The sequence below is a fragment of the Paenibacillus jamilae genome (assembly GCF_050482105.1).
Lineage (GTDB): Bacteria > Bacillota > Bacilli > Paenibacillales > Paenibacillaceae > Paenibacillus > Paenibacillus jamilae_B.
This window is the reverse complement of sequence record NZ_JBCNHI010000015.1, coordinates 230,310-287,980: the sequence shown is the minus strand read 5'-3', so window position 1 is coordinate 287,980 and position 57,671 is coordinate 230,310. Positions and strand designations below refer to the sequence as shown.

Annotated in this window: 54 protein-coding genes (2 of these 54 cut by a window edge); 13 read left to right on the top strand and 41 right to left on the bottom strand. The window is 45.2% G+C overall.

The window, feature by feature from the left end:
• Positions 1 to 2,085, bottom strand: the 5' portion of a protein-coding gene (locus tag ABEW32_RS13535) for an alpha-galactosidase (RefSeq protein WP_430188416.1). The gene continues 108 nt to the left of window position 1, outside the view; 2,085 of the gene's 2,193 nt are visible here — the first part of the coding sequence; its start codon is at positions 2,083 to 2,085; the stop codon falls past the left edge of the window.
• A 174-nt stretch (positions 2,086 to 2,259) separates the two neighbouring features.
• Between ABEW32_RS13535 and ABEW32_RS13530 the strand changes: the two genes are divergently transcribed.
• The gene (locus ABEW32_RS13530) at positions 2,260 to 3,081 is read left to right on the top strand and encodes an AraC family transcriptional regulator (RefSeq protein ID WP_318300897.1); all 822 of its coding nucleotides are present in this window, start codon (positions 2,260 to 2,262) and stop codon (positions 3,079 to 3,081) included.
• Positions 3,082 to 3,515: 434 nt separating this feature from the next.
• Here the strand turns inward: ABEW32_RS13530 and ABEW32_RS13525 are convergent, their stop codons facing one another.
• The gene (locus ABEW32_RS13525; protein ID WP_117290633.1) at positions 3,516 to 4,403 is read right to left on the bottom strand and encodes an NmrA family NAD(P)-binding protein; all 888 of its coding nucleotides are present in this window, start codon (positions 4,401 to 4,403) and stop codon (positions 3,516 to 3,518) included.
• A 232-nt stretch (positions 4,404 to 4,635) separates the two neighbouring features.
• Between ABEW32_RS13525 and ABEW32_RS13520 the strand changes: the two genes are divergently transcribed.
• A complete protein-coding gene (locus ABEW32_RS13520; protein ID WP_103042182.1) occupies positions 4,636 to 5,277 on the top strand; it encodes a TetR/AcrR family transcriptional regulator in 642 nt (213 codons plus the stop codon).
• 359 nt (positions 5,278 to 5,636) lie between these two features.
• Here the strand turns inward: ABEW32_RS13520 and ABEW32_RS13515 are convergent, their stop codons facing one another.
• From ABEW32_RS13515 to acpS, 3 genes are all read right to left on the bottom strand, one after another.
• Positions 5,637 to 6,092: a VOC family protein gene (locus ABEW32_RS13515; RefSeq protein WP_117290351.1), complete on the bottom strand. Its 456-nt coding sequence runs from the start codon at positions 6,090 to 6,092 to the stop codon at positions 5,637 to 5,639.
• A 346-nt stretch (positions 6,093 to 6,438) separates the two neighbouring features.
• Positions 6,439 to 7,674 carry an A/G-specific adenine glycosylase gene (gene mutY, locus ABEW32_RS13510; protein ID WP_430188500.1) on the bottom strand — a complete coding sequence of 412 codons (1,236 nt, stop codon included), beginning with the start codon at positions 7,672 to 7,674 and terminating at the stop codon, positions 6,439 to 6,441.
• A 4-nt stretch (positions 7,675 to 7,678) separates the two neighbouring features.
• The gene (acpS, locus tag ABEW32_RS13505) at positions 7,679 to 8,083 is read right to left on the bottom strand and encodes a holo-ACP synthase (protein ID WP_430188413.1); all 405 of its coding nucleotides are present in this window, start codon (positions 8,081 to 8,083) and stop codon (positions 7,679 to 7,681) included.
• A 180-nt stretch (positions 8,084 to 8,263) separates the two neighbouring features.
• Here acpS and ABEW32_RS13500 point away from each other — a divergent pair, with 180 nt between their 5' ends.
• Positions 8,264 to 9,091 carry an alpha/beta hydrolase family protein gene (locus tag ABEW32_RS13500; protein ID WP_430188412.1) on the top strand — a complete coding sequence of 276 codons (828 nt, stop codon included), beginning with the start codon at positions 8,264 to 8,266 and terminating at the stop codon, positions 9,089 to 9,091.
• Between the two features lie 91 nt (positions 9,092 to 9,182).
• Here ABEW32_RS13500 and nadE read toward each other — a convergent pair whose 3' ends face one another.
• The 3 genes from nadE to ABEW32_RS13485 all read right to left on the bottom strand — a co-directional run bounded on the left by nadE (position 9,183) and on the right by ABEW32_RS13485 (position 12,410).
• Positions 9,183 to 9,992 carry an NAD(+) synthase gene (nadE, locus tag ABEW32_RS13495; protein WP_430188411.1) on the bottom strand — a complete coding sequence of 270 codons (810 nt, stop codon included), beginning with the start codon at positions 9,990 to 9,992 and terminating at the stop codon, positions 9,183 to 9,185.
• 101 nt (positions 9,993 to 10,093) lie between these two features.
• Positions 10,094 to 10,528 (bottom strand): BrxA/BrxB family bacilliredoxin, encoded by a 435-nt coding sequence (locus ABEW32_RS13490; RefSeq protein ID WP_430188410.1) that lies wholly within the window; start codon positions 10,526 to 10,528, stop codon positions 10,094 to 10,096.
• Positions 10,529 to 10,670: 142 nt separating this feature from the next.
• Entirely contained in the window at positions 10,671 to 12,410 is a 1,740-nt protein-coding gene (locus ABEW32_RS13485; RefSeq protein ID WP_430188408.1) for a two-component system sensor histidine kinase NtrB, read from the bottom strand.
• A 292-nt stretch (positions 12,411 to 12,702) separates the two neighbouring features.
• Here ABEW32_RS13485 and ABEW32_RS13480 point away from each other — a divergent pair, with 292 nt between their 5' ends.
• Positions 12,703 to 13,968 (top strand): BaiN/RdsA family NAD(P)/FAD-dependent oxidoreductase, encoded by a 1,266-nt coding sequence (locus ABEW32_RS13480; RefSeq protein ID WP_430188407.1) that lies wholly within the window; start codon positions 12,703 to 12,705, stop codon positions 13,966 to 13,968.
• Between the two features lie 214 nt (positions 13,969 to 14,182).
• On the opposite strand, the gene ABEW32_RS13475 is transcribed toward ABEW32_RS13480, so the two are convergent.
• The 6 genes from ABEW32_RS13475 to ABEW32_RS13450 all read right to left on the bottom strand — a co-directional run bounded on the left by ABEW32_RS13475 (position 14,183) and on the right by ABEW32_RS13450 (position 21,791).
• Positions 14,183 to 15,853 carry a ribonuclease J gene (locus tag ABEW32_RS13475; protein ID WP_430188406.1) on the bottom strand — a complete coding sequence of 557 codons (1,671 nt, stop codon included), beginning with the start codon at positions 15,851 to 15,853 and terminating at the stop codon, positions 14,183 to 14,185.
• Between the two features lie 165 nt (positions 15,854 to 16,018).
• The gene (locus ABEW32_RS13470) at positions 16,019 to 17,449 is read right to left on the bottom strand and encodes a YfcC family protein (RefSeq protein WP_430188405.1); all 1,431 of its coding nucleotides are present in this window, start codon (positions 17,447 to 17,449) and stop codon (positions 16,019 to 16,021) included.
• 2 nt (positions 17,450 to 17,451) lie between these two features.
• Positions 17,452 to 19,035, bottom strand: a complete 1,584-nt coding sequence (locus ABEW32_RS13465) for an amidohydrolase (protein ID WP_430188404.1) — start codon at positions 19,033 to 19,035, stop codon at positions 17,452 to 17,454.
• 137 nt (positions 19,036 to 19,172) lie between these two features.
• Complete coding sequence (locus ABEW32_RS13460) at positions 19,173 to 19,886, bottom strand: GntR family transcriptional regulator (RefSeq protein ID WP_430188403.1); 714 nt, start codon at positions 19,884 to 19,886, stop codon at positions 19,173 to 19,175.
• A gap of 95 nt (positions 19,887 to 19,981) precedes the next feature.
• The gene (locus tag ABEW32_RS13455; RefSeq protein WP_430188402.1) at positions 19,982 to 20,794 is read right to left on the bottom strand and encodes a fructoselysine 6-kinase; all 813 of its coding nucleotides are present in this window, start codon (positions 20,792 to 20,794) and stop codon (positions 19,982 to 19,984) included.
• 28 nt (positions 20,795 to 20,822) lie between these two features.
• Positions 20,823 to 21,791, bottom strand: a complete 969-nt coding sequence (locus tag ABEW32_RS13450; protein ID WP_430188401.1) for an SIS domain-containing protein — start codon at positions 21,789 to 21,791, stop codon at positions 20,823 to 20,825.
• A gap of 283 nt (positions 21,792 to 22,074) precedes the next feature.
• On the opposite strand from ABEW32_RS13450, the gene ABEW32_RS13445 reads away from it, so the two are divergent.
• The gene (locus ABEW32_RS13445; protein WP_430188498.1) at positions 22,075 to 22,707 is read left to right on the top strand and encodes a LysE family transporter; all 633 of its coding nucleotides are present in this window, start codon (positions 22,075 to 22,077) and stop codon (positions 22,705 to 22,707) included.
• A 20-nt stretch (positions 22,708 to 22,727) separates the two neighbouring features.
• Here the strand turns inward: ABEW32_RS13445 and ABEW32_RS13440 are convergent, their stop codons facing one another.
• Together ABEW32_RS13440 and ABEW32_RS13435 are read right to left on the bottom strand one after the other, a co-directional pair.
• Positions 22,728 to 24,068 carry an amino acid permease gene (locus ABEW32_RS13440; RefSeq protein ID WP_430188400.1) on the bottom strand — a complete coding sequence of 447 codons (1,341 nt, stop codon included), beginning with the start codon at positions 24,066 to 24,068 and terminating at the stop codon, positions 22,728 to 22,730.
• 178 nt (positions 24,069 to 24,246) lie between these two features.
• Positions 24,247 to 24,669: a hypothetical protein gene (locus tag ABEW32_RS13435; protein WP_430188398.1), complete on the bottom strand. Its 423-nt coding sequence runs from the start codon at positions 24,667 to 24,669 to the stop codon at positions 24,247 to 24,249.
• 285 nt (positions 24,670 to 24,954) lie between these two features.
• Between ABEW32_RS13435 and ABEW32_RS13430 the strand changes: the two genes are divergently transcribed.
• Positions 24,955 to 25,419, top strand: coding sequence for a MarR family winged helix-turn-helix transcriptional regulator (locus tag ABEW32_RS13430; protein WP_013369372.1), 465 nt, complete (start codon positions 24,955 to 24,957; stop codon positions 25,417 to 25,419).
• Between the two features lie 168 nt (positions 25,420 to 25,587).
• On the opposite strand, the gene ABEW32_RS13425 is transcribed toward ABEW32_RS13430, so the two are convergent.
• The 9 genes from ABEW32_RS13425 to ABEW32_RS13385 form a co-directional block, all read right to left on the bottom strand.
• Complete coding sequence (locus ABEW32_RS13425) at positions 25,588 to 27,180, bottom strand: glycoside hydrolase family 32 protein (RefSeq protein ID WP_430188396.1); 1,593 nt, start codon at positions 27,178 to 27,180, stop codon at positions 25,588 to 25,590.
• 107 nt (positions 27,181 to 27,287) lie between these two features.
• A complete protein-coding gene (locus ABEW32_RS13420) occupies positions 27,288 to 28,787 on the bottom strand; it encodes a glycoside hydrolase family 68 protein (RefSeq protein WP_430188395.1) in 1,500 nt (499 codons plus the stop codon).
• A gap of 614 nt (positions 28,788 to 29,401) precedes the next feature.
• Positions 29,402 to 30,916, bottom strand: coding sequence for an MDR family MFS transporter (locus ABEW32_RS13415; protein ID WP_430188393.1), 1,515 nt, complete (start codon positions 30,914 to 30,916; stop codon positions 29,402 to 29,404).
• Positions 30,917 to 31,092: 176 nt separating this feature from the next.
• Entirely contained in the window at positions 31,093 to 32,652 is a 1,560-nt protein-coding gene (locus ABEW32_RS13410) for an ABC transporter ATP-binding protein (protein ID WP_430188392.1), read from the bottom strand.
• A 54-nt stretch (positions 32,653 to 32,706) separates the two neighbouring features.
• Complete coding sequence (locus ABEW32_RS13405) at positions 32,707 to 33,294, bottom strand: ECF transporter S component (protein WP_430188390.1); 588 nt, start codon at positions 33,292 to 33,294, stop codon at positions 32,707 to 32,709.
• Positions 33,295 to 33,452: 158 nt separating this feature from the next.
• The gene (locus ABEW32_RS13400; RefSeq protein ID WP_430188389.1) at positions 33,453 to 34,211 is read right to left on the bottom strand and encodes an energy-coupling factor transporter transmembrane component T family protein; all 759 of its coding nucleotides are present in this window, start codon (positions 34,209 to 34,211) and stop codon (positions 33,453 to 33,455) included.
• On the bottom strand, positions 34,195 to 34,791 hold the full coding sequence (locus ABEW32_RS13395) for a GNAT family N-acetyltransferase (protein WP_430188388.1): 597 nt from the start codon (positions 34,789 to 34,791) through the stop codon (positions 34,195 to 34,197). Before ABEW32_RS13395 ends, ABEW32_RS13400 begins: the two co-directional genes overlap by 17 nt.
• Before the next feature lie 187 nt (positions 34,792 to 34,978).
• Positions 34,979 to 35,284: a hypothetical protein gene (locus ABEW32_RS13390; protein ID WP_430188387.1), complete on the bottom strand. Its 306-nt coding sequence runs from the start codon at positions 35,282 to 35,284 to the stop codon at positions 34,979 to 34,981.
• 157 nt (positions 35,285 to 35,441) lie between these two features.
• A complete protein-coding gene (locus tag ABEW32_RS13385; protein ID WP_430188385.1) occupies positions 35,442 to 35,987 on the bottom strand; it encodes a GNAT family N-acetyltransferase in 546 nt (181 codons plus the stop codon).
• A 303-nt stretch (positions 35,988 to 36,290) separates the two neighbouring features.
• Here ABEW32_RS13385 and ABEW32_RS13380 point away from each other — a divergent pair, with 303 nt between their 5' ends.
• Entirely contained in the window at positions 36,291 to 36,770 is a 480-nt protein-coding gene (locus tag ABEW32_RS13380) for a GAF domain-containing protein (protein ID WP_430188383.1), read from the top strand.
• A gap of 89 nt (positions 36,771 to 36,859) precedes the next feature.
• On the top strand, positions 36,860 to 37,336 hold the full coding sequence (locus ABEW32_RS13375; protein ID WP_430188382.1) for a hypothetical protein: 477 nt from the start codon (positions 36,860 to 36,862) through the stop codon (positions 37,334 to 37,336).
• Between the two features lie 97 nt (positions 37,337 to 37,433).
• Here ABEW32_RS13375 and ABEW32_RS13370 read toward each other — a convergent pair whose 3' ends face one another.
• The 3 genes from ABEW32_RS13370 to ABEW32_RS13360 all read right to left on the bottom strand — a co-directional run bounded on the left by ABEW32_RS13370 (position 37,434) and on the right by ABEW32_RS13360 (position 39,826).
• The gene (locus ABEW32_RS13370; RefSeq protein WP_430188380.1) at positions 37,434 to 38,198 is read right to left on the bottom strand and encodes a MerR family transcriptional regulator; all 765 of its coding nucleotides are present in this window, start codon (positions 38,196 to 38,198) and stop codon (positions 37,434 to 37,436) included.
• 228 nt (positions 38,199 to 38,426) lie between these two features.
• Positions 38,427 to 38,798, bottom strand: a complete 372-nt coding sequence (locus tag ABEW32_RS13365; RefSeq protein WP_430188378.1) for a MerR family transcriptional regulator — start codon at positions 38,796 to 38,798, stop codon at positions 38,427 to 38,429.
• 113 nt (positions 38,799 to 38,911) lie between these two features.
• Complete coding sequence (locus tag ABEW32_RS13360; protein ID WP_430188376.1) at positions 38,912 to 39,826, bottom strand: transcriptional regulator; 915 nt, start codon at positions 39,824 to 39,826, stop codon at positions 38,912 to 38,914.
• Positions 39,827 to 40,075: 249 nt separating this feature from the next.
• Between ABEW32_RS13360 and ABEW32_RS13355 the strand changes: the two genes are divergently transcribed.
• A complete protein-coding gene (locus tag ABEW32_RS13355; protein WP_430188374.1) occupies positions 40,076 to 40,540 on the top strand; it encodes an AbrB/MazE/SpoVT family DNA-binding domain-containing protein in 465 nt (154 codons plus the stop codon).
• A gap of 303 nt (positions 40,541 to 40,843) precedes the next feature.
• On the opposite strand, the gene ABEW32_RS13350 is transcribed toward ABEW32_RS13355, so the two are convergent.
• A complete protein-coding gene (locus ABEW32_RS13350; protein WP_430188372.1) occupies positions 40,844 to 42,124 on the bottom strand; it encodes an MFS transporter in 1,281 nt (426 codons plus the stop codon).
• A gap of 21 nt (positions 42,125 to 42,145) precedes the next feature.
• On the bottom strand, positions 42,146 to 42,808 hold the full coding sequence (locus ABEW32_RS13345) for an ArsR/SmtB family transcription factor (RefSeq protein WP_430188371.1): 663 nt from the start codon (positions 42,806 to 42,808) through the stop codon (positions 42,146 to 42,148).
• A gap of 212 nt (positions 42,809 to 43,020) precedes the next feature.
• Between ABEW32_RS13345 and ABEW32_RS13340 the strand changes: the two genes are divergently transcribed.
• On the top strand, positions 43,021 to 43,674 hold the full coding sequence (locus tag ABEW32_RS13340; RefSeq protein WP_430188369.1) for a hypothetical protein: 654 nt from the start codon (positions 43,021 to 43,023) through the stop codon (positions 43,672 to 43,674).
• Positions 43,675 to 43,739: 65 nt separating this feature from the next.
• On the opposite strand, the gene ABEW32_RS13335 is transcribed toward ABEW32_RS13340, so the two are convergent.
• From ABEW32_RS13335 to ABEW32_RS13300, 8 genes are all read right to left on the bottom strand, one after another.
• A complete protein-coding gene (locus tag ABEW32_RS13335; RefSeq protein WP_430188367.1) occupies positions 43,740 to 44,306 on the bottom strand; it encodes an NAD(P)H-dependent oxidoreductase in 567 nt (188 codons plus the stop codon).
• Positions 44,307 to 44,650: 344 nt separating this feature from the next.
• Positions 44,651 to 46,069: an aldehyde dehydrogenase family protein gene (locus tag ABEW32_RS13330; RefSeq protein ID WP_430188366.1), complete on the bottom strand. Its 1,419-nt coding sequence runs from the start codon at positions 46,067 to 46,069 to the stop codon at positions 44,651 to 44,653.
• Positions 46,070 to 46,112: 43 nt separating this feature from the next.
• Positions 46,113 to 46,541, bottom strand: a complete 429-nt coding sequence (locus tag ABEW32_RS13325; RefSeq protein WP_430188365.1) for a universal stress protein — start codon at positions 46,539 to 46,541, stop codon at positions 46,113 to 46,115.
• Between the two features lie 27 nt (positions 46,542 to 46,568).
• Positions 46,569 to 47,780, bottom strand: coding sequence for an MFS transporter (locus ABEW32_RS13320; RefSeq protein WP_430188363.1), 1,212 nt, complete (start codon positions 47,778 to 47,780; stop codon positions 46,569 to 46,571).
• A 40-nt stretch (positions 47,781 to 47,820) separates the two neighbouring features.
• Complete coding sequence (locus ABEW32_RS13315) at positions 47,821 to 48,276, bottom strand: MerR family transcriptional regulator (RefSeq protein ID WP_430188361.1); 456 nt, start codon at positions 48,274 to 48,276, stop codon at positions 47,821 to 47,823.
• Between the two features lie 346 nt (positions 48,277 to 48,622).
• On the bottom strand, positions 48,623 to 48,724 hold the full coding sequence (locus ABEW32_RS13310; RefSeq protein ID WP_014599460.1) for a hypothetical protein: 102 nt from the start codon (positions 48,722 to 48,724) through the stop codon (positions 48,623 to 48,625).
• Positions 48,725 to 48,842: 118 nt separating this feature from the next.
• Positions 48,843 to 49,427 carry a TetR/AcrR family transcriptional regulator gene (locus ABEW32_RS13305; RefSeq protein ID WP_430188497.1) on the bottom strand — a complete coding sequence of 195 codons (585 nt, stop codon included), beginning with the start codon at positions 49,425 to 49,427 and terminating at the stop codon, positions 48,843 to 48,845.
• A 233-nt stretch (positions 49,428 to 49,660) separates the two neighbouring features.
• Positions 49,661 to 50,272 (bottom strand): pyridoxamine 5'-phosphate oxidase family protein, encoded by a 612-nt coding sequence (locus tag ABEW32_RS13300; protein WP_430188359.1) that lies wholly within the window; start codon positions 50,270 to 50,272, stop codon positions 49,661 to 49,663.
• A 115-nt stretch (positions 50,273 to 50,387) separates the two neighbouring features.
• On the opposite strand from ABEW32_RS13300, the gene pdxR reads away from it, so the two are divergent.
• The 3 genes from pdxR (at position 50,388) to ABEW32_RS13285 (ending at position 54,218) form a co-directional block, all read left to right on the top strand.
• Positions 50,388 to 51,905 carry a MocR-like pyridoxine biosynthesis transcription factor PdxR gene (gene pdxR, locus ABEW32_RS13295; RefSeq protein WP_430188357.1) on the top strand — a complete coding sequence of 506 codons (1,518 nt, stop codon included), beginning with the start codon at positions 50,388 to 50,390 and terminating at the stop codon, positions 51,903 to 51,905.
• Between the two features lie 141 nt (positions 51,906 to 52,046).
• Positions 52,047 to 52,475 (top strand): DUF1259 domain-containing protein, encoded by a 429-nt coding sequence (locus tag ABEW32_RS13290; RefSeq protein ID WP_430188355.1) that lies wholly within the window; start codon positions 52,047 to 52,049, stop codon positions 52,473 to 52,475.
• Positions 52,476 to 52,589: 114 nt separating this feature from the next.
• Entirely contained in the window at positions 52,590 to 54,218 is a 1,629-nt protein-coding gene (locus ABEW32_RS13285) for a GMC family oxidoreductase (protein WP_430188353.1), read from the top strand.
• Positions 54,219 to 54,268: 50 nt separating this feature from the next.
• Here the strand turns inward: ABEW32_RS13285 and ABEW32_RS13280 are convergent, their stop codons facing one another.
• From ABEW32_RS13280 to ABEW32_RS13270, 3 genes are all read right to left on the bottom strand, one after another.
• Positions 54,269 to 55,936, bottom strand: a complete 1,668-nt coding sequence (locus ABEW32_RS13280) for a helix-turn-helix domain-containing protein (protein ID WP_430188351.1) — start codon at positions 55,934 to 55,936, stop codon at positions 54,269 to 54,271.
• 162 nt (positions 55,937 to 56,098) lie between these two features.
• Positions 56,099 to 57,061, bottom strand: coding sequence for an ABC transporter substrate-binding protein (locus tag ABEW32_RS13275; RefSeq protein ID WP_430188349.1), 963 nt, complete (start codon positions 57,059 to 57,061; stop codon positions 56,099 to 56,101).
• A gap of 189 nt (positions 57,062 to 57,250) precedes the next feature.
• A protein-coding gene (locus ABEW32_RS13270) for a pentapeptide repeat-containing protein (protein ID WP_430188347.1) crosses the window boundary here: on the bottom strand, positions 57,251 to 57,671 show its 3' portion. 218 nt of this gene lie beyond the right edge of the window; the window shows 421 of its 639 coding nt (coding positions 219-639); the start codon falls outside the window, past its right edge; it ends in the stop codon at positions 57,251 to 57,253.

The following is a 57,671-nucleotide window of genomic DNA, read 5'->3' as shown; positions in this document are numbered from 1 at the left end:
CGTTTCTATATTTCTGTAAACGTAGTCTGGATTCAGACCTTTGAATTTTAACGTTTTAATCGCAGCAGCCGGTTGGGATAAAACCTTGAAATAGCTGGCCGCCATTTCCGTTTGATCCTCTGACACAAAGCTCCATGCGGCTTCATTTTCATCAAATGGATTAATAATTCTGTAAAACTTTCCAAACTGAATGAGCGATCTCATTTCTTTATACAGAGCTATCTGTTGTTTTACCACTTCTTTTTCTTCAACGGTTAATACCGTCAGATCCAGCTCATATCCTAAATTCCCGGCCATGGCGACATAACCTCTGGTCTCCAATGGAGTTATTCTGCCCACTTGATGGTTAGGTACCGTGGAGACGTGTGCGCCCATCGTAATCGGAGGGTAGACAAGACTTGTTCCCCATTGAATTTTCAGTCGGCAAATGGCATCCGTATTATCACTTGTCCAGGTCTGAGGCATGTAATAGAGCATACCGGCATCAAAACGGCCTCCTCCACTAGAGCAGCTCTCGAATAAGACATGAGGAAACTTCGATGTAAGCTCTTCCATAACACTGTAGAGCCCCAGAATATAACGATGCGCCGTCTCCCTTTGTCTTTCAGGTGGTAAAGCGGCCGAACCCACATCTGTCATGTGACGATTCATGTCCCATTTCACATAAGTAATTGGAACATCCGATAAAATGTCGGAAACCGACTTAACGATGTACTCACACACTTCCTTCCTCGATAGATCCAACATAAGCTGATTTCTGCCCAACGTATACGGACGATCAGGGACATGGATACACCAATCGGGATGCTTTCTGTATAAATCGCTGTCTATGGATACCATTTCAGGTTCAAACCACAAGCCAAACTCCATACCCAGATTTCGAATGCGGTTGGCAAGGTCCGGCAAGCCATCTGGAAGTTTGCGACGATCCACCACCCAATCGCCTAATGAAGTATTGTCATCATCACGCTTTCCAAACCATCCATCATCCAATACAAACAGCTCCACTCCTACACTTTGAGCTTCCTTGGCCAACTGCTCAATCTTGTCGGCATCAAAGTCAAAATAGGTGGCTTCCCAGTTATTAATCAGGATCGGCCGCTCCTTGTCACGAAATGGTCCATGACATAATCTGTTCCTGTATAAATCATGATAAATTCTCGACATACCACCCAAGCCATTTTCGGTGTATACCATGACGACTTCTGGCGTTTGGAAGGATTCCTCTGGTTCAAGCAACCATGTAAAATCAAAAGGATTAATCCCCATCGTAACTCTAGTGTTCCGATAGGAATCAACCTGAGTCTGGGCCGTAAAGTTCCCGCTGTACACCAGATTAAAGGCGTACACTTCGCCCTGTTCTTCATCTGTCCCTTCCCTTACAAGTGCCATAAAGGGTGCTTGTTGAGGGCTGCTGGCTCCGCGGCAGCTGTCTACCATTTGAATCCCAGGTAAAATTTTTCGTCTTGCTATATTTTTTTCATTATTATGCGCGCCGTACAAGGTAATGAGTTCGTACTCATCATCACGAAAATCCACACTAGCACTTAACGCTCTAAGCAACTTTAGCTGCTGCTGACCTTCATTATCGAAACGGACTGAACGGGTAATGACATCCCCTTTTTGATATAGGCTATAGGATAGTACAACCCTTACATCAATTAATGGATCTTCAAGGACGATTTCCAGCGTTTCTACTTCACCATCATCCTCCGCATACGTAGAAGGAAGCCCTTTCAATTTTGCTTTGCCTTGGTAAACCCGATGTTCTTTATATCGAAAATCTGTCACCGTAGAACCATTCTCCAATTGAAGCTGATACGCAGGAATCCTGAAGTCACTATTTCCAAATGACGGGTATTCTTGCGGGATGGTATCCAGTGAAAAGGCTCGATCCGCCCCATCGGGATTAGGTGAAAATCCTCTATCCATGAAGATGATTTTGTTACTTCCACGGTAGGTCTGAATTCTCTTCCCCCAATACAGATGAGCTAAATAACCATCACGTATAACCTGCATGACATAACTCGTATTGCTGCCTTGTAAATGGAATAAAAGCTTCTCTTTATCAATGTATATAGCCATAGTAACCCCCTTGTAGCGCCAATAGTAATATTTTCAAAAAATATAAATTATGTTGTTTCCTTGTTTCTTACACCCTAATAATAATTGAATAGTTTTAATAATTATATGGAATAATGTAGACTCTATATGAAACGGTGTGATAATATGCAGAGATGAATTAAGAGGTGAAACCAAATGAGTTCGCATTTTTCCAATCATTCCTATAACAACCTGGATCTTAATTTATACACATGTGGCAAAGAGAGCTGTACCAGCAAACACTCTTATGGTCCAGCCATTCGAAGTGGGTATATGGTGCATTTTATTTTAAAAGGAAAAGGGATCTTTAAAGTCAACGATAAAATCTATCATTTGGAGAAAAACGATGCTTTCTTTATTGAGCCGAAGGTTTTAATTTACTACGAAGCGGATGAAGTCGACCCGTGGGAATATGCCTGGATCGGTTTTAATGGGGTGCAAGCCAAAGAATATCTAAGCCGAACCTGTATCAATAGGGATAATCCCATTTTCCAGTTCGAAGCCGAGGGCAGCCTTGCCCGCTGTATGGAGAGCATCGTCGTTTCTTCTACGCTGAAATCCAACAAAGACCTGCTGCTTGCATCCAAGTTGTATGAATTTCTATATCTGATGTTTGAACTTTATCCTAATCAGGAAGTCAACAATGAGGTAAGACAGCAGCGGTATATTAAAGAAGCGCTTCTCTTTATTCAGCAAAACTATTCACATTTCATTACCGTAAGTGACATTGCCAAATACATTTCAATTGACCGTTCATATTTGCACCGTTTATTTAAACAGCAACTCAATAAGTCACCACAGGAATTTTTATTGCATTTGAGGATTGAAAAATCTTGCTCCCTATTAAAAAATACTTCCCTTAAAATCGGAGATATTGCTCGGTCTGTAGGGTATAAAGATGTACTCCTATTCTCCAAGATGTTTAAAACGGTCAACAAATTGACTCCATCCGAATACCGAAAACATCACCAAGAATAGCACGCTTTGTTCACAACTAAGTTAGGCATTTTCATTCCAGAAACAAAAAAATAGCGGCAGCATGGAGTAACCTCAAGTCCATACTGCCGCTATTTTCAAAAGAAAATAAAGTTCTAGACTAAAAAATAAAGTATTAGATTGACGTTGCTTCATTAGGCTAACAGGCAAGTTAGTTTAAAGTCATTCGATATGAACCTATCACAGGTAAGGATTTTTTTTGTGCGCATTTATCAATAAAGAACAAAGCTCGCTATCGCTTCAGCGAGCTTTGTTCTTTATATGTCAAAACCAAGTCAGAGTAAAACCCTGTTCGAGGTCTGAGATTAGAGCAGGATGAACAGGCTACCATCCCAAGATTCTCCGGGTCAAGTTATCGAAAGAAGTAGCGCACTTAGACGCATTCTCATCCGCAGGTTAACAGCATTCTGGACTGTTTAAACAGATTTATTATACACGTCTGCAAAAATTTCCGCAAAGTCTCCGACCTTGACTTTACCAAGGTGGTAGTCGGTTGCACGGAGGCTGGCGTAGAACTCGTCGGCGTTCTCGCAGGCGCGGTTCATTTGGGCAAACCCGTTGGCAGTGTTCTCGTGGAAGCCGATTTTTTTCATATTCTCAGCAAGAGTTTCAACGGGGATTTGTTGGTATTTGGCTTCAATACCTTTCTCTGCAAGGGCGTTGAGCCAGTCGTTGCCTGTGGCCCAGTCACTAACTATGAACTTCGCGCTTTTACCCGCTGGGGTGTGAGAAATCATGGCGTAAACGACGTTTGCAATATCAACGGGGCTGACCCAGCCTTGTGGGATGTCAACAGAAATTGGGCTGAAAATAGTCTGCTGGGTTTTGAGGCTTTGCATGTCGGCAAAAAGATTGCTGTAAAAGCCGACAGGCCGGATGTGGACAACGTTCACGCTTTCAAGCGAGTTTAGCGCGTCTTCTGCAAAATGATAGCTGTAGAGAATGCCGGCGTTTGCGTTGTCGGCGCCGACTGAGCTGAGGTTGACGACATTTTTTACGCCTGATTTTAGCACAGCGGCCTTATAATTTTCAGCAAGATCAATAGCGGTCTGCCACATGTCGGTACCAGAGGCATAATTGATGCCCGAAATCATGAGGTAAACGACGTCACTACCTGCGAAGGCCTGCGCGAGGAATTCGACGTCGAGGTTTGATCCGACTGCTGGTTTGGCACCAAGCGCTTCGATGTCGGCGATACGATCTTTGGAGCTTGTGATGACGGTGACATCGTGGCCGTCTGCGATTAGGGATGGCAGGTAGTTGCGGTTGATATTGCCGAGTGAGCCGAGAACTGTGATTTTCATTGTGTATTCTCCTTTTTTAATAATGTGATTTCGAGAAATGTATATCGCTTTTGAGACTGTTATCCCTTCCTCGATTGGCTATTCATTACAAGAGAGAATTATACAACGACAAATTAACTAAGTAAACTAAATTAATAAAATTAGTTAATTTAATATTTTTATTCAATATTGTTTGTTGATACAGCTATTTTGATATAATATGATTTGATGAGCATTAGAGGAGGCTTCAATCGTGAGAAAACCCGTGAGCGCAGATCAATATCTAAATAAAATCAAACCTGTAATTAGAAGAACCAGATTCAGCCAACTGAAAATTGACGATATCGCAAAACATATGGATATTAGTAAAGTGACGCTTTACAAGCACTTTTCATCCAAAGATGAAATCATCGAACAGGTTGTAGAGTATGGAATTCAGTATTTGCAGCAGGCTGACACCGTTGTATATGATGATTCCGTTTCATATATTGATCGATTTCAAAAAACGTTTCTGGAATCGTTAATAGGTGTTATTTATTTATCCGATTTGTTCCTGCAAGACCTCAAGGAGTTTTATCCACGACTTTTTGAAAAAATTTCCGTTGCTCAACAAAATAGAATTAAAAATTTACAATCATTTTTTCAATCCGGTATGGATAAGAAGATTTTTAACAGAATGCACGCTGCGCTGTCCTTAGTTCAAGATGATGCGACGCTTCGGCGCATTATGGAACCGACCTTTAGTATTCAATGGTATGATCTGACCTTGAAACAAGCCGTTATGGAGTTTTATAGAATGAAACAGTATCAAGTGATTAGTCCAGAATATCTGGATACTGTTGACGATTCAATTATCGAAAAAGAAATCATTCGCATTTTACAAACCATTTCGTAAACGCGTTCGTTTCCTACGACTTGTTCTCATTGATGCTATCGTCCCGTTATCGGAGTAATCGTTGTAAAATTTGTAGCTTATAACGCTAAAAGGCCATCCGGGTAGATGACCATTAAACTTAGCGGTTAGAGATAGCGCGGTAAACCGTATCACTGTAAATCATTATGCTAACGTAGAAACGATAATTGAATAAACGACGAAAATGAAGCTGCCTGTGTTGACCGGTAGCTTCATTACATTAACGGGCAGGATAGTTCAGTTATATGTGTATAGTCCCAGACAATCCATGTGGGGCATGGTACGCCATGGTTAGGACAGAAAAGCGGCAAACCATTTTTTTGTGTTTGCCGCTTTTCTTATTATTTTCCATGCAATTGGCTCCAGTCCTTCCAGGACATTATATTAAGTTCAGGCCTTGGCTTTTCATCCAACATAGCGATAAATTCAACGGAATGCCCATCGGGGTCATCAAAGTAGATAGAGACCGCGGGCATAAACGGAAAGACAGTCAATTCTTCTGAACTATCACCAAAGAAATTGGTCGATTCAATTCCAAGTTCATTTAAGTAATTCCTTGCCTTAACGATATCCTCTAATTCAACTCTAAATGCGAAATGCTGACGCTGTACGTCCCTACTAGGGTAATTTTCCCTAATCCCAAGCATAGACTCGCCAGCTTTACCGATCCAGTAAAACTTCGACTTTCGAATATGATCTTCTTGCAGTGGAATTATGTTAAGCAATTTCTCATAAAACCTTGCTGAGGTCTCATAGTTACTTACATTTATATGTGTCTCGAACAACCCTTTAATCATCTTATTTTCCCCCTCTGCAATACATCTTGTTAGATATTATTTCCTTATTAACTTTATCACCGTTACACCAGTTCTGCCTGTCACCCAAGCATTCTTCATGTGATTTTCATATAGAATATAAGGAAGTTTAGTAACAGAGAGAATTAGAAAGATTGAACGTAAACTGACTGCTGGTCACTAGTAAAAGATCATTTTGAATAAATTGTTGTTAAGCTAACGGGAAACGTTAGTTTAATGGAAACAGCGACAGTCTAGGACTTTATTTTCTCGTCCTTAGTTGTCGCTGTTTCCATTTTCTAGGCTAAGTCTAATACTCTATCTTTTGCCGACAGTTATTTTATTAACATCAGTTCTCTTTTTGCTTCGCATAATATTCGGTGATCAGATCAAGGAACACCTTGGGAAACGCCAAGGTGGACATATCCGCCTCGCTGATCCAGCGGTACCCTGCTGGCAGCGTATTGTGCGTATGCTCCGCCTGCTCAGCGAGCGCAATCAACGCACCTGGCTTCGCCGCGGTGGTGCTGTAGCTGGCCCGCTGCTCGGCAGCCAGCGGCTGTTTGCCCGCCTCCCCGGGAAGGGCGGCGACCTCTTCACACTGGAACACACACAGGTTCCAGTGAATGTGGCTGAACGTGTGCTCCGCCTCACGTACGTACCGCACCGGGCGCGCATACACGCCCTCTGCCAACAAATGAGCCGCCAGATGATCCATAGCTGGCTCATCCGGCACCGGGCCGTTGTAGCCCTCCGGCCCGGCAAGCTCATGCGGCAGCTCCCACATGCGGGCCAACAGGCCCTTGGCCGGGCGCTGACGCACAAGCAGGCGGCCTGCGTTCTCGCCGCTACCCTCGATAAGGGCGACGGAGCGAGGCTCCAGGCGCGGCGGCTTTGCTTTTGTTTTGACTGGCAGCGTCTCCTCACGGCCTGCCAGCCTGCCCGAGCAATGCTCCATGACCGGGCAGGTCAGACAATGAGGCGACTTTGGCGTGCAGACCAGCGCCCCCAGCTCCATCAGCGCCTGATTAAAATCAGAGGCCCTCCCTTCGGGAATCAGCTCCCTGACCAGGCTTTCCATATGCGACCGCGTGCTACCCTTCATAATATCCTCTTCAATAAGGAAATAACGCGACAGCACACGCATCACATTCCCGTCTACAGCAGGCTCTGGTCGATTAAAGGCAATGCTCATAATGGCCCCCGTCGTATATGGACCTACACCTTTCAATGCCGCAACAGCCTGCGTATCATCTGGCACCTGCCCACCGTGAAGCTCAACTACCTGTTTTGCCGCCGTTTGCAAATTCCGGGCCCGTGAATAATACCCTAGCCCTTCCCACAGCTTGAGCACATCTTCCTCGGGCGCTTCGGCCAGCGCCTCAATCGTTGGAAAACGTGCGATAAAGCGATTAAAATACGGAATGACCGTATCGACACGTGTCTGCTGGAGCATAATTTCCGAAACCCAGATATAAAACGGATTCCGATGACGACGCCACGGCAAGTCGCGTTTGTTACGTGTATACCAGTTTAACAGTTCAAAACTAAAATAACGCTTTTGTTCCAATGTATTTGTAGTCATCCCATCACGTCTCCTTATATTCGACAATCACAAAAGCAGAGGCAATGTTAGGCTGATGTGTAATACTCAAGTGAATGCTGTAATTTGAATCACCTGTATTCGGCAATCTCAGTCGATCCCATGCAGCCGAAGACAAATAAACTACGGGTCTTCCCCCAGGTTCAGGTAAAATATCCATATCGCTGAAGCCGATGATTTGCCCAATTCCACAGCCAAAGGCTTTCGTTACTGCTTCCTTGGCGGCAAAGCGCCCTGCTACGAACTCCGCTAGTCTCCCCTTGCGTTCCACTGCAAGCTCGCGTTCTGTCGGGGTCAACACCCGATTCAAAAACGCATCTGCATATTTACCTGCCAAAATATGAGCCATACGGCTTATTTCCAGCACATCATGTCCAATTCCGTAGATCATTTGGGTAGTCCCCGTCCTTTTTACTTTACTGCATCTATTGTAACAGTGCGTCTGCACCCTGGCGAGTCACACAGGCGTAAAAGCGTCACCAAAATATGTTAAAATAAGAAAGGCAAGTGGTGAATGCTTGAATTCGCTAGTATGCCAGTTTAAAAACTCCCTGTAGAAAGGAAGGATAGGATGTCAGAAACCATTGTGGTTGAAGCAGGTACCGATGCAGGAACAGATGCAGTGATCCGTGCCTCCTGGTTTCCCGCTAAACATACGGCCAAGAGCCTGCTCATCATCGCTCATGGCTACAAAGGATTTAAGGATTGGGGGATGTTCCCCTTTATAGCAGAAGCATTGAGTATGGATAACCATGTCGTAACCTTCAACTTTTCACATAATGGCATAGGTGAGGATCTGGAGAATTTTACCGAGCTGGAAAAGTTCGCACGCAACACCTATAGCCGCGAACAAGAGGATTTGGAGCTATTGCTGTCCAATCTGAGAGCACGCCATGAATTCAGGGAATTACCGTTGTTTCTGTTAGGACATAGCCGAGGTGCGGGAAGCTGCTTTGTATATGCTCTGGATCATCCCGGAGAGATTGCTGGCGTCATTTCATGGAATGGTGTGACAGACCTTGATCTGTTTACCTTGCCGCAAAAAGAAGAAATGCGCGCCAAGGGACGCAGCTATGTGCAAAACGCCAGAACCGGACAACAGCTTCCGCTGGATGCTGTCATTTTGGACGACCTGGAGCATAACCGCGAGCGTTTTGCTATCGTAGACAGGCTTGCTCATAGCCAGCTCCCAGCTGTGCTTATCCAGGGAACTGAAGATTCCAAACGTCTACGGGAAGGCTCTGCCCAGCTCACCTCCGTTCGTCCAGACATCGAGTGGGTACAAATTCAAGGCGGCAATCATACCTTTAACACCGTTCATCCCTTCCAGGGAGGCAGTCTTCCACTGGATCAGGCGATTACCGAAACCCGCCGCTTCATTGACTGGATCACCAATTAGACGATAGCCCCTTCAATACAAACGGCGATCCGCCGGGCGGATCGCCGCATTTATTTACTTGAGCATGTTACGATTCCAAAATGATTCATGCTTACACTCCCGGAATGCTTGTCCGCTTATGTGCTGTACGTGTAAAAAAGCTTTCCAGCTTTTCGCGCGCCGCCGGGTCAATTTCCTTGCCTTCCAGGTAGTCGCTGTTTGCTTCGTAGGAGATCCCCAGTTCCTTTTCATCCGTCTGGCCTTCCCACAATCCTGCAGTAGGCGCTTTGTCCAAAATAGCCTGCGGAACTCCGAGATAGCTGGCCAGCAAACGCACCTGACGTTTGTTGAGCGTGCTGAGCGGCGTAATATCGACCGCACCATCGCCCCATTTGGTATAAAAGCCTGTAATGGCTTCTGATGCATGATCTGTCCCCACAACGAGCAGGTTCAGTTCATTCGCAAGTGCGTACTGAACCACCATACGTGTTCTCGCCTTTACATTCCCTCTCACTTGCGGAGTAATGGAACGTTCCAGCCCCATATCCTTTAATGCATGCTCCACTTCCACGGCAACCTCGTCCACGGCTTCCTTAATGTTCGTTTCACCGGCATATTTCAGGCCGAACGCTTTCGCCACCGCGTAGCTATGCTCGATATCCTCCTGTTGACCATAAGGCTGGAATACACCCAAGGTTTTGTATTCTTGCCCTTGCTCCTGCGTCAACTCATCTGTAGCCTGCTTGCACAAGGCGGCTGCTACGGCACTGTCAATCCCGCCACTGATGGCGATCAACAGCCCTTTGCTTCCTGTTTTTGTTACGTACGACTTGAGGAAATCCACACGCTTGCGGACCTCCGCCTCTACGTTGATCGTGGGCTGTACTCCCAATTCAGCAATAATCTGTTCCTGCAAACTCATCAGATAAGCACCTCTTTTTTAGGAATTTCCTTCACAAGCCAACACGCAAAAGCCCCGGCAAGTTTCGCAAGCGAAACTGCGGGGGCGCAGCTTGAGTAGTCTTACCGGCAAAAACGATCAAATGCACTGGTCAAATCGGCGGCAATCTGATCTGCCGAACGATCCTCCACCTGATGACGCTCGATGAAGTGAACCAGCTCGCCGTCTTTCAACAGCGCGATCGAAGGGGAAGATGGCGGATACGGTGCGAAAAATTCGCGAGCCTTTGCCGTTGCTTCCTTATCCTGTCCCGCAAAAACCGTGTACAGATGATCCGGCGTAACATCATGCTTTAGCGCTTCAGCTACACCTGGGCGGCATTGGCCTGCGGCACAACCGCATACGGAGTTCACAACCACCAGCACTGTACCTTTAGCATTAGGAAGCTTAGCCTCCACATCTTCAGAAGTACGCAATTCCTGAATCCCAAGATTCGTCAGTTCATCGCGCATAGGCTGAACTGAATCTCTCATATATTGATCGAAAGACATAGACATATTCTTTCACTCCTTTTCGATAAATCATGTATACTACGTTTCTAATTTCATCCTTTGCCGTAGTAAAGGCATGGACATCTAAAGCTCATTATACAATCTTTTTCACGTAATTTGCAAAAAATCCAGTTACATCTTTGCACAATTATTTCTGTATCGAATTTATGACAGGCGACTCAGAATGCTCCCGATAAGTCGGAATGGTTCTGCGCAAACGAACTTTAAACTGTGTCCCCATGCCCTCCGCCGAATCTACGGCGATCGTACCGTGATGACGCTCCACTATACTTTGGCATAAGGCCAGACCCAAGCCTGTACCTTTCGTTTTGGTTGTGTAAAAAGGCTGGAACAGCTTTTCAAGCTGTTTTTGCGGAATTCCCGGACCGGTGTCCCTCACTTCCAGCTCCACAAAATCCCCTTCCTCATGAGTAGAAATGGTCAACACTCCCTTTTCCCCCATAGCCTCCATCGCATTACGCGATAGATTAAGCAGCAATTGCTTGATTTCCTTAGGATTCAGATGCAGCATCGTCACATGATCCTCCAGCTTTAACTCAATCGTCTGCCCTCTCAGGTTCGCATCTGCCCACAATAGAGGCGTTAGTTCACGAATGATATCATGCAGATGACACTGCTCCTTCTCGACAATTCGATTCTGGGCCAGGGAAAGAAAATCATTAATGATCCCGTTCGCCCGATCCAGCTCCTCCATCACTATGCGGTAATAATGACCTAGGGAATCGGGGCTTTTCTCGCGCATAAGCTGTAAAAACCCGCGTACAACCGCCATCGGGTTACGTATTTCATGAGTAATGCCTGCAGCCATCTGTCCGACCAGACTGAGCCTCTCGAAATTGCCCAGCTCACTCCGTAATGTCTCCAGCTCTGTGATGTCCTGCAAGGCGATAATGACGCCTGTTGTTTGATTGATATGTTTATCCCGAATAGGAAGGAAACTGGAGAAGAATACTTTGGGAGATACATTTATAAGGTCGGCACTTGTTTCTCCTTCCAATGCTTTCGCAACTCGTTCGTTGATTACAGGCGAAGCGCTAAAACCGTTTAACGAGTTTAAAGGACGGCCTACGACCTCAGGCAGCGTTATATAGGGATCTAAGTCCCGGTAGAGCTCCAGCATCGTTTTGTTCATATGTATAATTCGTTCTTCGCTGTCCAAAGTAACAAGAGATAACGGCATCAAATCCATGACTTGACGCAGCTTATCCACTTCGATTAAATATTTGCTCGTAAACTCAGTTACATCTCGCCGCAGCGTCAGTTTCTCAAAGGCATTATGCATCAGGCTTACGACCGCAAAACTTGCCAGTACACCTACAGCTATATTCCAAAACGTTGTAAGTAGATCAGGAATGTATACCGAAACTTCCTGTTTGCCCCAGAATAGCGGTAATAGAGCCTTGAGCAGCATATCAGCCACAACATATGCGGAAATCATGAGCTTTTTGTCCAACAATGTTCCTCTTTGAAAAAACTTGACATGCAGTAGCATAAAAGGAAAAAGGATAAAAGCAGTGCCCACATACACTGGGGACATTTCTATCGACTGCGCTATAATCAGGACACCCGCCAATGCAGAAGCAGCGACTACAAAGGAAGTGCGACGTGTGCCGTACATGACGCCCACAGCAAGGGGAATAATACCGAGATTGGAAGGTAGACCATATGGAGGCTGGTATTGAAAGAGCGAACATAGCAATATGGCTGGCAAGCAACACAAATAAAGTATTCCCTGATGAGGTCCGGGAAGCAGATTGCCTACCCAAACCTTTTTCTTATCCCCATAATCCGTTAATATAGAGAAAAAACCCGCCGATATAACGGCAAGGAGAACTTGGAGCACACTTTCCTTCAACGCAATTAACAAGGACTTCTCCCCCTCATCATCTTTCCTTGACGCCGTTAGTTGAATTAAAGCACAGGCTACAATATATTACAATATATGTGTTAAAATCCCGGTGTAGAACGACAAATTCTGCTAAATACCGGATATATATAAGAGAATCGTTTTTACGTATTTTCTTGCTATGCAAAATAGGAGATATACGCAGCTACTGTGCTCTGAGGCTATCTAAAGAGGCGGTATTACGATATGATGGAAAATCTGTTACGCTATTCTGAATTTTTTTGAAAATTTGTCGACGAAAAGGAAGAGGTTTATGACTTACGATGTTATTGTGATCGGAGGCGGCTCAGCCGGGTTAATGGCAGCGGCTGCTGCCAGTGTCAAGGGCGCCAAGGTGCTTTTAGTGGAAAAGGGAAGTAAACTCGGGCGAAAGCTCGGCATCTCCGGCGGAGGTCGCTGCAATGTCACCAATGCCAAAGAGCTGGATGAACTCATTCGCCACATTCCCGGCAATGGCCGTTTTCTGCATAGTGCCCTGGCTGCCTTCAGCAATCGGGATATCATCGCCTTTTTTGAACAGCTGGGTATAGCCTTAAAGGAAGAAGACAACGGACGTATGTTTCCAGTAACGGACAAAGCCAAAACAGTAGTCGATGCTTTGATTAATAAGGTACGCTCCCAAGGGGTCGAAATTCGGACAAGCTGCCCTGTTCAGGAAGTGATTTACAAAGAAGGTCATACGGCTGGCGTGCGGCTGCGTTCTGGTGAAATGCTGCGTAGCCGTAACGTCATAGTTGCTGTTGGTGGCAAATCCGTCCCGCATACAGGCTCGGAAGGTGATGGCTATGCATGGGCAGAGCAAGCAGGGCATACCATTACGGAGTTATATCCAACAGAGGTCCCGTTAACGTCAGGTGAGACCTTTATCCAGACAAAAGAGCTTCAGGGACTCTCTTTGCGAAACATCAGCCTGACCGTATGGAATGCAAAGCAAAAGAAGGTTGTCGTTCATGAAGGGGATATGATTTTCACACATTTTGGTTTATCTGGGCCAACCGCATTGCGTTGCAGTCAGTTTGTCGTCAAGGGCATGAAAAAGGATAAGGTAAACACGGTGTTGTTAACTCTCGATTTACAGCCTCACAAACATGCTGATGAAGTCTACCGTGAGACGCTGGAACTGGCATCGGTCGATGCTAAAAAGGCGATCAAAAACGTGCTTAAACCTTATTTACCGGAACGCATGATTCCGTTGTTGCTTCAGCAAGCTGAACTGCGTGAAGATTTGACCTATGATCATATTCCCAAGCAGCAATGGCAAGAACTCGCCCATCGAATCAAGGCGTTTCCCATTCGTGTGAATGGTACGCTCTCTCTGAAGGAAGCATTTGTTACCGGAGGCGGTGTGAACTTGAAGGAAATTAATCCGAAAACAATGGAGTCCAAGCTGATGCCTGGATTGTTTTTCTGCGGTGAGATTTTGGATATCCACGGTTACACTGGGGGCTATAATATCACAGCGGCGTTTACGACAGGGCATACAGCAGGGACGCAAGCGGCTTTAAACGAGATGCTGTAGGAGTGGGAAGCACTTCGCGTAGGATTTGATCTTACGATCGTTGTCCCTTCTCCAGATTCAAATTCTCCGCTTCGCTATAAATCGCCACTACAACCGCATTTTTTAGGAAAAGGAAATTAAAAAGACTTAAATCAGTTGTAATACTGATTTAAGTCTTTTTTGAGTCATCGCGTATTGAACAAACTCCATCCTGTTTTGACATTTACCGCTATGCCTATACCTCAATAATGATAGGTAAAATCATAGGTCTTCTCTTAGTCTGGCTGTAAATAAACTGGCCCACATTATCTTTTAGCATCTGCTTAATCAGCCCCCACTGACTCATTTCAATTTCTGTTAACTCGTTCACTGTGGCCATAATCGTGTCGTGGATCTGATTCATCAAATCTTCGGAATCTTTAACGTATACAAAGCCTCTTGATATGACCTCCGGTGCAGCAAGCATTTGCTTTTCGTTTTTGCTCAAAGTCATCACAATAATCAGCATTCCATCTGAGGAAAGTTTTTTACGGTCCCGCAGTACAATATTGCCTACGTCACCCGTTACCAGCCCGTCCACCAGGCTATTGCCAGATGGTACTTTTGGACCGAGGGATGCCCTTCCCTCGACGATTTGGATCGTATCACCGTTATGGACAATAAACACATTCTCCATAGGAATCCCTACTGACTCTGCTAGCTGACGATGCTGATGCAGCATTCTGAATTCACCATGTATAGGAATCAAATACTGGGGTTTCATCAGGGTCATCATTAATTTCAACTCTTCCTGGCTGCCATGACCGGATACGTGCATCCCCGTGGCGCTGCCTGATCCATAAATCACGTTGGCCCCCAGTACGTACAGGTTATCGATGACTTGGGAAAGGTTCCGTTCATTCCCGGGTATAGCTCCTGCAGCAATAATTACCGTATCTCCAGGCAAAATTTCGATTTTCGGATGCAAGGAATTGGCCAGGCGGGACAGTGCAGCCATCGGTTCACCCTGACTTCCTGTACATAAAACTGCAATTTCTTCCGCAGGATACCGCTCCGTTTCCCCAGCCTCAATCAACAAGTCCTCGGGCATGTGCAAGAATCCCAGCTCCTTAGCCACGGACACTACATTGATCATGCTGCGTCCCAGTAAAACAAGTTTTCTGCCTGTTTCCACAGCCGCGTCAATGACTTGCTGAACACGGTTAACATTGGAGGCAAATGTAGAAATGAATACTTGCTGTTTGGCTCTGGCGAAAGCGTCCAAAATATGCCCACCAACCAAGCGTTCTGAGGGAGTAAATCCCGGTCTTTCGGCATTTGTACTTTCGGAAAGAAGCACTTTAACCCCTTGCTTTCCAATCTCAGCCATGCGATGAAGATCCGGGAAAGGCCCGCTGACAGGAGACATGTCGAATTTAAAATCTCCGGTATGAACCACATTTCCTTCCGGTGTCTTAAAAAAGACACCCAAGCAATCAGGGATGCTGTGTACAGTGGTGAAAAAAGAGGCCTCAATCGTCCCCGCCTGAATGATTGAATCGGCATCTATAAGATGGAGCTTGGCATCGCGTAAAAGGTTATGTTCCTTCAGCTTTATCTTAATTAATTCGATAGTGAGCTTTGTGCCATAGACGGGGATATTGATCTGCTTCAGTAAATAAGGAATCCCCCCGATGTGATCCTCATGCCCATGAGTTACAATAAGCGCTCTGACTTTATCCTGATTTTCCTGCAGATAGGTCACATCCGGTACAATGAGGTCAATACCAGGCAAATTTTCATCAGGAAACTTGGAGCCACAATCAATGACGACAATGTCCTGATCATATTGAATAAAATACATATTTTTACCAATTTCATTCACACCGCCCAGAGCAGCAATGAGTAATCCGTTATCAGCAAGCATCGAGTTATTTCCTCCTTAGGAAAATGCTATCCATATTATTCATTTTCCACGTAAACTTATGCACCCTACTGGGAAAGAAGTGATCAGCTTCCTGATAAGAGAACTTGTTTGATACACGTAAAAAGAAACCCTTGTCTCTAACAGACAGGGGTCTCACTTGGTTGATTAGATCCCCACCGCGGCCGATATAGCAGCAAAAATAGCAGCCACCAGCCACAGGATCGGGAATAGTTTGAATATGACCTTCAGCCACTGTCCAAAGCTGATCCGGGCAATGGCCAATCCTGCCAGCAGTACTCCGCCTGTTGGTGAAATGAGATTGGTTAACCCGTTACCAAATTGGTACGCGGTAACTACAGCTTCACGATTGATACCGACAAGATCGCCAAGCGGTGCAAGTACAGGCATGGTGAGTGCAGCTTCTCCCGAGGAAGAAGGGACTAGGAAAGTGATGACATTATGCGCAAGCAGCATAATAGTGGTGAATAAATAACTTGGCAATCCTTCTAGGACGCTTGCAAGTGCATTCAATACGGTATCAATAATCATCCCCTGTTCGGCGATAATCAAAATTCCGCGGGCAAGGCCTATGATCACCGCAGCGTAGATAAATTCTCCGCATCCTTTTACAAAATTCTCGGCTATTTCCTTCTGACTCATTTTGGTGACAATCCCAACAAAAATACCGAGGGCAAAGAAAAGGGCGCCGATCTCAGTCATATACCAGCCCTTGGCTAAAATTCCCCAGACGATCGCTCCAAGCGTTACAATAAATCCGCCTATAATCAGTTTGTCACGAAACGTGAAGACGACGTCCTCACCTGTGCTTTCCTTTATAAATTGCTCGCGGTTTATAATATCACTCTGAAACACGATGGATTTCTCCGGATTTCGCTTCACCCGGTGCGCATACCACATCGTAAAAGCAATAGAAATCGCCGTAAATACAAGCCATTCGATAAATCTCAGCCAGAGCTGAGGATTCCCCTCCACTCCTGCGATTCCCTGGGCAATCAACACTGAAAATGGATTGACCGTCGAACCAACATAGCCGATTTGCGTCCCCAGAAATAAAATAAGAATCGCTGTCATAGAGTCGAAACCCAAGGCAAACATCAACGGGATAAAAATCGCATAAAGTGGAATTATTTCTTCACTCATCCCAAAGGTAGAGCCTCCGAGACTGAAAATAACCATAGCAATGGGAATTAGCAAAATCCCTTTGTTCTTCAGCCGCCTGGCAAGAGCTGTCAGCGCACGATCAATGGCTCCTGTCTGCAGAATAATACCGAAGGAGCCGCCTACGATAAGAACAAAAGAGACGACATCGGCGGCATTGATAATCCCCTCAATCGGAGCGCTAAGGATCTGAGGGATGCCCTGTCTCAAATCACCGTTCTCCCCCGTTTTGGGTACAGAGTGATAGGTTCCTGAAACGATTGCCGTTTTGGTCACACCGTTCACTGTCACTTCATGACGCTCAAATTGACCACTGGGTACAATCCATGTCAACGCGGCGACTGTAATAATAATCAAAAATATTAAGGTATAGCTATGGGGCAAGGATAATTTCCATTTCTTATTCGTGATGTTCATGTTTATCCCTCATTCCAAGAATGGTTATACGTAACCTTCCCTCCCATAATGGTCAATAACACTTGGGCATCCCTGATGTCTCCGGCGGATGCATTAAGGAGGTCGCGATCAAAAACGGCGATGTCAGCATATTTTCCAGCCTCCAGCGTACCTGTAACCTCTTCCATATAACAATGTTTGGCTCCATTAATCGTCCATGCCTTTAAAACTTCGGATGGCGGCATTCCTTGGTCAGGATACCAGCCTCCAGCAGGCGAGCCATCCGGGAATAATCGGTGAGAGGCTGCATACAGTGAATCGGGGACACTGGTGATAAATAAGGGCAAATCAGTACCTATAGTTATCGGCACGTTAGCTTCCAGCATGGACTGATAATTATAAAAACGGCTTTCTTTCTCTTTGCCTACCACAGCAGACATATAAGCCTCTTCGTAAGATGGATTCAATAGCAAAATTTGAGCATAGACCTCAGCAAAAATTTCGTTCTCTCCCATTCTGGTCAAGTCATCTGGATGGGGATACTCCAGATCACTGATCGAATGTCTGATGAGGTGATTACCTTGCTGGGCGCGGCATTTTTCAATCATGGATACTGCTTGGCGAATCGCAGCATCGCCTTCTGCCGTTAAGCAGCACTTGATCCCCTGGCTGTCCGCTTCCAGAACAGAGGCTTCAATCTTTTTATAATCAACCGTCCTCAAATTCGTGACGCCAGGCATATCTGCGTAAGGCTCCAACATGTCCCCGGTATGATCTGCTACAACGCCATCAAGCATCAGCTTATATCCCTGGAAACGAATAAAGTCTCCATTATAAAGTGCTTTATATTGGATACCAATCCTTATATCAAATGGTTCAACAACTGGTTCCAACGAGAAATGGAATCTGAGTGGCAATTCACCTTTTTCCTTCAACTCATCTAGAATCGGAAGCAGCTCGCTATGTCGGTCAAAGCCGATATCTTTTATAGAAGTAACTCCTCGTGCAGCCAGCATACGGCAAAATTCCATAAACTCTTGTTGGACAAGGCTGCGGTCCTGCATCATAGCTTGGAGCAATAAAGCACGTGCTTCGGCACTGCATTGATCAGGCGAAAATTGGTATTTATTCTCAGCCAATCGGTTCATCCAGCAGTAGCTTTTATTTCGGTTGATAGCGATGACCGCCCGATCGGGAAACAATCCATCCAACAAGCTTGAATTAGGCAGCTTCCCCCATCTTTCCTCGCTCCAACCGAAAGCGGTTACATCTTTTCCTGGCGGAAGGCTGTTTGCCTCTTGTAGCAAGAGTTCCATCGCTTCTTCACTGGAGGCTGTATGCGTCAGATCGACGCCCCGATGCATCGACATGTATCCGGTAAAAAATACATGGTTGTCATGAATTCCCGGCATGATAAAGGCGTCTCCCAGATCATAGACAACCGTTTCGGCTCCTATCCAGGCTTGTGCCTCTTCCGAACTCCCCACTGCTGCAATACGTTCTCCTCGCACTGCAATAAACCCAGGCGAAGCTTCATTTTCCAAACCATTAAAAATAGCATTGGAGAATAGCACTTTGTCTGCTAATGTATCCTTCTTCTCTTGCACAGTTTCACCACCTCATGATTGCTTCACCTAACAACAATACGTAATATAACGTTATGTTGTAGCTTCTGCTTCTCCTCATCTCGGATGAAAAGCAGAAGCCACACGTACCTGAGCTACCTTGCATGATAGGCAATGGATTATATAGAGAATTGATAACGGTCTCCGATGATGTACTGCTTTCCTACATGAACCGGGCTTCCATGCTGGTCATAGATCATTGTATGCATGTAAAACAACGCCTGCCCGATCGCCGTCTCCAGCAGCTTGGCCTGATTTTCATCCGCCAAAGCAATTTGTAATATCGTCTCTCCCGGCTGGTTAGGATCGATACTGTATTTTTGCCGCAGTAGCTCGTATACAGATCCCTCCAGCCGTTCGTCCATTAGAAATGCAAATCGCTCATAAGGATAAAAATTGTTTTCCAGCATCAGGGGACGATCATCTGCGTATCTTTTACGCTGAATATATAGCACTTTTTCCCCTTGTGACAACTGCAATTGATGTGCAATTTCCTCATCTGCTGCTATCATTTCACGTTTTGTGACCTCACTGTGTGAAGAAAGCCCATTGGATTTGCAAGCAGCCGTAAAGCTAATAACATGTTCGATCTTCCGCCCAATTTTGGGTATATTGACAAAGGTGCCTTTTCCCTGACGTTTGGTCAGATATCCTTCATGAACTAATTCGGCAATTGCTTTCCTTACGGTGATTCGACTTACATTATACATCTCGCTTAACTCTGTTTCGGTCGGTATACGGCTTCCCTGCGTAAACGTTCCGTTATGAATAGCGGTTTTAACCGCTTTTTGTAATTGAATATATAATGGCTCTGCTTGATCTGAATTCAACATAATATACCCTCACTTGTCATATAACGTTATATCACTCTCACTTAGAGTATCAAAGGTTACATATTCTTACAAGTGAAGATCATTGAAAAGATAGGCTAATAACGAACGCCGTATCCGAAGGAACCTTCTACCAGACAGCTCTGGGCGGCAAGCCTTGAGCCTTCTGCCATAGCATCCTGAATATTGCCTTTTTCCAAATAGCTCAGCAAAAAGGCGGTTATATAAGAGTCACCCGCACCCATGGTATCGACAGCTTCAACGGAATCGGGCATTTGAAAATAGAACTTCGTACCATCATAGGCGATGGATCTATCCCCCCCGCGTGTGGCGACCAGAATCTGCCCCTCTTTTTTACGTTTGGAACGGATATAATTCTGCGTCTCTTCATCCGTCATATGGCTGCAAGAGAAAAATGCAAAGTCGGCATGCATGATATATTGTTCTACCTGTGTATCTGTAAAATCATCTGAAAAATCAAAAGAAATAGGAATTCCCAGCGTCTCCAGTTCGGGCAGCAAGTGACCTGTATGACTGTACAAGCCAGTATGAATCAGGTCGAATTCGCCCAGATACTCCTTGTCATCTTCGCTTAGTTTCAACGGATGAAGACGTGTCACTCCCCCTTCATTACTGCCGAGAAATACTCTGTCTCCGTCTTCTAGAGTTACACGTGCGCAGCCGTTCTCACCGCTGTGATATCTGCACCGTGAAATATCGATGTCAAGCTCACGCAGGGTGTGTTCTACATGCCGTGCTTCGTTGTCGTCCCCGAACACACCTATAAAGGCTGCATCCACTCCCGCTTTTTTGGCAAACACACTGAAATTAAGCGCATTGCCGCCAGGGTACATCATGCGCAGATGAACATATTTATCTACCACATTATCGCCAATGCCTAGAACCTTCATGATGATTTCCTCCTGTTGGTAAGTGCGCTTAGTAAGCTACTTTGCCCATATAACGGCGAGTTTCCAATGGGTGATTGCGTACATTCGCAAGTGCTTCACGATACACACATACAATGCTGTAAAATAAAACCGGGTTAAAAAACTCTACCACCTCGTCTGCAATCGTTCCGATACCAAGCTCCTTCGCATCAATCACTTCCACTTTTTCGGCATACTGATTCAGGAAAGTCCGCGCCCGCTCATCCAGCGCCCGTGTGCGTCCTTCGTTGATCATCAGAATAAATGGAGTTTCCTTATCCGTTACTTCAAACGGTCCATGGAAAAATTCACCGGAGTGGATAGATGCTGCATGAAGCCATTGCATTTCCATCAACGAGCAGATCGCAAAGCCGTAAGCATGTCCATAAGACGCCCCGCTGGTCAGGATATAAAAGAGTTCCTCATTGCGGTATCTGTCAGCGAATACACGAGCACGCGGTTCAACTTGGACTTTCGCCCGGTTAATAATCCCATTGATTACTCCCAATCCATTCTGGAAAGCCGCGTGGTGCACATAACCCTCAGTGATTTGAAGCAGTTCAACCGCAAGCTCTAAAATAATGGCCATCGGGTTGTTTTTAACATCGCTCTCATCCCCCCACTCGTAGAGAAAGGAATAATCCGAGTAGTTGAGCAGGCTCGCTTCCTTATTGTGGGTTAAGCCAATGGTATAAGCACCTTTCTCTTTGGCTGACTTAGCAGCTGCGACAGACTCCGGGGTATTCCCACCGTGGGAACAAACGATGACCACTGAATTGGCTCCCAATCGTTTGGGCAACGCATGTACAAACTCATTCGCTGTGTACATCCCTGCTACCAGTTTCTTTGCTTCACTATCCAGAAAATATTTAGAAGGATACATATCAACTAGTGAGCCCCCGCAGGCTACTAAATAAACCTCGGAAATCTCTCCATTCGCTTGTTCATAAATCGTCTGAACCGTCTGCTGTACATTCATTTTTATCTCTCCTTTTATATAACGTTATATAACGTATTACTTACGAGATAAATATAAGCGCTTTCATTAAATGTGTCAAGTCTCCTCACTAAAAAAAGCTCTAACCCTTTTTGGGTAAGGATTAGAGCTCCTTTGGGGATCTAGTTCATTCGTTGGGCTAGTAAAAACGAGACTATGCCTACAATATATGTACAAACAATGTGGTCTTACCCACGGGTTTGTCCGAATAAACTAATAAGAACAAATACATAACGTGCAAAAAGTACTCAAGGAGGAGAACGCCATTCATACATTTATCGGGTATATTTTTCTGGGTTTGTCACTTTCGGCTCCCATCGGACCGATCAATGCCGCGCAGTTGGATCGAGGTATTAAGAATGGATTTTGGCACGCCTGGTTTATTGGACTAGGTGCAATTACAGCAGACATTATTTATATGATGCTCGTCTATTTGGGAATGATCCACCTTCTCAATTCCCCGTTTATCAAAGCTTTTTTATGGCTGTTTGGTTTTTTCGTGCTTGTGTATACAGGCCTTGAAAGCATTAAAAATGCGGGTGTAATTGCAGAGTCCGAATTAAGAGGAAACGGTAATACCCTGACCAACTCATTTGTAGCGGGATTCCTGATGTCATTATTCAATCCGCTCTCCATTCTTTTCTGGCTTGGCATTTACGGGTCCATACTGGCTAACGTCGCTAATACATATCCAGTACAACAGCTATTGATTTACAGCGGAGCAATTGTATTAGGCGTGCTGGCCTGGGATGTGACGATGGCAGCCGCTTCAAGTGTTTTCCGTAGATTTCTCAAACCTGGACTGCTTAAGACCATATCTTGGCTATCTGGTTTATCCCTTGTAGGCTTTGGTTTTTATTTTGGTGTACAGGCATTTCAATTGCTTTTTGTACGTTAATGCTTGGCTTCTTAATAGAGTTAACGGGATTCCTTGGCGTGCTTTCGGCGCACTCTTAATACAATAAAGTCACATATTGCAATTAACAAGACAAGCAGTAAGCTGATATAAACCCCAGGGCGGCTAAGCTTATGAAGAAAAGCCCCGACTACAGCCATAGCTATCAATAGTAATCCAATCCAGCGTTTGATATTGCTCGAAGTGCTTGATTTCAGTAGCTTACCTGAAGACAGCAAAATAAAGCACCAGTTATATAACAGCATTAAGCCCGCAGCTGTTGTAATATATTCATACACTTTTCCGGGTAGCAGCAACGATAATACGATTGCCGAGATTAAACCAACAGAGATCAAACTAAGTGCATAAAGAGGGTATTTATCCTTCCACTTCCGTGAAAAAAGTGTGGGCGCATCTCCTTCCTGGGCAAGGGTAATCATCATTGATGTCTCTGCATACAACGATGCTGTCATTGTTGAGAACCCTGCAATAATAAGGACTCCGTTAAACAAATGAGGTACAAAGACCAGATGTTCGCTACTGAGCGCAAGCACAAAAGGGCTTTCCTTTGGATTAAAAGCACTTAATGGTACCATAGACACAGCCAGTCCAATCGAGAGCACATACACTACAGCCAGCGCCGTCAACATGACCTTCCCTGCTTTGGGCGCTTCCTCCGGGTTATGAAGTCGATTAGACATAATTCCGAGCACTTCAATACCCCCGTATGCATAAAAGGCAAAAATAAAAGATGACCATAATCCTATACCACCAGTTGCAAAAAAGTCTTTGTAGCTGAGGGGGAACTTCGGATTATATTTGCCACCTCCGATCCAGCCTGCCAAAAGTGCAACCGCTAGGATCACAAACATTACAAGAGCTGCTATCTTAATGATGGCTAGTACATTTTCAATACGGTCAAAGCCTTTATTGCCGAAAAAAACAATCACAAGCCCTAAGAGCCCGAAGCCTGCTGCAAAAATCCACATCGGTACCTGAGGAAACCAAAAGCGTGAAAATATAGACAGCGCGATGAGTTGACTCCCATTAATAAGCAATTCTGAGAACCAATACACCCAGCCACTACCGAAGCCTGCCCAATTGCCAAATGCCTTTTGAGCATAGGAACGGAATGAGCCCTGTTCTGGATGATCTGCCGTCATGCGCGAAAGGGCGTCAAATACCACATACGTTCCGACTGCTGCCAAGAAATATGAGATCAGCACAGCTGGACCACCAATGGAAATCGCTAAACTGGAGCCAAGAAAATACCCTGTACCAATGGTACCTGCAACTCCTAACAAGCTCAGCTGCCACCATTTTAGTTTTTCATCTTTTGCCTTACCTGCTGAAGATTTGCCCATAAGAGAATCACCTTATTTCTAAATTTCTGAATTTGAGACAGAGAGCTTTAATCTTTAGATTGCCCTTTCCTATATATTTCATGTGTATTGGACTTGCCCTTCCTTATTAATAAAAAAGCACCGGTAACCTACGCAAAGGTTACTGGTGCTTTTTTATAGCATGGTGTCATCTTGTGATTCAGATATGGATGCTGCCAGAAAAACCGTCCACATCGTCCTCCGGTTGTTGATCAGAGCTGACGTTGTGTTCCTGTGTTGTGTTCGTAAATGTTTGTGAAGAGCCGTTTTTATACGCCTCGCTCCAGTCTTCATTGATGGTGTGCGCTGGAATAATCCAATCCTCCGAGCTATAGCCTGGATTAGGTGCACCAATATTACCTTGGTTGCCTGGACGATAAGTGAGGATTCCCGTCTCAATTATACTTCCTTCATAAGCTTGGCAAATCTCTAACGCAGATAGCACATCCTGGTTCTCGACGTGAACACTGAGACCTGTATCACCGTTCGTGCTGGCATCGTATCCAATCTCCTTTAATGTTTCACAGGCTTGGGCAGCTTGCTGCGGATCACGAAATTGAAAACGGAAGGAACCCGTATCCATATGCTTCATCTCCTCCGAATTTATCTTATTGGGTTATTTGGGTTCATTAGGTATGTTATTTTTTAATATAACCAACTGGAACCGTATTTTTACATTCAAAACCTTCAATTTTCAAAATTTTCCTTAAAGCTTTGAAATTAAATAGTTAAAAAAGCAGCTACTGTGACAAATCGCATGTTTTCCCTACGCAAATCCCTTTATGCTAGTAACAAGGGTATGGTTGCCCGGTCATCCGAACCGAGCGGTCAAAGGATGCCCAAATCCATACATAAAGGCGGAATGAAGATGATAGATTACCGAACATTGGTGACACAGCAATCCATGCATTTGTATAGCGTGTTTGCCAAGTCATTCAAAAGTGTAAACGAACATGCGGTTGCTGGCATCAAAACGGTGGGCTTCAACCCAACGGCCTTCGCCGTGATGGAAGTTTTATATCACAAGGGAGCACAGCCAATTCAACAAATTGGAGCCAAGCTGCTTCTGCAAAGCGGAAATGTCACTTATGTTATCGACAAGCTGGAGAGCCGTGGTTATTTGCACCGTCACCCGTGCGACCAAGATCGTCGGATTATATATGCAGAATTGACGGACGAAGGACAACGTGTCATGGACGAAATTTATCCTGATTATACACGTCAGATTGAACGTGCCTTTAGCGGTATCAGCGAAACTGAAAGAGATCAACTCATCGGCTTGCTCAAAAAATTGGGTCGTAGCGCTGATAACCTGTCACCTTATCACAAATAGAATGAATAGTATTTTTAGCAAGCGCTCCATTGTGAATAAAAGAACAATCCTATAGCTGTGCTAACGAAAATTTAGATCTACACAGAAAAGTCCACCCTTATATTTATGGGTGGACTTTATATATACCTGAGCGAAATATGCCTAAGCTTACGAGCAGCATAAGACCTATTATCGACTAAAATGTTTGACCACTACATTGTTAAAAATAGCCTTACCGCCATCTGAGAAGAGGGTAATTCCCTGATCCTCTAAGCGTGGAAATATCAAGGAGGAATGAGCTACTTCTCCATCATCGATAAAGACTTCGATGCTGGTTTTATCGACAAGAATGTTCAAGTGAACATTTTTCTTATCGGTATCAAAAGGCGCTTTACTCTCTACATATTTTCCACTCTGATCCGGCTGTCCGGTGTTCGCTCTGTTTACATAAGAGTATTGACCCTCCACCGAGATACCCACATCTACATGTCGCTTGCCATCCGCAGACTCTCGAAGCCTCAAGCCTGTATTTTTGATCGTTGACCAAGATACATCCGCCTCCAGCTGATAGGCATCACCTGATACCGGAAGGGTGTGAGTCCCCTCTACCTGGATCTGCCCCAATGATTCCGTTGTAGTCGGGAATTGCTCCAAAGCTGATACCGGCTGTGAAACCAAGTGATATCCGTCATCCGTTGTACGCTTCAATTGAATTTGACGAACAACGGAATCCATTCCATTGAAGCCTTCCTTCAGGGTAGGCGTGTTATTGGCATAATCCCAATTGTTCATCCAGGCCAGCGCATAACGGTGACTGTATTGGTCTTTGGCTTTGCCGTCCTCGAACGTAACCGCACCATACCAGTCAAAGCCATAATCCAGCCAATCAGGATCATTGCGTTCAGGGAGGAATCCTTCTCCATTAAAATCTCCCGTCCAATAGGCATACGTGTTGGGACCGCCAGTTGGCTTGCTATTGGCGCTTACGCCCAGAACCCATTGATAGGTCCCATCATCCGCACGCATCTGGTAGAGGTCAGGACATTCCACAAGCCCGATGTTTTCCGTTTGAAAGCCACTCGTAAACTGCCAGTCCTTTAAATTTTTAGACCTATAAAAGCCAATCTTCGTTCCCTCTGCCATGACCATCACCCATTGATTACGTTGAACATCCCGAATGATTTTGGGATCTCTGAAATCCTTTGTGCCTGGGTTGGACATCACGGGCTTGTTGCGGTAGGAAGTAAACGTCTTGCCTTTGTCCGTACTGTACCACAAAAATTGTTCCTGCTTTCCTCCATTTGCGGAGGGCTGTGTGACAATGGCTACAAGTGCGCCTTTTCCAAAACCTGCGGTGCCATTATCGTCGATCACGACAGAACCGGACCAAGGGTCTCCATTCGGATTCGTATATTTAGGAATTGCCACCCCTTCATCTTTCCAATGAACCAGGTCGGTGGATGTGGCATGTCGCCATTCTGTACCGTTCTTATGAGGGTAATCACGATTATATAAATAGTAGTAATGATATTCCCCATCCATATAAATAGGCCGCTGTGGATCATTTTTCCACTTATCCGGGACGGTAAAATGATAGGCGGCCCGATAAGTCGGCGTTGTATGCTTGCTTTGATTGGCTTGGTTTTTTGGAGCTGCTGCAGGTTTTGGAGGTTTGCCTGCATCCTGTTGGTACATACTCCACCCCATAGCTATGAAAATAGTTAAGCCTGTGATAACTACTACGGATCGTATTCCAATGTTCTTGAAAGCTTTTTTTCTCATTATGACGATCCTCCTTACCCCTCATTGCATTGTTATGTATCGTCCGACGGACGACAGATCGGTAATTTACCAAAGCTGTCGCCTTCGGACATGCTGCTTATAACTACTTATTTCTTTCCATACTCATTTTGGTTATCTTTTTTGTCATTTCCTGGATCAATCGTAATTTGACCTTGCTCCAGAATACCGTTTTTCACAACAGAGGTTTTCGAGCCTTTAATGTTCAGCAGGAAGCTTGGTGCGAAAGTAGATTTGTGATCCGGGAAAAGCCCACGATTGGTCATATAACTCGAAACGACTACGTTATTGCCTTTGCCCTGCGGGATAGCAAAATGGGCATATGTCCATGTAATATCATCACGATCCAGATCCTGATGAAGAACGAGACCGGTTCCATTCAGGGGTTTATAAGACCCTGTCAAGGATGTAGAAACATAACCCAGCATGTAAATATCATCGTCACCGATCGCATCTACAGTCACCTTGGAACCTCTTGTACTCGTAAATAAATACCACAAACCGTTCATTTTGAAAACATTCGCCCGTTCAATTTCATCTGTTACCAGATTCGATGCAATCAAAGGAGGCATTACTTTTTTCAGCGTATAATTGTCATTCAATTCAACGATGCCCAGTGCCCCGTTCGCCAGCTCAGCTCCCTTTTTCTTAGGACTTTGTTGCAGGTTTTGCTGCTCTTCCGAGAAGAATTTCTTATTGCCGCCATAATAAGCTGGGTTTTGAAGCGAATCTTCGCCTTGGTAGCCTGTTTCTGTCCCTGTGTTGGCTTCAAAGATAATATATTTGTGGCCTTGATCCTCGACATAGTGAGGGTCTCGAAGAGTATGATTATCCATATCTATGCCGACGCTTTGCTGTACATTTTGATAGGTTTTACCATCCCCACCGTCATAGATCGATTTCAAATCCTCGACCCCATCTACTTTCAGGGTCTCCCCATCAGGCTGAGAAACATTAATTTGAGCTGTGCTCAAGGTTTGCTTGCCGTATAATTTGTTATTCGGATCATAGGGCTGTCTGCTCGTATAAAATAAACGTACATGTCCATCAGAGGTTAAGGTAGCTGACCCGGACCATTCTTCTGACTGATTTTTTAGAATCGGATCGTTGGCAAGCAATTTATCATTGTCCTTAAATACTCTGCCGGCATTTTTCCAGCCGCTCAGTGAAGTATTGCCCGCTTTTTGATAGAACAGGTATATGAATGTATCCTCGCCTCTTTTAGGATCGCCTGCCAGTCCAAAAACGATATTGTACCCTTTGTAATTGGCTACTGTGCCATCGGCATTTTGCAACGGCCAACTATCCCAAACATCCAGATCAATCTGCTTGCCTGAGCTATCGTGACCAATAGCAGAAGGAATGTTCTTAATTGTAGAGGCATCGAAGGAAGGAACCTCATATTTCTCTTTGCCTTGCTGTTTGAAAATATTCAACATGTCATTACGCGTAATTTGGGTAAATGCACTGTCTACTTTGGAATCAGCCTTGTCATTTCCCTTTGCAAAAGCCTGAACGCCGCCTCCTAACAGTAAGGTAGTTGCTACTGTTGCTGTGGCTGCTTTACTGAACCATTTGTTAAACTTCAAGTACTCCATCTCCCTTAATCTGATTATGCTTTCTAGTGTTGAAGCCCAACTTTTTCGTTGGCTAGGGTCATTTTATATGGTATGTCAAACGATTGATATAGACTGAAAAGCCCCTTTCTGTGAGGTTAGAAAACAGGCTTCTCTATGAATTTCATCCTCATATTTTCCTAGTGTTTTTCTGAAAACTCATCTCTTTTTTCATTGTTATTACATTGAGAAAAATTTGCTACTTGATTTTTTTCCTTGTCCTATTTTGCTAGGTTGGTTGCTTCATTCACATGCAAAATCGTTCTAAAACAAATCTTAAAATACCTTATTTGTAAGCGAGTTCAAAAAAATGGTTCCTTAGTACCCCACAGTTCCATTTAGAAACAGCATTTTTGTTACAATTTTTTAAGACTTTTTTACCAGTTTGTTACCTTTACCATATGAATATATCGCAATCTCTAGAGGGTTTTTATTTCTTTTTTGCATACTGGGGAATGTATTGGTCCTATACGAGGTGGCTATTTTGCTAAATTAGTAGGAAGAGAGACCTTTGCATAAAAAGACAGCCCGGACCCTTATTTGGTGTACCGGACTGTCTTTTTATCATGACAGAAGTATATTACTTTTTATGCGTGTTCTCTTTGGGGTGTCTTTATACGCTGATCTGCCTCTTCTTCCGTACCCGGCGGGCGGTTCCGCAAACCGAGGACAACAAACCAGCTAATGACCGCAATAACGACCATGATTACAAACAGAGAATGGAGACTGTTCTCCAGTACAGATCGGAGTAATCCAGCAACCTTGTCACTTAGACTCTGTGAAGCATGCGGGGCAAGCAGACCATTAATATCTTCCTGTGTAACCCCTTGTTGAGTGAGCTGTCCATCGGCTGTTTGGGCAGCTATGCGGTAATTCAGCCATGAACCGAAGGCTGCAACCCCAATCGTTTGTCCCAACGTACGCAAGAACGTATTCAAGGCTGTAGACGCGCCGCGCAGCTGGAATCCGACCGAGGACTGAGCAATAATCGTGAACACCGTCACCGAGAAGCCGAATCCTAGTCCATACAATAATGTAGATAGGAACAGCAGCCAAATCGGAGCCGTTTGGTTCATCAAGGTCATGACGAAGGCTCCCAATACAATCAGGGTCAGACCGATCAAAGAGGTTCGACGCGAGCCCAGCGTCAGCAAAATGCGTCCTCCGATCATGGAGCCAAACAGCCAGCCTATGGACATTGGAGCCAGCGCCAGACCAGATGAAGCGGCATCTCCACCATGTACACCTTGAATCCATAGCGGAAGATAGCTAGTCAGCCCGATTAGCAGGGTACTGACGAGTAGTGCAGCGGCACAGGAAAAAGCGATATCCCGTATCCGAAACAGCTTTAGAGGCACCATCGGCTCCTGAGCGCGCTTTTCGATAACCAAAAACAAAATCAGGAACAAAATCGCTACAGCAGCCAAAGCCAGCAATTCAGGAGAAGCCCAATCGATATACTGCCCTCCCAAGGCCAATACGAGTAAGAGTGCCGTCATCCCAATGGTAAAGGTAACTGCCCCTGCCACGTCGATACGTGCGGTACGCTTGCTAACTTGTTCCCGCAGATAACGGGCGATGAAGAACATAGCCAGCAATCCAAAGGGAACGTTAAAGCCGAAAATCCATTCCCAGCCAAAGTAGGTGACCACGTAACCACCCAATAGAGGTCCGACAAGGGAAGAAATCCCCCATACCGAACTGATCATGCCTTGGACTTTACCACGTTCCTCCATTTTGTATATATCACCGATGATGGTAAAGGTAACCGGGATGACACCGCCCGCTCCAATCCCTTGGATGGCCCGGTATAAAATAAGCTGCTCCATACTACCAGCCACCATACAAAGCAAAGAGCCAAGCACAAATAACGAACAGCCAATTAGAAAAATGGGTTTTCGACCAAACAAATCGCTAAGCTTGCCGAAAATAGGCGTGGTTACAGCCATCGTCAGCAAATATGCTGTAAAAATCCAGCTGAGCAAGTTCACACTGCCCAGTTCACTAACAATTGTCGGTCCTGCCGGACCGATCACCGTTCCTTCAATCGCGGCCAGAAAGGTGGCCAATAGAACACCCGTCAGCACGAGTCCGCGCTTCATAGGTTTATCGTTTCCCAAGCAAATCACAAATCCTTTCCTTATAAAAGCTGTGTTGTATCTGTATGGTTTTCCTTCCCAGCTTGGATAATGATTACCCGTACTGCATAATCGTAAACAGGCGGCCTATATAGGCCGCCTGTTATGTACGATGTATATATAATATTGTCTACATATCCTTAATTTTTGTCAACTGTAATCGTATGATCATTCCCGCTATTTTCCGTTTTATAGAGACACCCTTCTTCCATGCGTAGAACATGGCTGGCAAAGCGTTCAGCTATCTGCATATCGTGGGTAATGACCAGAAAAGCCGCCCCTTCAGCAGACTGCCTTGTACACATACGGAGCAGAATGTTTGCCCCTTCGTAATCCGTTCCCGCAGTCGGCTCATCCAAAATATAAAGCTTTTTGGGCAGAATGAACTGCGCCGCAACGCTCAAAAGCCTTTTTTCGCCTCCACTTAGCAGATACGGCGAGACCTCCAGTCGGTGATCCAGCCTGGCGGCTGTCAGCAAGCGATGCGCCCGTTCCTCATAGGCGGCGGGAACCGGATCTCCGATCCGTAAACCAAGCTTGACCCGCACACTGTACAGGCACTCTTCCCACACCGTTGCAGCTGCAAACTGATGCTCTGGCTGCTGGAACACATAGCCGATCCCGGCGGCCAGCTGGTGAATGGGCAGCTTCGACATATCCTGCCCCTCCCACCACATGCATCCCTTCGGTGCAGGGAGTAGACCCATAAGCAGCTTGCCCAGCGTGGTTTTGCCAGAGCCGTTCTCGCCCAGCAGCACGGCTCGTTCCCCAGGCGCAAGGGCAAGACTTACGCCCTTGAGCGCCGCGCGCTGGCTGTCAGGGTAGGTGAAGGTCAATCCCTTCACCTCCAACAACGGATGCCCAGCGCGGTTAGCCGCCAAGCCGGAATCCATCCCCGGCTCACGCGGCATGACTTCCCTCCCTGCGGAAGAGGGAAGCAGCCCCCAGGCTGCCAGCTGCGCACTATGTTCGCGCAGCAGCTTTTCGGGCGGGCCTTGCAGCTGCACAGTCCCGTCCTTCAGCACGATGACGCGCTGAGCTGCACGCACGCCATCGTCTATGCGGCCGGACGCGGTGATCACCGTCCGGCCTGCGGAGTGGAGCCGCCGACATAGCTGGACGAAGTCCCGTACCGCCGGCGGGTCCAACTGCGCTGCTGCGTCGTCGAACACGACCAGCGGCGCTTCCAGCGCCAGCACCGCAGCAATGGCGGTGCGTTGACGCTGGCCTCCCGAGAGGCGCCGCACGAAGGAGCCGCGCTCGGATGCCAGGCCGACGGCCTCCAGCGCAGCGGCCAGGCGTTGCTCTATTTCTGACGGAGACACGCACAGATTCTCCGGTCCAAAAGCAATTTCGTCTTCGACGATTCCCTGCACCAGTTGGGCATCCGGGTCCTGAAGTACGACGCCGACAGTGGTGGCGACCGTAGCCAATTCAGCGGTGTCGGGGTCCATCCCGTACACGGTCAGCTCTCCCGTTCGTTCGCCCTCGCCAGAATGGGACAACCCGCCATGAAGCAGCTGGCACAGCGTTGACTTTCCACTTCCGCTATTTCCGACAATGGCTACATGCTCACCCACCGCAATGTCCAGCGTCAGACTATGTAACGCTGGCTCTACCTGGTCATCGTATCGATAGCCAAAATTTCTCAGGGACAAGGCCATTCTATTCGCAGAATCATGATCATTACGTTCATTCATAACCAAAATACCCTCGATCCCTATTGTTCAAGCTATAACCAGGTATAGCCTTTGTTATGCCCGTGAAGCACGTCCCCGTTCAAAGCGTTTTAACAAACCCGTACGATTCAAGGCATCGCCCAGTATTTTCGTCAACAGACCACACAGGACAATACCGCTAATGATACGAACGACCAGTGCAATCGTCAGCACCTTCCAGCCCCAATGCATATAGCCAAACATATTGGCTGCCACGATAAACCAGAGCGGAACCATAGCCCCACCCGCCAGCATCAGTGAAACTGCATTCCAGCGGCGATAGCGCAAAAGAGCAAATACCAGCTCCGCCGCAATCATATAACAGACAGCCGCCGCAATGATAGATGCAATACCATAGGCAGAGCCCATAAAAGACTGCACTACCGCGCCAAAAGCATAAGCAATTACCGCCGTACCTGGTTTACGAATAATATAATAGGCCAACAAGCCATATATCATGTACAGCCCGACAATAGCGGAAGTTGCGATCGGCCCTCCCAGACTGTTTAACGTCTTGTTAATCATCGACAAATACACAGTCATGACGCCGTTCAATGTAGCCAGCATGGCCATTAACACGATATCCAGCGTTGTAAACTTTGCAAAAATACGAGATTCCTTCATAATGTATTTCCTGACTCCTCTCCATAATCTAATATACAAGGCCCTAGCTTGGGTTCTTGTACAAGCTGTTACTGTATAAATGTATGCATCCGCCGCCCTATTGTCAACCTAATTTTGTTTTTCAAGTTGACAATGTGAATAAAAAAAGAGGCTGCTCTTTATAATACCCACCATAAAATAGCTGTAGCGAATATAGCAATCACAGCACATGCGTAGCCTAAACGCCCATGCTTCAGGGTACGCAGATATGTCCGTTCTGCATAGGCACCAAAACCTTTGCCCTCCATAGCCAGTGCCGTCTGCTGAACCCGTCTCACAGCATTCACCAACACAGCAGCGGCATACCCGCTCCACCATGATAACCGATTGCTCCATCCTCGTGGTGGCTCCTGTCCACGAACACGCCGTGCAGCCATAATGGTTCGCCCCTCTTCTTCCAATAAGGGTAGAAACGTTAGCGCCACTGAAATACCGAACGCAAACCGATAAGGCACACGCAAGCGTAAATTCAAAGCCTGTACAAAATCTCGGGGATCGGTCGTCGAGAGATAAATATAGGATGCCAAAAACAATACAAAAATCCGCAGCGTTAATGCCCCTGCGATATCCAGTCCCTCAGCTGTAATTACAATGGGTCCCCATGAAGCGATAATATGCCCTTCTCGAATTGCCAGAATAGACAGTAGAAAATACGGAATCCCTAAACCAATCAAGAACGACATAGCGCGAAGTTGGCGTGCTAGGGTCAAGCGTGCGCCCAAACTGGCTACAGCAATCAGTACCGCCAAGAGTACCACTTCCCGCAGCGTCGAATCCCATGCCATTGACAGGAGACTAAAGCAGCCCACCCATATAAGCTTACTTAGCGGCCCAAGCCTGTGCAGCGGCGACGAACCGCCGTTATACTGAAACAGCATTTCGTTGTGCCTCCAGTCTGAGCCATTCTTCATGCAGTAATGAATACATCAGCATATCCTTAAAGCCTGTAGATGTATGCTGTACCTGCCGTAACAGTCCTTCCTGGGTCCAGCCCATCGAGACCAGCAGGGCTTGCGAACCTGTATTTCGTGGGTCCACCAGCGCTTCGATCCGATTTAATCGAATCGTGTTATATCCGAACGACAGCACCAAGCGAAGCGCCTCCGTCATATAGCCCTGTCGCCAATAAGGCTTGGCCAACTCATAGCCAATCTCGGCTTTATATGCTCCCTCCGTCTGCCAATAATTAAAGCCGCAGCTTCCAATCAGCTTCCCATTCTCCTTCAGCTCGATCCCCCAGCGCAGTGCATCCTCCGTCTTCGCCAGCTCATTCAATAGCTCAATCATATCCTCAGCATCCTCACGTCCTGACATACCGGTAAGGTTCATATAACGGTGAACCTCCGGGTCAGACCAGCAAGCAAACATCGTAGCCGCATCCCGGCTTTCCATCCTTCGCAGCCGAAGACGTGGGCTTTCCAGCAGTGGTATATGCCCCTTACATGCATATGCACACATGTTCCATCATCCTTCCAACATCAAAATGACACAAATATACGCTACATTTAAGCATACACCTCCAACAAACACAACCTTATTCATGTGGACAAGCCCTTATAAATCAAATTAGCCCTCCGCTTCCTGGAATCAGGAATGAGGAGGGCTACCTTTTGTAGTTATAAGATTTTTGGTGTCTCTAATCCTTTTAAGAAGAGGCACGGGCAGTGACATGAGCTGGATTTTTCACAACATCCTCGTACAATACGCCCAGCATCGACTGTATTTCTTGCAATTCCTCAATCCCTGCGCCGGTAAGGCTGAACATATCATCATGCGGTGTCAGAAAGTTTTCCTGTGCTAGGTTTTCCAACTCCTGCTTGACTTCACGTTCTCCTACGCGGTACCCGCGTTCTTCGAGTACAGGTTGTATATCACTCACCGTCAAATCGTTCTGTTGAGCGTAAGAAAGCATCTGTATACGAATAAACAAGTTCTGAACATCTGCATGCATCGTTTTAGCTCCCTCCTGGCCTAGGCCAACAATGTTACACTGTTTTTACCCTTAGGAGATCAGCTGGAAACAGATGAGGGCAATCGAAACCGATGTTTATCTGACCTGCGGGTCCACGAATTTGCGCAAGCTGAAAATATGAGCCTTGGAAAAATGATTAGAATTTTGCATAGAAGAAAATTGCATTTTCATCTTTATATTTTGAGTTTGAATACAACATAGTATCCACAGCACCAATTTCAAATCCATTCTTCAAATAAAATCGGCAAGCGAGCAAGTTAACATCCTGCGTTTCAAGTGTAAATCCCTTCATTCCTTTTTGTAATGCCCACTCTTTTGCCTTGTTCAGCAAGGCGGTTCCTATTCCTTTTCCCCTACTACTTTCCAGTACAATAAGTCTGTCAATAGAGGCAAATTTAGTTTCATCACTGGTGCTTAATCTTATATGTCCCAAGCATTTTCCTCCAGAATAATATAAGAAAGAAATGCTGTAATCACTATTAATATACTCATCCAGATTTTCATGTTCCGGGTATTTTGACTCATAATGTTGCTCATAAAGTTCTTCGTGATAGCTCCATTTGCCATTTTGAAATTCGGGTATTAATCTCCCTATGACCATGAAAGGATACTCTCTACGTTCGTAATCACCGTTGTTATCAAATGTCATTTCAACCACTTCAATCTCTCTAGATTTATCCAAATAATCTCTCCCCTCTCTTTCTCAAAGTATAATGAAGATATTATTCCTTTAAAAGAGATAAAGTTGCTCCTAACTGATAACACATTGAGGTAAAAAGCGTCATAATTACACAACATTAATTAGGTTTATCGGAACGGAGATTATTCAAAGGCAATAGTGCTATTTTCTACTTGACTGAATATATACAATCGTTATATCTTAAATTAATTAACCAATGGTAAAAGCTATTTTGAAAATTACCTATTCTTGGTTATAGATACAACGATTGATGCGAAAAATTAATGTTAGGAGCGTGGACTCTACATGTTTCAAACCATCCCCTATGAAGGAACACGTCAGGAACAATTCGAATCCGTTCTCGGACAACTCCGAGCACTTGTTCACGATGAATCCAATACGATTGCCAATTTAGCGAACGCTTCTGCTTTGCTGGGCCACTTTCTTCCAGATGTAAACTGGAGCGGCTTCTATCTTTATGATGGCACTGAGCTTGTACTTGGTCCTTTCCAGGGTTTACCTGCATGTATACGGATTCCACTAGGACGCGGCGTCTGCGGTACCGCAGCAGTTGAACGGCGAACACTTGTTATAGACGATGTACATGCATTCCCAGGCCATATCGCCTGTGATGCTGCTTCTAATAGCGAAATCGTTATTCCTTTGATCAAGAACGATGAGCTGATTGGGGTGCTGGATATTGACAGCCCGCTAAAAGGCCGCTTTGATCATGAAGATCGTGTATTCCTAGAGGAATTTACGGCTATTCTGGTGTCCAGCCTGTAACCAAAATTGCGCATATATATAGTCTTCCTTCGCCACAATATATGAGGGTTCTAAAACCTAAACTATCCGGCGAAGGAGATTGATGATTCATGTACAACAACATGGCTCCACAACAGCAACTTCATCAATGTGAACAAATTATGCAGCAATTGGTACAACAAACACAGCAAGGAACCGCCATGTATCAGCAGTTGCTACAACAGGAGCAGCAAAATGCATCCAGTCTTGAAAGCCTGGTGCAACGTGAACGTAACGCAGCTCAAATGATTCAAACCGCAATTCAGCACCACCAACAAGCTATGCAGCAATATCAACAAGTCATTCAACTGTGTAGTCAGTTGGAGAACTCCATTCGCTCAAGCAGCCAAATGACTCAGCCAGGATTTGGCGATAACTATGCTTCCCGCAGCATGCAACCAGCCTCCTATAATGCAGGAAGCCACATGAATCATAGCTTTCCGCAACATATGGGAACGACTGGGCAGCATTTTGCAAGCAGTGGTAGCATGCAGCAATACGGAAACAGCAGTCAGCAAGGCATGAGAACAGCACCAAGCAGCATGTAAACTGCTTTACACAAAAAGAGGCAAACAGCAGGCCATCGGATTGGCTTGCTGTTCGCCCTTTTTTATATCACTTATAGCCCTTTTATCAGCTGTTGCTCTATTTTAATTCTCGTCTGGCCAGCTCCTTCATTCCGTCTCGCAGATACTCAGCCAGCCCGGGGCGATAGCCCTCATACATTTTACTGAAATCCTCATGTTCCACATACAAGTCTCCTAGTCCACTATAAATTTCTGCAGTAGGGGTATAAAATCGGCTTACCCATTGAAGGTGACGACGGATCAGCGCCTGTACTTCTGCACTGTTATGCTCCAATCCTTTATTCATGGCTTCAGCCAATTTCCGATGAATCTGATCCGCCTCTGCCTGCGAATCCAAATAATCCTCTTTGCTCCAGTTCTTCGTCGTGCTCTTACTCTCCTGAAGCTTCTCTTCGACCTGTGAATCATAACGTTCTGTTAGATCACGTTCATACATTTCCTGTTTTTCCGGGTTAAACCCTTGATACATTTGCTCCGGTTCCATCGTGTGTTCTCCTTTCAAATGAGCCACCGTTTCGTCGATGGTCTGAAGGAGAGTATGCAAGCGGAAGACCTTGGCCTCAACCTTGGCTCGATGCACCTGTAAAACCTCGGCCTTTTGTTCCTTGGTTCTCTCCAGCACATTGCCAATTTCGGATAAAGGCAATTCCAGCTCCCTGTACACCATGATTTGCTGAAGCCGCAACAGTTGTTCCTGTTCGTAATAGTGATATCCATTATTTCCGATATGATGCGGCTTCAGCAATCCAATTTCATCATAATAATGCAAAGTTCGAACGCTGATTCCCGACAGATTAGACACTTCTTTAACCGTATAAGCCATTCCGCTTCACCTCCCTTATTTCCACAGTCTACAGCCTCACGTGGCGTGAGAGTCAACGTCCCCACTTTCCCACCTTGGTACTACACTTTTACCCTGTAAGCACATTGTGAACCGCCCAATACCAACGATTTGCCATACTTGCGACCTACACAGATTTCTATGCAAAAAAAAGCCCTCCAGCATATTTCAGATAGGCTGGGGGCTCCATATATTCCGTCCGATGTGGTCCTAGGAGAAACTCTTTCCCATGACTACATGATCGTAAAAAGCTATCTTTTGAATAATTTTCTCCAAATTGTGTTGCGTTTGTGCCATATGCTCTTCTACCTTCTTTTTGTGAGCCACAAGAAAATCTCGTCTCTCTTGAATGGTCGCTTCTCCTTGCACGTTCAGCACAAGGTATGCCTTAATTTCTTCAATGGTCATCCCCGTGTCTTTCATAGCCATAAGGAACCTGATCCAATCGATTTGTTTCTCGGTGTAAACCCTTCTCCCACCCTCATCCCGACCGACATCAGGTAGAATGCCTTCTTTTTCATAATATCGAAGGGTAGATGCAGGCAATCCGCTCCTGGTTTCGACTTCTTTAATGGAGTACATGGTGGATCCCCTCCTCATTCTTTTATTTTCGTTTCAATTTGTTGTAACGATAAGTATAAGTTTTTATAGAAAAGAGTGCAAAATGAATACTTACCCTATCATTAACTGAACAGCTAGCTCTCTTCTTGTCCTTCCGCTCGCAATTTTCCAATATAACTCCTAACATTCTCCTCTGGATGGCTTACCTCCCATTGATCCAGCAGCCGATTAACCTCCTCATCCTGAGGATTCAACTGATAATAGAATATTGCTGCGCGTAATTGATGTTGTTCTTCGACAGGTTCATCACCAGGCCAATGGTACTCTTGCTTGCCGTCCTCATCGGTAGTTCCTATCGCTCCATCCAGTAACGGAGAGCGGCCCTCCAGGCCTTCACCACGGGCAATGACTTTGAGAAAATTGGCATGTCTTTTGGCAACATCGGGTGAACAACGGTACAAATTCTCAAAGATATCAAAGGCATCAATCGGATCGTACTCCAGATTTTCAAGGAAATGCCTTTGCAGCAGCGAGGCAACTTTCTTATTGCCTGTCAGTCCGGACAGAAAATAGAATGTAGGCATTTGTGCCTCATAACGAAAATCGTCGACATGGCTGATAATATCGTCCACAATCTGGTCGGTCTGAATGCCTTCACGGGCTAACCGGGTTAGTATCCGCACCGCCTTGTACTGCGTCCAATCGTACACCCCGAACGCTACCTCATACAGCATGGGGATTGCTTTTTCCCTGTAATAATAGATGATCTCAAAAATCGCATCCTGCTGAATATGCAGCCAGTCTCCCAAACCTTCGTACTTGCCTGCCAAACTCTCTGGCTTCTGCAATTCAGTCCCAAAAAAATAGCGCGGGAATAGAGGCAATGCCTCTTCCCCCAGCACAGCAGCAGAATTTTTCGCTTCAGCGGTGAATTGCTCTCGTTGCTCTACTAGTCCGCCAACCTTTATAATGGCTGCGGGAATAGCAGTATCCAAATCGGTTATCGCCGCAGCCTTTTTATTCTTCTTCCAAAACTGAAATATTTTCATATGTAATTCACAGCTCCTTGGACAATATTGTTAAAATTTTCCTAGTCAACTAGAATAATCTTTCTGAATATATATCGGTAATTTCCTATAATTTCTCAACACATTTCCTAATAAAAAACAAACATATTTTGGGAATTACTTGTATACTTTTCAACAGTTTACTTAATATATGCGATTGCTTCTCTAAGCCTATTCTTTTTTATCATAATTATTTAGTATTATAAGGATATAAAAAAAGGAGGTTATCATTTGAAAAGTACAGGTATGACACGTCCGCTAGATGCGTTAGGCCGTATCGTCATTCCCAAAGAAATGCGAATTTCTATGGATTTCAATGTAGGGGACCCTGTTGAGATTTTCGCAGATGAGGAAACCGGTACTCTCGCCTTTCGAAAGTATACCGGGGTGACGTGTAAAATGTGTGGTTCAGCAGAACAATTGACTTATTTTAGAGACAGTTTTATTTGTAAAGAATGTATTGAAAGTTTAAAGAAGGGATTACATTTTAGCCCTATCCAGAGACCGGATAAATCAGCTTTAGCCAACGGACAACGATCGATCAAGGAGTCCAAGCGTCTACGGCGATCGACAAAACAAATGATTGAAAGTCTAAAAGAATTAATGCAAAAGCAACCCAATGCAGCACAGCACGAATATGCCAAAATACTTGAGGTTTCCCAAGCTCGTATATCCCAGCTCAAAAAAATGCTATAACTACAGCTTGCTATCCTACATAGGTATACACCAGAGATTTCATCATGTACAGCTAATTTTGAACCGTGATACGTAGCATCATAGCTAACCGACAAAAAGTAGGAAACACATTTATGAAACCCCCGAACTAGGTACAAAGAACTACTAGATGACTTGCAAGCGACAACGCCTTATTATTAAGACTATGCCATTTAATAGAAATACCTAAATTAAACGAAATAACCTTCTCTATGTAAAGAAGGTCATTTCGTTTATTTATTCATTTTTCTGCCGATTTAAATGAGTAGATCAGAGGCTGATGAGTTACTTCTTAGACTTTAGCCAAAACATGATGGGAATGAGAAGTAAGGCGATAAACCCGCCGATATATGAAAGTGTGGAGTAGCTGGTACTAGCTACGACCATGCCTGAGAGGGCTCCGCCTGAGGCACCTGCTAATGCTATTAATACATCTACAGACCCTTGTACTTTAGCGCGATTAGATGGGGTAGTCGAATCCACAATCAGCGCAGTTCCGCTGATTAATCCGAAATTCCAGCCTATTCCTAACAAAGAAAGCGCGATAATTAACATCCCCATCGAATCGCTGGGCGCTGTAGCTGCTGTTATTCCTGCAAGGAGTAGAGTTACTCCTGAAGCCATTGCCATTACAGTTCGGCCTACTTTATCGACCAGTATTCCAGTGATTAAGGAAGGAAGATACATTGAACCGATATGGAAGCCAATTACCAAGCCAACTTCACTCAGTCCATGACCATGATGCTTCATATGTACAGGTGTCATGGTCATAATGGCAACCATTACAACTTGCGTCAATATCATAATGAAAGCTCCGAGCGTAACCCCTTTTTTTGCAGCCTCTCCTAGCGTTTGGCTTGAAGAGCCAGTCGATCCCTCACTACTTTTTTCAGCGATAGCATTTGCAATAAGTAGCGGATCTGGATTTAGAAAGACGAGCAGAACAGCACCCGCTAATAAATAAGCTACTGCCGCTAAAAGGAATGGTCCTGCCAGGCTGGGAACGCCAATAGAAAGGGCAACGCTCCCCATTACATTCACTAAATTAGGGCCTGCAACCGCACCGAGTGTAGTGAAGACCATAGCCATACTGGCTGCAGTTGCTCTTTGTTTAGGGCTAGCCAGGTCTGTACCGGCATAACGTGCCTGCAAGTTCGTTGCAGTACCTGCACCATAAACCAGTAACGAGATTAAGAGAAGAACAAGACTATTAGCAAGGGCGGCAGCCACTACTCCTAAAGCGCCCAAACCTCCTACTACAAAGCCCATCCCCAAGCCTATTCGTCTGCCCAGCTTTTGAGAGAATCGTCCAACCAATAAGGCTGCTGCTGCAGATCCTAAAGTAAATAAAGCTGTAGGAACTCCGCTAAATTTATCGGTACCCATCATATCTTGTGCCATCAAAGCCCCGACTGTAATTCCCGCAGCAAGACCAGCGCCCCCAAAAATTTGCGAGAAAATAACTGTAATGAGGGTCCGCCGATACAATTTTCTTTGTCGTTCTGGAGAATTCAGATAGGTTTCAATCACTGCGTTTCTTTTCTCCGATTTACTTAATAAATTCATTAAGAGATTGTCCTTCCGTGGCTAAAGCCGAAGATTTTCTTGTACGAAATTGTTCCAGTCATGCACACTTTTATCCAGACGGCTGACCTCAAATCCTTTGGCTTTTAAAAGCTCAAGGGCCTTGATTGCCATCAAGCAGTAAGGCCCCCGGCAATAAGCAACCACCTTATTCTTTAGCGGCAATGCAGATAACTGCTCAGCCAATTCTTCGATTGGCACTGAAATGGCGCCGGGAATATGAGCTGCCTCATATTCGTCAACAGGGCGGACGTCAATAAGAGTCACCTCACCGTTCTCCATACGCTTTGTCAGTTCCTCAAGAGTGATCCCCTCAACATCAGAAATCTGACCTAAAAACTGTTCTTTCAAATGCTGCACTTCTACTAACTGACTTTCAGACAAATCATATAGGGCGTTGAGAAAGCTCAATACAGAAGGATCAGAGAGCTTATAAAATACGAAGTTACCGCGTTTTTGAGAATCTACCAATTTGGCCTGGTATAAAGTTTGTAGATGCTGAGATACGTTGGCCAAAGACATAGAGGTAATCTTGGAAATACTCTCAACCGATTTAGGTCCTTGTGTGAGAACATCCAGAATCTCTAATCGTTTTGGACTTGATAAACATTTCCCAATACGTGCAAATTCATTAAATAATGTGTTTTTAAAATTTCTTTCGTTCATAAATTAACCGCCTCAATCATTCAATTGTTTTCTTGAATGTTTAGATATTAAGTCAAAAACAACTATGAGTCAATCATGAATTAAATATAGTCGTAGTTACTGGCTTTAGTTACCTAAGTTATTTGTTGATTTTAAAGGAACATTGCCCATTCCAACGAGTACGTTTGCACATATGATGTCACAAAATTCAATCTAAAGGAGAGATACACACCTTGGCTAAACATTCTTCTAATCGTTCGATGAGATCACCACAACAACATTTCGCAACTACTAATGAAGTGAGTAATTTTGTTAATTTATGGGGAATATTCACTGTGAATGGTCAACCCATCATTGCTTACGTAAAGAGTGTAGATCCCGCTAATAAATCAATGTTAGTGCTATACCCTAACGGTACACAGTCCTATATTGATGTTACTCAAATCAGTCAGGCACAAGGCCCTTATCCAAGTATGCCTTCTATTGCAGGACAAAGCGGTGGGCAGGGCGGAAGTCAAGGCGGGGGATCTCAGTGGTATCCTCATGGTCAAGGCGGCGGGCAAAGTGGTGGGTCTCAATGGCATCCTCATGGTCAGACCGGCGGACAGGGCGGGGGATCTCAGTGGCCTCCTCATGGTCAGAGCGGCGGACAGGGCGGTGGGTCTCAATGGCCTCCTCATGGTCAGAGCGGTGGGCAGGGCGGTGGATCTCAGTGGTATCCTCATGGTCAGAGCGGTGGGTCTCAATGGCATCCTCATAGCCAAGGCGGAAGCCAAAGTGGTGGATCTCAGTGGTATCCCCATGGTCAGACCGGCGGACAGGGCGGCGGGTCTCAGTGGCCTTCCGGCGGAACCCGTAGCATCAATCGGAAAAATCGGAAAAACTAAAAGTATCGAGCCGACAGAAAAGACAGCGCCTGCAAATGCAGATCGCTGTCTTTGGGATATTTTCATTAAACCTTACTAGCCAGGTCTGCAATCTGGCGAAGCCATTCTTTACGCGTATCTTCATTGGATTGGGGCACCGACTCGAAAAATATATGATATATAACGTCAAGTCCGCAATATTCAAATATGCCTTTGTCAGATGTCAAGCGAAGTGCTTGATCCATGCCATTGCTGGCATACTCCGCATGTGATTTCCCTTGGGTATTAAGAATAATAGCTTTCTTCCCCTTGAGCAGTCCCTTCTGCTCCCCGTTTACATATTTGTAAGCAAATCCGTAAGAGAACACACGGTCAATATAGCCTTTCATTATGGCTGGCAGCCCCGTCCACCAAATTGGATAAATAAAGGTGATCACCTCTGCCCATTGCAAAAATTCCTGTTCCCGCACAATATCTTCTCCGATTCCTCCAATGATCTCGCTACTGCTGACTACAGGTTGAAAGCCGATATCGTATAGGTCACGAACCACCACATCATGTCCTTTTTGCTTTAGCCCCTCTACCGCTGTGGTCAAAATTGCATGATTAAAGCTACCCTCAGATGGGTGTGCGTAAATAATAAGATGTTTCATGTTCTCTCCTCCATGTAAAATAAGTGATTGATCAATTACTTAATTTCGCACTTCTTCATTTAACTGAACCTGGATCACCATCGTTCCAACAAAGATACGTTCAGTCAACTTGAAGCGGTATCCTGCTCCTAAATGTAAGCCTCGTAGCTTGTTAACCAGTTAGTAATTGATCAATCACTAACTGGTTGGTCTTAGTATAGTGTATCCTTTTTTATTTTGCAAATGCTTCTTGTTCAACTTGGTACTATTTTATCGTGCCGTAGAATGCGAAAAAGCCTATCTGAAGGGCACTCATACGCAAAGCGTATTTTTGCTGCCCATCAGATAGGCTTTTATACAGCTAATTACCGTTTAATAACGATCAGCTTGGTTTCCAGCATTTCTTCCATAGCGTACTTTACACCTTCGCGTCCAGTACCACTTTGTTTCACACCGCCATATGGCATATGGTCAACACGGAAGCTTGGTATGTCATTGATCATCACGCCGCCCACCTCAAGCTTGTCCGCCGCATCCAGCGCGGTCGTGATATTACGTGTGTAAATTCCCGCCTGTAAGCCATAAATTGAATGATTCACATGGTTCACAGCCTCATCTACAGAGCTAACCGAATGAATCAGCACAAGCGGGGCAAACACTTCGCGACAAGACACCTTGGAAGTCGGGTCTACGTCAAGCAATACGGTTGGCTCCAAGATCCCTCCTTCCGCATGACCACCCAGAGCAATCCTCGCGCCGGCTTGAACCGCCTCCTCCAGCCATTCACGAACACGCTGGACATCCTTGGCAGAAATGAGCGCCGATACGTCTGTACCCGGATCTAGCGGATCTCCTATTTTTAAACGTTGAGTCGCTTCTATAAACCGGGATACAAACGTATTATACAGTTCATCGACAACGTAAATGCGTTGAACCGAAATGCATACCTGCCCCTGATTGGCAAAGGCTCCACTCACGCAACGATCGATGATCGCGTCCACATCCGTATCACGGTCAATAATAACGGCCGCGTTGGAACCCAGTTCCAGCGTGACCCGCTTCAAGCCAGCGTTGGAGCGAATTTCTGTCCCGACCGCCGGGCTACCGGTAAAGGTGATATAGCTGACACGTGGATCAATGACAAGTACGTCGCCAATGGTTTTGCCATCGCCGCTGATTACGTTAAGAGCACCTTCAGGCAAACCGGCCTGCTCCAGCAGTTCCGCGATCAAGTAAGCCGACAATGGTGTCTGCTCCGCAGGCTTCAATACGACTGTGTTGCCTGCGGCCAGCGCAGGGCCCACTTTATGAGCGACCAGGTTCATTGGGAAATTAAATGGTGTGATGGCTCCTACTACCCCGACAGGTTCTTTGAGCGTGTAGGCCATACGACCCTCGCCACCCGGTGCAGCATCCAGCGGAATGGTTTCCCCGTGAATGCGCTTGGCTTCTTCGGCTGCGAACTTGTAGGTTTGCACCGTCCGATCAACTTCCGCGAGCGCAGCCTTCCATGGCTTGGACGCTTCGCGTGCAATGATGCGCGCTGCATCCTCACGCCGCTCTTCCAGCAGGTCAGCCAGCTTCTCCAAAATAGCTGACCGCTGGTGCGCTGGCATGGCCCGCATCTGTGCACGTGCATCTGATGCCGCCTGAATTGCGGTCTTGGCATCCTCGGCAGTCGCCTCTGCTACCTCAGCAATGACTTCCCCGGAATACGGTGACTTCAGTGTCGTATAAGATGAAGCTATTTTCCATTCACCGCCAATAAATAAATGCTGCTGCATGCTGATCTCCTCCTTTTCTTTATATCCTTGTTCCTTCTAAGATCTATTTTACTGTCAGCACCGGACAAGGTGCATGCTGAATCACATGATGACTCACGCTACCCAGGATCAGCTCCGAAACCAGTCCTTGTCCCCGTGTTCCCATAATGATCAGATCCGCCTTTTCCTGCTGCGCACTCTCGCAAATAACACTCGCTGGATCCCCATGACCCGCCATCATACGGTATGAAATGCCCTCGTCCTTCAAGTAGTCGGCTGCAGGCTCCAGAATATGACGACCTTCCTCTTCGATCCGCTCATCCACATCAATCCCAACTGGGGGCTCATTCATGGATAAAGCCGGATTTACATGCAGCACAGTCAGATGCGAATCCCCCTGAAGCTGCTTGGCCAACGTTTTCGCTGACTCCAACGCCTTCATAGCGTGTTCCGAACCATCAATTGCGACCAGAATATGTTTGAATTCGCTCATGCTCTTTTCCTCCCCAGAAGTTCAATATTAGTGTGCATCTACCTGAATATCCTGCATATGTCGGCGACGTACGATCAGCACAGCTACACCAATCAGTACCATCAATGCTCCAAAATAAAACGGAGTTTCTGCTGAGTACCACTCTGATAGCTTCCCTGCAAGCCACGGTGAAATAGCCCCGCCCAAAAAGCGCATAAAGCTGTAAGCCGCAGATGCTGTGGAACGCTCCACTGGAGCGGCCTGCATAACAGCAGTCGTAATCAATGTATTATTAATTCCCAGAAAAATACCAGCCACAATGACGGCTACAATGACAGTCGCTGGCGAGCCTGCTAAAGTCCCAATCGCCATAACACCTAAATCAATAGCGAACAGCGTCAGCATGACACTAATGGAAGATACCACGCTAAAGCGTGCTTGAATCTTGGGAGCTACAAACACCGAGGTAAAGGCCAGCATAATTCCCCAACCGAAAAATACATAACCCAAACCATGCTCGTCTAAATGCATAACATATGGAGAATACGCCATCAACGTAAAGAATCCAAAGTTATATAACAACGCTACGATACCGAGCGTGAACAAGGCAGGATAACTCAGCGCTTTGAATGGGTCCGCAATGGAACCTCGTTTTTTCGGCTTTGGAATGGAAGGCAGCATAAACGTAATGAACAAAAATCCAATAACCATCAGGCCAGCTACACCGAAAAACGGACCTCTCCAGGAAATGGAACCCAACTCACCGCCCAACAGCGGGCCGACTGAAATCCCAAGCCCCAATGCCGCTTCGTATAAGATAATCGCTTTTGCTGTTCCAGAAGTGGACAGACCTACAATCGCAGACAACGCTGTTGCGATAAACAAAGCATTCCCCAGGCCCCATCCTGCCCGGTAACCCACAATTCCACCAACTGTATTGGCCGTGCCGCCCAGTCCGGCAAACACAATAATAAATAAAATTCCGGTTAATAACGTCCATTTGACACCCAATCGACTAGATACGACGCCTGTAATCAGCATGGCAACGCCCGTCACCAGATTATAGCTGGTAAACAGCAATGACACTTGGCTTTTCGTAGCATGAAGCTGATCGGCAATGGCCGGCAGGATTGGATCGACCAATCCCAGACCCATAAATGAAATAACACAGGCAAAGGCGACCGCCCATACGGCTTTGGGCTGCGACAGCAAGCCTGATCGTTCTTTTAACTCCTCAGGTAATGCATGTTGTGAACTCATAATACAATGTTACCTCCACATCTGAATGTAAATATTCTTGTTATGATGGGTTGTGATCAAGTTCCTCATCCAAAAGGATTTTGCGTTCACGAACCCTGATCCGCAGCTCTTCCAATTCAGTCTGGAGCATACGGATGCTATTGATTTTTCCCTCCATTAATTCCAACTGTTCGTTCAGCGTACGTTCCATATCCTCCAACATGGCCCGTCGCTCGATCGGTTGTAGATGCTCCGTTCGCTCGCGATATTCCTCTCGCTGTCCCTTCAGCATTTCTGCTGCAGACATATAACGCTGAAGCTCTTGCAAAGAAAACCCAAGCACTTCCTTGGCACTCACTATTTTTTTAAGTAAATCCACATCCTCCTGCGTATACAGCCGCATATTTCCTTCACTGCGCTGCGGGGAGGGTAATAAGCCGATTTCCTCATAATAACGGATAGTTCGCTTGGTCAAACCGCTTTGCTTCGCGACCTCATCAATTTTATACGTAACCATGACACCCACCTTATGAAAAAGATTATATATAAAATACTACGCTTATATAACGTTAACGTCAACGTAAACTTTCAACCGAAAAAGAAACCGCCTCGATTAGAGACGGTTCCTATTTGGAATTGCATGGTCATAGACCCGAAGCATCGGTGCTCAAGCCCATGAATAGCGATTTAGATGAAGAAAGTGCGTGTGATGATAACCAACAAAATGAACAATACCAAAATTACACCAGTGGAAGTCATCATGCCATAGCCGCCACAGCATCTATCTACTTCACCCATTTTAAATTCCTCCTCCCTCTGTCGGTTATAACAAACCGTTCGCAATCAAATTCTCAAGCTGCGAATTAGATAACGAAAGCTTTGGAAATAATAACGAGCAGAATGAAAAGTACCAGAATCGCTCCTGTAGATGTAAAAGCTCCATAACCAGCGCCTACTCCAGACATGGTGATTCCTCCCTTCATGGTTTACAAGAGCATCTTATGCTTACGCTGTCGTCCATGATAGGGACAAATGACGCACCTGCCTGCCCAAATGTAGGTTTGGGGCTGGGATGTGATCATGTTATTCTTCGGATGCTAGCATGCCATGATACAAGAGATTTCGTGCCTGCTTGGCAAGTACAGACGGGCTTTCACGTCCAGGCAGCAATTTCGTTAACGTCAGTCGTTCAATCAAACCGATCACGCATTCTGCTGTCAGTTCAGGGTCCAGTTCCTCACGGCAGGACCCCCAGCGCTGTGCCGCCAGCAGATGCTTCTTGATGTGCTCCGCCATATCCGCCTTGATGTGTACCGAGTCTGTCGCCTGGTAAAATCCGACACGGGTGATCGCCGGATTATTAGACAACATGCGAAAAATAGCTTCGAGAAAAGCTTGTCCCCGTCTCAAAATTTCAGCTTCACTTAGGTCCGGGCCAATCTTCATATTTTGTACCGTCTCATTCACCAAAGTACGGAAGCTCTCGACAAGCTCCTCATACATTTGTTCCTTGCTTTCAAAATGAATATAAAAATCCGGCTGCGTTAATCCTGCGCGTGCCGCAATCGAACTTACCTTTGTTTGATAAAACCCCGTCTGAGCGAACTCTTCAGCCCCCGCTTCCAGTAACAACTGCCGACTTTCCCGACTTCTGACTCCAGCTCTCATCACGGTCTTGCCCCCTTACACCACAAATCTATCGTATTATAAAATTCCTTTGCAGTAAGAACAACGGGCTTGAGGATGATATATACCTTTCCTTCAAAAGTCCTAATACAGAAGGACTGAAAGTCTTGGAAAATCTAGGGCATCCCCTTCAAGGTATAATTAACCAATAAGACGGATGAGCGAGCAGGAATGAGTTATCGAAATTAAATTTTTATATTGGCGTTATACACCTATCATTGATGAGGACAATATTTGCGCATCATTTCAATTGTTGTCAGATCATCATCCAGTCCCCGTTGCTGCAAACCGTCGATAATCTGCTGGCGTTCCTCCCCTTTGACATTTTGGCCGAATTTAAACTTGGCAGTCCATTCATTCGGGATGATTTTAATCAGAGCGACCCCTTTCAAACGTGAAGCATAACGAGAATCGCTGGCATCGATCGGATCATAACCACCTTCGGGTTGCAGCTTTCTCATAAAAATGGAAAATGCCAACGCCTTTTCCTCCAAATCCACTACATGCTCTGCATGTCCACGTACGGTAATGCTTTTAAAAAATGAAGTGGCAGGACATGCCATATGTTCATCCGTAAAATAAGACGGAATAAGTGCATACTCTTTGGCAGCTGAAAAAGTGACTCTATGATCCTCTTTCATTCGTTCCATCTTTTCTCCAGCACGGCTGCCATGAATATAAAAAACACCATTGCCATAAGCGAAATTCAAAGGAACCACACGCGGATAACCATCCTCGCTGTTCATGCCCAAAAAACCGAAACTGACCTCGTTCAGAAACTCCTCTATTTCTTCTTGTTCCGCCACCGTAAATTCTTTTCTTCTCATAGGTATCTCTCCTTCCATCTATTGACCAACGATACGTTTCAGATTATGTTGAAAATGGATTATTAAAAAGACCCAATATAAATGAAAATGACTGGTCCAATATAAGGAGAAAAACATGGACATTACGATTGCCTATCAACGTGCGATTCAAAAATATCATTTGAAATACCTGGCATTGTATCACGCTCTTCGAGAGGGAATTCTCACTGGCTCTCTTGCCAGTGGTACGCGCCTGCCTTCCAGTCGCGATCTGGCTGTGATGTATGGAATTTCGCGTGGGAGTGTTAAAGAAGCATACGATATGCTGTTGGCAGAAGGATATGTAAATTCGGTAGTAGGCAGAGGAACCTTTGTTATGGAACAGACTGCAATGCTGCCAGACGAATCTCTAATCGATCAGCAGAGCCAAGCTCCGTCTATTGCAAAGCAAAAAGCCCCTACTCTGTCAGCATGGGGACAACGAATAATGCAGCTCGAAAGGGAACGAGCCTTATACTCGACTTCTGTGTCTGCTACGGATAGAGACAGTACACATCAGCCTCTGATTTCTTTTTCAGCAGATGAAATTGTATTGGAGGGCAGCTCACAGATTGCTTGGAAAAGCGCATTGGCTGCCGCTGGCAAAGATTTGCAGAAGCCTACGGATGACTCGGCACCTGCACCAGTGAACGGTGATAACTGGCTGCGTGAAGCGATTTGTCATCATGTCGGCCGAACACGCGGAATTACGGCCACCCCGGATCAAGTCGTATTATGCAGCGGTTCCATGGAAGTGATCACGCTATTAAGCCAGCTGCTTATTCATGAACAGAATAACATTGTATTGGAGAATCCCTGTTATTCCGGCATCTATCGTGCAGTGACTGCCTCAGGCGGACAGATACACGCTGCTGAGCTGGACCAGCATGGAATTATTCCACAGGATTGGGATGCCAAGCTCCTGTTCATCACGCCTGGACGGCAGTTTCCCACCGGTGCTGTATTACCATTAACACGCCGTCAACATATTTTACAATGGGCTGCGTCGAAGGGGGCGTGGATCATTGAGGATGATTATGACAGTGAATTCCGCTGGGCAGGACGCCCCATCGAACCGTTAAAAGCATTGGATCGAGCGGAATGTGTCATCTATGTCGGTTCCTTTTCCAAAAGCATGTTCAGCAGCCTTCGACTTGGGTATGCCATTCTGCCTGTTGCATTGGCTCAGGCGCTGACTGCTGCCAAACGACTATATGATCCCCTCCCGCCTGCCCGCTTGGAGCAGCGTGCGCTGGCGCGTTTTATGATGCGCGGAGATTACGTTCGTCATTTGCGGCGGATGACTCGAATATACAGATCACGCTACGACGTGTTCCAGCATGAAATACAGTCGTTAAGTGAACTGTTCCACTGGCATCAGAACGATTGCGGCCTGCATGCCTATGCTATCTGGAAGTACGGCCCCGCCCAGTATCGTCACCTGATGCAGACAGCACGATTTTACGGAGTCACATGGCGTGATGCCGCTGATTACCAGCTGACACCAGGACCTCCTTCAGCCTGCTTTAACTTTGCCCACTTAACGGAGAAAGAAATTATTGAAGGTATTAAACGTCTGCGTCAGGCATGGGACCATATTAAAAATCAGTATTAGTAGCGAAGCTGAGGTTTTAAAAGAGTGCCGCATTCTCACTTGTATATATCAAATTAGACTGACGATAAAGAAGACTTGCCCTTCCCATTCCCTTACTTTTTCATATGATGCTAGTAATTTAAAAGAATTGGAGTGAGAGAAATGGCAATTAGTCCGCTTTGTAAAAAGTTTGCTGCTATATTAAAAGCAACACCTCAAATCGTTAACGGAGTATGTACTGCTTCTACTGTCAGAAGTAACATCAAGCCGATCATTTTAGGGAAAAAGGCCAGATCCTTTCTTGCCATACCCCAGGCTTTTTCTTTCGAAAGTATTGGCCGTAACGGAAAAGGATTATGTCTTGGCGAAACCGTGATTTTGACCGCAGAAATTAATCCGTTTATTTCTCGACTGCGTAAACATGGGGTCAAAGTGACGGCACTGCACAATCACTGGCTATTCGATAACCCCAATCTTTGGTACATCCACTTCGAAAAAGTAGAAAAGCCACTTGTATTCGCCACAGAAGTGCGCGATGCGCTTAATGTTTTGACAACGAAGCCCGTAGGACCAGGTGCTAAAAAGAAATAAGCACTCCATAAATACAAGAGATCCGCTTAGGCGGATCTTTTTTTGTTATGAATGGAACATAGGACAAAACAAATTTATATTCTACATTAGCCCATTTATCTAAAGGAGAGCTCTATGAAAAACAAATTAATTTATGATTATATCGTTGTAGGAACAGGCCCTGCGGGTGCTGTAATAGCGAAAACCCTTACGGATGATAAGCAAACATCGGTTCTTGTGCTGGAAGCAGGGGAAAATAATGATAAAGACAAACCCATTAGGGACTCTACCTTTGCCCTGGAGCTAGAGGAACAATTCTTCCCCGAATACTTCTGGCAAGGGGAAGGCATTCCACAAAATGGAGTAGATGATCGGTCATTCGAATGGACCACAGGACGCCTGCTAGGCGGGGGTTCTTCCATTAATGGCGAGCAGTATGTACGACCTACTTCGGCTGTGTTCAGAGAGTGGGAAAGGCTGTTGGGCCCATTATGGTCACCTAGAAGAGCTATTCGCCGATTCAAAAAACTAGAAAACTATAATGGAGCTACGAATAACCCAAAGGTCCACGGATATAGCGGACGGATCGATATCAGGCAAGCCCCTGTAAATCCTACGTCTATGGCGAAGAAACTAACCTTGGCCATTGAACGTGCGACAGGTTTCCCGGAAATCCTCGATTATAACGATCCTAAAACCCCGCTTGGCCCCTTTACCCGATGGCAGTTGTACCAGAAGCCAGATGGCCGAAGGGAAAACTCTTCAACCGCTTTTCTCTCGCCAGTCATTATGACTCCTTCCGGCCAGGGCGTAAACGGCCGCAAGTTGAGGGTTTTCTTTAAATCAACAACCCTGCGCGTTCTTTTTACTAATAAGCGCGCTGTAGGAGTGGAATTCCTACAGGAAGGAACATGTACTCAAGCTTATGCGCGGAAGAAGGTTATCCTTTCAGCAGGCATTAACAGCGCCCAGTTATTAATGCTTTCCGGAATCGGGCCAGAAAAATCACTTAAAGATAAAGGGATTTCTGTAGTATTTAATAATCCCAGCGTAGGCAAACGCCTGCGTAACCATACACTGAACTTCGCCTCCTTCTCAACCAACCCCAGTGATCGCCCACTACCTTCGAATGATCCGAGCGCTCTATATACGGGTGGAGCCTTCTTACCTGATCCCAACGGAATGAAGAATAATCGTCGGGCGGTTCAAATGTTAGGTATGGGTTCGGAAGGCATGCTCACCCTAGCTTTGATTTACTTACGCCCTGCAAGCCGGGGATCGATCAAGCTACAAAACAATGACCCTCTGAAAATCGTGCTTGCAGACGAAGGCTTCCTCTCGAATCCCGAGGACATGGAAGCGGTGAAAAACATATATAAAACTTATGTCAAGAACATAGCAGCAGAGCTAACGGCCATTGACCCATCATATCAGCTTGTTTCTCCGACGCTCGAGGTTATTGACGATGACTCCAGCCTGGAGGAGTTTATCAAGCAAAATTTTGGACATAATCATCACCAGCAAGGTTCTCTTCGCATGGCTCCATTAGATAAAGGAGGCGTCGTGGATCGCAAAGGTAACGTGCATGGAGTCAAAAATTTAATCGTTGCCGATGCTTCCATCATCCCCTTCACGGTCGATGGCAACACATCTGCCGCTGCATACCTGATAGGGTATACCGTAGCACGACAATTAAAGCTATTGGATAAAAATATAAGTGCTCGAAAATTGAGACGGCAACGATATGAAAAAGATGAAGAGTAGCCTGTGACGAAAGTTAAACTAATAGTGATTAGGGTTTAAGCCTCCCCTAATCACTTAATTTTGTTATTAAAAATATACGGTAGCACCTCTAACAACCGTCCGCGTGTAATGGGATCATCATAGTTCCATGTAGTATCCACAAAATGAGTCTTACCGTTACTTAAATCGGCTAAAGCCGCGATATGTGAACAGTGAGCAACCGTTTGCAATTCCTGGCGAGGAGCTAAGACGAAATTGCGATCTCCAGCATAGTGATTCATTTGATGCTGCTGAATTTCTATCCATGCTTGCCCTTGCTCGATTAGGTTCATCACATTGGCAGAAGGACGAAAGCCAAGAGATTCATACAAAGTGGCAGCCAATCCGCTCTGGCCCATAATATAAAGTTTTGCACCAAACTTGAGATAAACAGCAGCCGTCTCTCCAGCAACATAAGCATCCGCTAATTGCCTTCGTACCCATCTTACTTTGTTCTCATATCTGGTAATCCATTTCTCCGCAGCGTTACTACGTTCAACTAGCTTAGCGATATACCGTAACCGTTCAAATAGTCTAAACCTACTGTTCAGTATAACAGTAGGAGCGATCGCATCTAGTTTCTGCAAATCTTGTTCGGGATGAACATAGCTAAGCAATAATAACTCCGGCTGTAATTGTGCAATTTTATCTGGATCTGCCCAATGCCCGAGATTATGAATATTTCGCAACTTATTGTGATAAATCACGTTATCTTTCATGATCGAGATGGCCGCCCCTATAGGGGGCATGGCTAAAACGATTAATTCTCCAAGCGTAAATTTGCCATCCGTCACAATACGTGTTGTATCTTTGGGAACATGAATCTTTCTGCCAAATGAATCGATAACTGTTCTTTGCCGAGTACGAAGATGAATATTTGAATATACACGCGGAGTGTGTCCAGTTAATTTATGAAAGCACCGGCTGAAATAGTATTCATCCTTAAACCCAATTTGCCGAGATATTTTGCCCAATGTCTCGGTGGAATTACGCAGAAGCCCTTTGGCATGGTTTATACGTAATTGGACCAAATAATCATTTGGTTTTTTGCCAGTCATTATTTTAAACTTTTGACTATACTGCCATCTGACCATTCCAGCCATGGAAGCAAGTTTTTCAACGGTTAAGTCCTCATCATAATGCTGTTCCATATAATGCACAGTTTGTTGAACCAAGTTTATCTTTTCATTGTTCTGCGACTGGGAAACTTGCTCATCGAACTGAGCCATCAACCCCAGAATGAGCTGAAGTCTACCTTGCATGATAGCCATTTCTGATGTGGATCGAGAGGAACAACATTGGTTACTTATCCATGCTTCATTTCCTAATACTCGGTTGACTTGAGAAATCAACAGATTATAGGGGTAACCACAAAGCAAAGGGGGATGAGCAACCGGATTCAAAGTCATTCCTTCTACTTTAAAGGTTTCAAAGGTAAACCGTGCAAGCTGTGCCTCTTTGTTGCTTGATTCCACAGTGTAGCGCTGTGCAGGTAAAATCAGAATGCAGCTTCCTTGTCGCAGATCGATTGCAATGCTATCTACATACAGCCGTATGCCGTGACTGAGTGCTATCAATAATGTGCATAAATTTGTTTCATTGTCATTCATTCCCTCAATGTGGCCGTTCGCTGGAATTATATGGTCAACTTGAAATCTATCATAGCGTTGCAGCCTAATATACAGGGGTGCTAGATTCATAAGCAACTCTCCAACAATTGAAAATGAGAATCATTATCGTTATATTGTAACATATAATGACCTGCTTTAAACTACAAACTATAATTCAGCTTTTAATAGTTGGAGTATGTACTATTTTAGAAAACTAGCGATATAAAGAACTGAATGTGCCAAAATAAGTTCTTACTGTTTGTCCATCCATTGTGGCATCTGTTCAAACAATTGCTCCAAAGCTAACAAATTATCTGTATTCCATTCACTGGGAACAATATGAACATTCCCCTTTTGAACTGCAGGCAAAGTTGCCCATATCGGTCTTTGGAGCAGTCGGTCAGCTTCTGTTTTACTTTCACCATCATCTTGTACAACTACAAACAAATGATCACCAGCAAATTCTGAGAGCACTTCTTCTGAAATATTAACGAAAGACACGCCTTCTTTATCAAGAATATTCTTCTGTACAGCTGGTGGGACGGCAAAACCGTTCTCCCCATAAATAATAGCACCCAGGCTGCGATCGCCCATAACATAAAGTGTTTTACCCAACTGGTAGAAAATTGTCGCTGTCTCCCCTTCTGTTAATTGAAACTTATCAAACATTTCTTTCGACTGTGCTTTATACTTAGCAATCAATTGAGCTGCCTCTTGCTGTTTGCCAAAGATATTTCCCATCTCCTTTACACGTTCTGTATAAGGAAGAGCTGGGTTAAAGGGGATAGTAGTAGCAATTTTCGACAATGCCTCATTATGGTCTGCTTCTGCTTTGTAATAACCATTAATAATCAGATCGGGTTTTAAACTCAGAATCGTCTCTAAGTCACCCGGATTTCCAACATCAACGATTCCTTCAAGTCTGCCTTCATAGTAACTAGGAATATCTTGGGGAAGGTTATTACCAACAACCGGAATTCCCATCGCCAAGAAATCACCAATTGTCTGGCCAATATAAACAACTCGTTTGGGATCTGCAGGTATTTCAACCTGTTTACCTGTTATCGTTGTATATTGAACAGTTTTCTCACTTTCCTCTTTCTGTCCATCAGACACGTTGCTATTCGTATTAGAAGTACTGCATGCCGATATTATTAACAACAGGAGGAAACTCCCTACCCAGAGTATAATTTGCTTTCCACGTTGTTTCTTCACTCTTGTTGCCCCTTTCCTTCTCCCTATCCATTGAAAATGATTATCATTTACGGCATTATTATAGGTTGTGTGAAAAGGGGAAACAATGAAAAAAACGCAACGATTTATTTGGATAAATGTCAATGATCGCTAATAAGTCTATTATCCTTATAGTATAGTTAGTGCGGCAGATGACTCGAATATATCCCCTTATTTGATCACTAGCCCCAAAAGGCCCACAAATGATGAAGCCTGGTGCGGTGAGATGATGCAGCCATTCAAATCTTCTATCTCCACTTGTAATCCATCAAATTCGCAATCACTGAGATCTATCCCTTTGAGTTTGGAGCCCGACAGGATGACTTGATCCAGATTGCAACGGGTAAAGAAGGTTTTTTGTAGTGTTAAATGATAAAGATCTGCACTTTTCAAAGAACAATCCTCAAAACCCACTTGCTTGAAATTAGCAAAACGGAACATCGAATAATCCCCTAAGCAATCCAGAAAACGAACGTTTTGGAGTCGACTTCTCGAAAAATCCGTGCCGAGCAATTTACAATTTCTGAATTCTACCCGATGGATAAAGGAAGCGGAAAAATTAATATTAGACAGATCGCATTTATCAAACATG

Coding starts and splice junctions, on each gene's coding strand:
- ABEW32_RS13360 (WP_430188376.1), bottom strand. CDS start 39,826: ATGAAAATATTTCAGTTTTGGAAGAAGAATAAAAAGGCTGCGGCGATA.
- ABEW32_RS13315 (WP_430188361.1), bottom strand. CDS start 48,276: ATGGTTACGTATAAAATTGATGAGGTCGCGAAGCAAAGCGGTTTGACC.
- pdxR (WP_430188357.1), top strand. CDS start 50,388: ATGGACATTACGATTGCCTATCAACGTGCGATTCAAAAATATCATTTG.
- ABEW32_RS13515 (WP_117290351.1), bottom strand. CDS start 6,092: ATGATTAAAGGGTTGTTCGAGACACATATAAATGTAAGTAACTATGAG.
- ABEW32_RS13440 (WP_430188400.1), bottom strand. CDS start 24,068: ATGGGCAAATCTTCAGCAGGTAAGGCAAAAGATGAAAAACTAAAATGG.
- ABEW32_RS13500 (WP_430188412.1), top strand. CDS start 8,264: ATGTCAGAAACCATTGTGGTTGAAGCAGGTACCGATGCAGGAACAGAT.
- ABEW32_RS13310 (WP_014599460.1), bottom strand. CDS start 48,724: ATGTCTGGAGTAGGCGCTGGTTATGGAGCTTTTACATCTACAGGAGCG.
- ABEW32_RS13280 (WP_430188351.1), bottom strand. CDS start 55,936: ATGAATCTAGCACCCCTGTATATTAGGCTGCAACGCTATGATAGATTT.
- ABEW32_RS13370 (WP_430188380.1), bottom strand. CDS start 38,198: ATGGCTTATACGGTTAAAGAAGTGTCTAATCTGTCGGGAATCAGCGTT.
- ABEW32_RS13400 (WP_430188389.1), bottom strand. CDS start 34,211: ATGCTGTTTCAGTATAACGGCGGTTCGTCGCCGCTGCACAGGCTTGGG.
- ABEW32_RS13290 (WP_430188355.1), top strand. CDS start 52,047: ATGGCAATTAGTCCGCTTTGTAAAAAGTTTGCTGCTATATTAAAAGCA.
- ABEW32_RS13405 (WP_430188390.1), bottom strand. CDS start 33,294: ATGAAGGAATCTCGTATTTTTGCAAAGTTTACAACGCTGGATATCGTG.
- ABEW32_RS13325 (WP_430188365.1), bottom strand. CDS start 46,541: ATGAGCGAATTCAAACATATTCTGGTCGCAATTGATGGTTCGGAACAC.
- ABEW32_RS13480 (WP_430188407.1), top strand. CDS start 12,703: ATGACTTACGATGTTATTGTGATCGGAGGCGGCTCAGCCGGGTTAATG.
- acpS (WP_430188413.1), bottom strand. CDS start 8,083: ATGATCTACGGAATTGGACATGATGTGCTGGAAATAAGCCGTATGGCT.
- ABEW32_RS13320 (WP_430188363.1), bottom strand. CDS start 47,780: ATGAGTTCACAACATGCATTACCTGAGGAGTTAAAAGAACGATCAGGC.
- ABEW32_RS13365 (WP_430188378.1), bottom strand. CDS start 38,798: ATGTACTCCATTAAAGAAGTCGAAACCAGGAGCGGATTGCCTGCATCT.
- ABEW32_RS13430 (WP_013369372.1), top strand. CDS start 24,955: ATGATAGATTACCGAACATTGGTGACACAGCAATCCATGCATTTGTAT.
- ABEW32_RS13350 (WP_430188372.1), bottom strand. CDS start 42,124: ATGAATTTATTAAGTAAATCGGAGAAAAGAAACGCAGTGATTGAAACC.
- ABEW32_RS13330 (WP_430188366.1), bottom strand. CDS start 46,069: ATGCAGCAGCATTTATTTATTGGCGGTGAATGGAAAATAGCTTCATCT.
- ABEW32_RS13285 (WP_430188353.1), top strand. CDS start 52,590: ATGAAAAACAAATTAATTTATGATTATATCGTTGTAGGAACAGGCCCT.
- ABEW32_RS13460 (WP_430188403.1), bottom strand. CDS start 19,886: ATGTTGAATTCAGATCAAGCAGAGCCATTATATATTCAATTACAAAAA.
- ABEW32_RS13425 (WP_430188396.1), bottom strand. CDS start 27,180: ATGAGAAAAAAAGCTTTCAAGAACATTGGAATACGATCCGTAGTAGTT.
- ABEW32_RS13475 (WP_430188406.1), bottom strand. CDS start 15,853: ATGCTTGCTGATAACGGATTACTCATTGCTGCTCTGGGCGGTGTGAAT.
- ABEW32_RS13450 (WP_430188401.1), bottom strand. CDS start 21,791: ATGAATGTACAGCAGACGGTTCAGACGATTTATGAACAAGCGAATGGA.
- ABEW32_RS13525 (WP_117290633.1), bottom strand. CDS start 4,403: ATGAAAATCACAGTTCTCGGCTCACTCGGCAATATCAACCGCAACTAC.
- ABEW32_RS13300 (WP_430188359.1), bottom strand. CDS start 50,272: ATGAGAAGAAAAGAATTTACGGTGGCGGAACAAGAAGAAATAGAGGAG.
- nadE (WP_430188411.1), bottom strand. CDS start 9,992: ATGAGTTTGCAGGAACAGATTATTGCTGAATTGGGAGTACAGCCCACG.
- mutY (WP_430188500.1), bottom strand. CDS start 7,674: ATGACTACAAATACATTGGAACAAAAGCGTTATTTTAGTTTTGAACTG.
- ABEW32_RS13435 (WP_430188398.1), bottom strand. CDS start 24,669: ATGGATACGGGTTCCTTCCGTTTTCAATTTCGTGATCCGCAGCAAGCT.
- ABEW32_RS13415 (WP_430188393.1), bottom strand. CDS start 30,916: ATGAAGCGCGGACTCGTGCTGACGGGTGTTCTATTGGCCACCTTTCTG.
- ABEW32_RS13490 (WP_430188410.1), bottom strand. CDS start 10,528: ATGTCTATGTCTTTCGATCAATATATGAGAGATTCAGTTCAGCCTATG.
- ABEW32_RS13395 (WP_430188388.1), bottom strand. CDS start 34,791: ATGTGTGCATATGCATGTAAGGGGCATATACCACTGCTGGAAAGCCCA.
- ABEW32_RS13335 (WP_430188367.1), bottom strand. CDS start 44,306: ATGAAACATCTTATTATTTACGCACACCCATCTGAGGGTAGCTTTAAT.
- ABEW32_RS13305 (WP_430188497.1), bottom strand. CDS start 49,427: ATGAGAGCTGGAGTCAGAAGTCGGGAAAGTCGGCAGTTGTTACTGGAA.
- ABEW32_RS13455 (WP_430188402.1), bottom strand. CDS start 20,794: ATGAAGGTTCTAGGCATTGGCGATAATGTGGTAGATAAATATGTTCAT.
- ABEW32_RS13380 (WP_430188383.1), top strand. CDS start 36,291: ATGTTTCAAACCATCCCCTATGAAGGAACACGTCAGGAACAATTCGAA.
- ABEW32_RS13345 (WP_430188371.1), bottom strand. CDS start 42,808: ATGAACGAAAGAAATTTTAAAAACACATTATTTAATGAATTTGCACGT.
- ABEW32_RS13470 (WP_430188405.1), bottom strand. CDS start 17,449: ATGAACATCACGAATAAGAAATGGAAATTATCCTTGCCCCATAGCTAT.
- ABEW32_RS13390 (WP_430188387.1), bottom strand. CDS start 35,284: ATGCATGCAGATGTTCAGAACTTGTTTATTCGTATACAGATGCTTTCT.
- ABEW32_RS13410 (WP_430188392.1), bottom strand. CDS start 32,652: ATGAATGAACGTAATGATCATGATTCTGCGAATAGAATGGCCTTGTCC.
- ABEW32_RS13375 (WP_430188382.1), top strand. CDS start 36,860: ATGTACAACAACATGGCTCCACAACAGCAACTTCATCAATGTGAACAA.
- ABEW32_RS13530 (WP_318300897.1), top strand. CDS start 2,260: ATGAGTTCGCATTTTTCCAATCATTCCTATAACAACCTGGATCTTAAT.